The organism is Streptomyces sp. NPDC021622 (genome assembly GCF_040640795.1).
Lineage (GTDB): Bacteria > Actinomycetota > Actinomycetes > Streptomycetales > Streptomycetaceae > Streptomyces.
Genome location: NZ_JBFACK010000002.1, coordinates 113,927 through 171,597, shown reverse-complemented (window position 1 = coordinate 171,597; position 57,671 = coordinate 113,927). Strand labels below are relative to the sequence as shown.

Below are 57,671 nucleotides of genomic sequence, written 5' to 3'. Positions count from 1 at the left end.
GCACCCGCCACATCGCGGGACCCGATGAGCCGGTCGACGAGCTCGCCGCGCAGGCCGGGGCCAAGGCCGTCGCCGCCGCGGGCCTCGCGCCCGACGCCATCGACCTCGTCCTGGTCGCCACGTCCACCGCGATCGACCGCTCGCCGAACATGGCGGCGCGGGTCGCGGCCCGCCTGGGCATCCCCTCGCCGGCCGCCATGGACGTGAACGTGGTCTGCGCCGGCTTCACGCACGCGCTTGCCACCGCCGACCACGCCGTACGGGCCGGGGCCGCCACCCGCGCCCTGGTGATCGGCGCGGACAAGATGTCCGAGGTGGCCGACTGGACGGACCGCACCACGTGCGTCCTGGTCGGGGACGGTGCGGGCGCGGCCGTCGTCGAGGCGTGCGGCCCCGGCGAAGAGCCCGGCATCGGTCCCGTGCTGTGGGGCTCGGTGCCCGAGATGGGCAACGCGGTACGGATCGAGGGCACGCCGCCGCGGTTCGCGCAGGAGGGCCAGAGCGTCTACCGCTGGGCGACGACCCAGCTGCCGCCGCTCGCCCGCAAGGCCTGCGAGCGGGCCGGTCTCACCCCGGAGGACCTCGCGGCGGTCGTGCTGCACCAGGCCAATCTGCGGATCATCGAGCCGCTCGCCGGGCGGATCGGCGCGGTCAACGCGGTCGTCGCGCGCGACGTCGTGAACTCGGGCAACACCTCGGCGGGCAGTATCCCGCTCGCTCTGTCCAAGCTCGTGGAGCGCGGCGAGATCGTCCACGGGGACCCGGTGCTGCTCTTCGGCTTCGGCGGGAACCTGTCGTACGCGGGACAGGTCGTCCGCTGCCCGTAGGCGCCGAAAACGCGTCACCAAGCGGTGTGACCGGCTCAACTCCCCCTGGTACTGGCCATTGTGCTCAGTAGACTGTAGACAAAAGGCAATCGTCGAGGAGGGGACCGCGATGTTGTCCACAGGACTGCCGCAGGGGGCGGTGCCCAGGCTCGAACGACCCGGTCCGCTCCGGGAGCGGGTCTACGAAGCGCTGCTCGAACTCATCACGACCCGCGCGCTCCAGCCGGGCCAGCACCTCGTGGAGAGCGAACTGGCGGGGCATCTGGGGGTGTCGAGGCAGCCGGTGCGCGAGGCGCTGCAGCGGCTCAACACCGAGGGCTGGGTCGATCTGCGCCCCGCGCAGGGCGCGTTCGTGCATGAGCCCACCGAGGAGGAGGCGGACCAACTGCTCACGGTCCGTACGCTCCTGGAGGCGGAGGCCGCCCGGCTCGCCGCCGCGAACACGGGCACCGCCGGGATCACCGCGCTCGAAGAGCTGTGCGCCAAGGGCGAACAGGCCGTCGCGGACGGCGACGTTGACCTGGTGGTGACCACCAACGCGGCCTTCCACGCCAAGGTCATGGAGCTCGCCGGCAATGTCGTGCTCGCCGAACTCGCCGGGCAGGTGGACCGCAGGGTGCGCTGGTACTACACACCGGTGGCCCGTCAGCGCGGCAAGCAGTCCTGGATCGAGCACCGCCGGCTGATCGCGGCGATCGCGGAACGCGACGAGCGCCGCGCCACGGAGATCATGCGGGCGCACACGGAGCACACGCGGCAGACGTACCACCAGCGCAACGACGCCTGAGCGTTCCGCGGGAAGTGCGGTATTCGTCCGCGGGTCCGTCGTGGCTGGTCGCGCAGTTCCCCGCGCCCCTTCGGGGCGCTGCCGCCCTCGTCGTCGGACACATCGGCGCTACCCGGTGGCGAGTCGGCGTTCCAGGGGAGTGCGGTAGGCGGGCGTGACGCGGGTGGTCGAGAGGAACGCGGTCAGGCGTCCGATCTCCTCGTCCACGGCCGCGCGGGCGGCGGCGGGCGCATCGGTGAGCAGATGGTGGTTGATGTGCCCGTCGGCGTGCTGCGCCCACGCGCCGATGATGCGGCCGCCCCACCAGACCGTGGGGCCGATGTTGCCGTTGCGGTCGAACAGCGCGGCGGTGTGGGCGGGTTCGAGGTACCAGTCGCGGTGGCGCCAGCCCATCGGGGTGGGGTCGAGGCCGGGCAGCAGGACCGCGCCGGATGCGTGGGGCGCGACGGGGCCGGGGCCTTCCAGGTCCCCCAGGTCCTCCAACTCCTCCAAGTCCTCCAGGTCTTCGGGCAGGAGGTAGCCGGTGCCTTCGTCGAGTTCTACGGCCTGCGCACCGGTGGCGGCGATGGCCTTGCGGGTGTCGGTGAGGTTCCAGCCGGTCCACCACTTCACGTCGTCGGCCGTCGCGGGGCCGTAGGCCGCGAGATAGTGCCGCGCCAGGGTGGCCCGCGCCTCGGCGACCGGTACGGCGGGCAGCGGCCGGGCGGGCGTCCAGCGGAACTGTGCCGAGGTCCATGAACCGGCCGGTCTGGCCCGGCGGATGTGCCCTTCGGCCGCGAGGACACCGAGGACCGTCGAGGCGGCGCGCTGGCGGGACTCGTAGGACTTGCCGGGGAAGACGACCAGCTGCTCGCGCAGAGCCGGCACGTCGGCGGCCAGCTGTGCCGCCGTCGCCGCACCGCGTTCCGTCAGCGCGGCGAGCGTGTCCCGCTGCACGGCGGCGTAGTACCGCTGATCCCAGCCGAGGGCCTGGTTCAGCTTGTCCATGGCCTCGGCGCGGAGGCGGTCCGTGCACTGCGCGGTCGCGGAGAGCACGGCCGGCGCGAGGCGGGCGGGGACGACGAACATCGTGCGGCGCATGCACCGTATGCGCTCAAGGGCGGGTTCGCCGGACTGCCTTGCGTAGAGGGCCTGGTCGATGGCGTCGGGCGTGGGGGCGTGCATACGGGCGGCCGCGGCGAGGAAGACGGTTGCCGGGTCGGTGGCGTGCAGGCCGATGAGGGCATCGGCCACCTCGTGCGCGCCGTCCACGCGGGCGGCCGGCGTGAGCAGGTGCCGCCGGACCAGGCGGGCGCGACGCCGGCCGGCGGTGATGCGGGGCAGGTGAGTCATGGCGGCCGAGGGTCAGCGGGCCTGGTGGATACAGAACGGCTGCCCGGAGGGGTCGAGCAGGACCGTCCAGTACGTTCCGCCCGGCTGGTGGTCGGGCTTGGTGGCGCCCATCCCCAGCAGCCGCTCCTCCGCGGCCCGTACGTCGCTGAACGTCAGGTCCATGTGGAAGGGCAGCTCCTCCTCGGGCCAGTTGGGGGCCGTGAAGTTCTCGGAGGAGTAGAAGAGGTACATCGAGGGACCGACGTCGAACGCGCAGGCGGCGGGTTCGCCCTGCGGGCCGGGGTAGGTACGGCTGACCTCCGTGCCCAGCGCGGCGGCGTAGAAGTCGGCAAGCTCGCGGCCGTCGCGGGCCCACATCGCATGGCACAGGATCGTCCCGTCCAGGGCGGGTGCCGGAGTGCTGCTCGTGGCGGTCATGTCAGCGCACCACCTTGATGCCGAAGTGGCCGCCGAACTGCTGGCCCAGGCCGAAGCCGATGGCGGAGTGCATATGGGCGTACATCTCCATGCCGCGGGCGCACACCAGCGGGCCGAGGTCGAGGATGTCGCTCCAGCCGTACTCCTTGAGCAGCTCGGTGGTCTGCTGCTTGGCGTCGGCGTGGTCACCGGCGACGAACATCGTGTGGTCGCCCTGGCCGACGGACCCCGGGTCGACGACGGTGGTCTGCTCCTGGGTGACGAAGCTCTTGACGACCTTCGTCCCGGGCAGCGCCCGCTGGATCTGCTCGCCGAGGCTGTCCGTGTCGCACGGGTCCAGCTTGGGCATGACGCCCCACGGCGTGGGCCAGGGGTGCTCGCTCTCGTGCTGGTAGACGAAGGGGACGGCGTAGTCGATGAGCGTCTTGCCGTCGAGGCGGTCCGCGATGGCGGTCAGCGCGGCGACGGCGTTGTGGCCGTCGATGCCGCTGATGACCGGCCCGTCGGCGGCGGCCGCCGCGTCGCCGAAGGACAGCAGGGTGACGCCGGGGTGGTCGGCGAGCCACTGGCCGTAGGGCACGTTGCCCATCATGTCGGGCTCGGTGCGGGCGAGGGTGGCCTCGGGGTCGCGGGTGCCGACGTACACATCGTGCCCGAGTTCGACGAGCTTGGCCGTGTGCGCGCGGGCGCCGCCGCCCGTGCCGAGAACGGTGATTTTCATGGGGTACCTCCCGGTTTGCTCTGGTTGGACAGATCCACAGTAGGACCATTTCAGGACAGGGGGTGTCCTCTGACCCGGCCATAGTGGAGATCATGACCAGCGACATGACGGCCCGGATGCTGCGCCTCCTCTCCCTGCTGCAGACCCGCCGGGAGTGGTCGGGCTCCGACCTGGCCGACCGGCTCCAGGTGACCGTCCGTACCGTCCGCCGCGACATCGACCGGCTCCGTGACCTGGGCTATCCCGTCGACAGCGCCCGCGGCCACGCGGGCGGCTACCGCCTCGCCCCCGGCACCGACCTGCCCCCGCTCCTCCTCGACGACGACGAGGCGGTTGCCATCGCCGTCGCCCTGCGCACCGCCGCCGGCGGCCTGACCGGCATCGAGGAGACCGCGCTGCGGGCCCTGGCCAAGCTCGAACTGGTCCTGCCCCGCCGGCTGCGCGGCCAGGTCACCGCCCTCCAGGGGGCGGTCGCCGGCATCGCCTGGGACGACCGCGGGCCGCGCGCCGACCCCGCTCTCCTGGCCGCCCTCGCCGTGGCCTGCCGCGACCACGAGGTCCTGACCTTCGACTACACCACCCGTACGGGTGCGACCACCCCGCGCCGGGTCGAGCCGCAGCACCTGGTCGCCTCCGGTCCCCTCTGGTATCTCCTCGCACACGACACCGCGAAGAACGACTGGCGCGTCTTCCGCCTCGACCGCATCACCGGCCCCACGGGCACCGGCCGACGCGTTCCCGCCCGCGATCTGCCCGGCGACGACCCCGCCGCGTTCGTCGCCGACCGGCTCTCGGCCGCGCCCACCCGCCACCGCGCCGTCGCCACCGTCCAGGCCCCGGCCGACCACGTCCGCGCCCACACGCGGGGCCTGGCCACCCGCATCCGGCCCCTCGACGAGGGCCGGTGTCTCGTCGACGTATCCGACGATTCCCTCACCCGGATAGCCCAGACCCTGGCCGGCCTCACGGCCGACTACACACTCGACGCGGACCCGGACGTCGTCGACCACCTCCGGGCGGCCGCCCGGCGCGCCCTGCACGCTCTGCCCGCGACGGGCTGACCGCGCCACGAGCTGCCGCGCGGGTGCTAGGCGCTCCGCTGGAGGTGCGGCGACATGCCGTCGATCGTCTGCGGCACCAACGTGGCTGATCGCGCAGTTCCCCGCGCCCCTTCAGGGCGCGGCCGAACCGCAGCCGACTTCGCCAGACCCGCTTAGCGGCGCCTCCCTTTGTCCTGTGACTGGAGAAAGTCGTGGGCAATTCCCGCGCAACTTCTTCCCACTCCCGGCAGGCGCTGCTACGTTCCCCTCGAAAGCCCGGCGAGAAGAACGAAAGCCGGGCGTGACACCATGGGTTGCCCGATGAGGCGGGGAGGGGCGCGTGAGACGTATGACGGCTCGACCCGCCAATGCGCACCAGGCGCGTCTGCTGCGGCTGTTGCGTGACGGAGGGCCCAACTCCCGTGCCCAGCTGGGCGATCAGGTCGACCTCTCGCGGTCGAAGCTGGCAGTCGAGGTGGACCGGCTCCTGGAGACCGGACTCGTGGTCGCCGACGGACTCGCCGCATCGCGCGGCGGCCGCCGCTCCCACAACATCCGCCTGGCCCCCGCCCTCCGCTTCCTCGGCGTGGACATCGGCGCGACCTCGGTCGACGTCGCGGTGACCAACGCCGAGCTGGAGGTGCTCGGCCACATCAACCAGCCCATGGACGTGCGCGAAGGCCCGGTCGCGGTCTTCGAGCAAGTCCTCGCCATGGCGGCCAAGTTGAAGGCCTCCGGGCTCGCGGAAGGGTTCGACGGCGCCGGTATCGGCGTACCCGGTCCCGTCCGCTTCCCCGAGGGCGTCCCGGTCGCCCCGCCGATCATGCCGGGGTGGGACGGTTTCCCCGTACGGGAAGCCATCAGTCAGGACCTCGGCTGCCCCGTCATGGTCGACAACGACGTGAACCTGATGGCGATGGGGGAACAGCACGCGGGCGTCGCACGCTCCGTGGGCGACTTCCTCTGCGTCAAGATCGGCACCGGCATCGGCTGCGGCATCGTCGTCGGCGGTGAGGTCTACCGCGGTACGACGGGCAGCGCCGGCGACATCGGCCACATCCAGGTCGAACCGGACGGACGCCCCTGCGCCTGTGGCAACAGGGGCTGCCTGGAGGCGTACTTCAGCGGCGCGGCGCTCGCCCGCGACGCCGAGGACGCGGCCGGGCAGGGGCTCTCCCCGGAGCTCGCGACGCGCCTGGAAGCGGCGGGCAAGCTCAGCGCCGTCGACGTCGCTGCGGCGGCCGCGGCCGGTGACTCCACCGCGCTCGACCTCATCCGCGACGGCGGCAACCGCACCGGCCAGGTCATCGCGGGTCTCGTCAGCTTCTTCAACCCGGGCCTCGTGGTGATCGGCGGCGGTGTCACCGGCCTCGGCCACACACTGCTCGCCGCCATCCGCACCCAGGTGTACCGCCAGTCGCTGCCCCTGGCGACCGGCAATCTCCCCATCGTCCTGGGCGAGTTGGGACCGACCGCCGGAGTCATCGGCGGCGCCCGGCTCATCAGCGACCACCTGTTCTCACCGGCCTGACCGGTACGGCCTGACCGGTACGTAGAACCCCATACGTACGACCACCCATACGTACGACCCGTACCACGCGACGCACCACACCTCACCCAGTACAGCGCGCTGCCTCGCCCTGCTCCGAAACAGGCTCAGCCCCGCACGGGCCCCGCCCTGCCCTGAAACCGGCCCATCCGCCCAAGGGAACCGTCATGGCACCAGAACCACCGCTGCTCACCATGTCCGGCATCACCAAGTCGTTCCCCGGCGTCCGCGCCCTCGACGGCGTCGACCTCCAGGTCCAGGCCGGCGAAGTGCACTGCCTCCTCGGTCAGAACGGCGCCGGGAAGTCCACCCTCATCAAGGTCCTCGCCGGGGCCCACCAGCCCGACGACGGCGCGATCACCTGGCGCGGCGAGCGCACCACGCTCCGGTCGCCCATCGCCGCGATGCGCCTCGGGATCGCCACCATCTACCAGGAACTCGACCTGGTGGAGGGCCTCTCCGTCGCCGAGAACGTCCACCTCGGGCATGAGCCCACCGCGGCCGGATTCGTCGTGCGAGGCCGCGAGGCAAAGACGTCAACTGCCGCTCTGCTCAAGCGACTTGGACACGGTGAGATCGACCCGGGAACGCTCGTCGGTGATCTCTCGGCCGCCCAGCAGCAGATCGTGTCGATGGCTCGTGCGCTCTCTCACGAAGTACGCCTCATCGTCATGGACGAGCCGTCGGCCGCGCTCGACCCGGACGAGGTCGACAACCTCTTCCGCATCGTCGGCGATCTCACGGCGGACGGCGTCGCCGTCGTCTACATCTCCCACCGGCTCGAAGAGATCCGCCGCATCGGCGACCGCGTCACCGTCCTCAAGGACGGCCGCGCGGTGGCGGGCGGACTCCCCGCGAAGGAGACCCCGACCCGCGAGGTCGTCGCCCTGATGACGGGCCGCAACGTCGAGTACGTCTTCCCCGACCGGCCCACCGAACCACCCACCACCGACGCCGTGTTGACGGTGCGTGGGCTCGCCCGCGAGGGCGAGTTCGAACCCGTCGACCTCGAACTGCGCCCCGGCGAGATCGTCGGCCTGGCCGGACTCGTCGGCTCCGGGCGCTCCGAGATCCTGGAGACCATCTACGGGGCCCGCAAGCCGACTGCCGGTCACGTCGCCGTGGGCGGCCGGGCGTTGAAGCCCGGAAGTGTGCGAGCCGCCGTCCGCGCGGGACTCGGCCTCGCCCCCGAGGAGCGCAAGGCGCAGGCCCTGCTCATGCTGGAGTCCGTCACCAACAATGTGTCGGTCTCCTCCATGTCCCGCTTCTCGCGCGGCGGTTGGCTCGACCGGGGTGCCGAGAAGAAGGCCGCGCAGACCGCGACCCGCGAGCTGTCCCTGCGCCCCGACAACCCCTCCGCCCCCGTGCGCACCCTCTCCGGCGGCAATCAGCAGAAGGCCGTCCTGGCCCGCTGGCTGCTCCGCGGCTGCCGCGTCCTGCTGCTCGACGAGCCCACCCGCGGCGTGGACATCGGCGCCCGCGCCGAGCTGTACGCCGTGATCCGCCGCCTCGCCGACGACGGCCTCGCCGTCCTGCTCGTCTCCAGCGAAGTACCCGAAGTCCTCGGCCTCGCCGACCGTGTCCTGGTCCTGCGCGAAGGCCGCGTCGTCCATACGGCGCCCGCCCGCGACCTCGACGAACACCGCGTACTCGACCTCGTACTCGAAGGGAGCCCGGCGTCATGACGCAGCCCGCATCGCCGCCACGGCCCGCCGCATCGAAGAGTGAACCGGCGGACGGCGAAAGCCCGTTGCGGACACTCGCCGCACGTGCCGACGTGCGGACGCTGTCCCTGCTCGGCGTGCTCGCCGTCCTGGTCCTGATCGGCGGTATCACCCAGCCCGACTCGTTCCTGGACACGGACAACGTCCAGCTGATCCTCACCCAGGCGTCCGTCATCGGTGTCGTCACGGTCGGCATGACCTTCGTGATCATCTCCGGCGGCATCGACCTGTCGGTCGGCGCGATCGTCGCGCTCGCCTCGGTGTGGGCGACGACGGTGGCGACCCAGGAGTACGGCTTCGCGGGCATTCTCTTCACCGCGGTGATCGTCGGTCTGGCCTGCGGCCTCGTCAACGGAATGCTCATCGCGTACGGCGGGATGGTGCCGTTCATCGCGACGCTCGCCATGCTGGCATCGGGCCGCGGTCTCGCCCTGCAGATCACCGACGGCAAGACCCAAATGGTCACCGTGGACGGGGTGTTGAGCCTCGGTGAACGCGACTCGTACGTCCTTGGCATACCGCCGCTCGTGCTCGTCTTCGCGGCCGTCACCGTCGTCGGCTGGCTGCTCCTGAACCGCACCACCTTCGGGCGGCGCTCGGTCGCGGTCGGCGGCAACGCGGAAGCCGCGCGCCTCGCCGGCATCGACGTACGCAGGCAGCGCCTCTATCTCTATCTGCTCTCCGGCCTCTGCTGCGGGATCGCGGCCTTCCTGCTGATCGTCCTCTCCGGGTCGGGCCAGAACACCAACGGCAATCTGTACGAGCTCGACGCCATCGCCGCCGCGATCATCGGCGGCACCCTGCTGAGCGGCGGACGGGGCACCATCACCGGCTCCGTGCTCGGCGTCCTGATCTTCATGACCATCCAGAACATCTTCGCGCTCAACAACCTCCAGAGCGACGTCCAGCAGATCGCCAAGGGGGCGATCATCGTCGCCGCGGTCCTTGTCCAGCGACGTACGGCCTCAACTCCCTGACCCGAAGGGCTGATTGCCATGCCAGAAATCACGAGCCGCAGAGGACTGCTCTTCGGAGCCGCCGCCCTGTCGACCGGTGCCCTCATCACGGGGTGCACCAGTAACGAGCCCAAGTCCTCCGACGGGGCAGCGTCGGACGACAAGAGCCAGCAGGTGGCCGACGACAAGCCCGGCAAGAAGGTCACCATCGGGTTCGCGGGCCCGCAGGCCGACCACGGCTGGCTCAACGCGATCAACGACAACGCCAAGGAGCGGGCGAAGAAGTACTCGGACGTGACGCTGGAGTCCACCGAGGGCTCCAATGACACCGCCGCCCAGATCGGCCAGGTCGAGACGCTGATCAACAAGAAGGTCGACGTCCTGGTGATCCTGCCGGCCGACGGCAAGGCGCTCACCCAGGTCGGCCTGAAGGCGATGAAGGCGGGCATACCCGTCGTCAACCTCGACCGGGTCTTCGCCTCTCCGCAGGCCTACCGCTGCTGGATCGGCGGCGACAACTACGGCATGGGTCTGAGCGCGGGCCACTACATCGGCGAGAAGCTCAAGGACAAGAAGGGCGCCAAGGTCATCGAGCTCGCGGGCCTCGACAACCTGGAGCTGACCAAGCAGCGCACCAAGGGCTTCGACGACGCCCTCAAGAACTACCCCAACATCGAGAAGGTCGCCCGGCAGGCCGCCGAGTTCACCGTCGAGTCGGGCCAGCAGAAGATGTCCCAACTCCTGCAGGCGCAGAAGAACTTCGACGCCCTGTGGAACCACGACGACGACCAGGGTGTCGGCGCGCTGCGCGCCATCAAGCAGGCGGGCCGCGACGACTTCCTGATGGTCGGCGGCGCGGGCGCGCTCTCCGCCTTCCAGGCCATCGAGTCCGACGACAGTGTCCTCAAGGCCACCGTCCTCTACCCGCCGACGATGGCGGCCTCCGCGATCGATCTCGCCCGCGCGCTCGGCCAGGGCAAGGGTGTCAGCGGCATGGCCGAGTTCGAGATCCCGGCCTTCATCACCCTGTACTCGGCGGTGGTCGACAAGGACAACGTCGGCCAGTACATGTCCACCGGCTTCAAGTGATGCGCGCGTCCGCACCCCCCACCGAGCACCGACGAGGAGGAGTACCGCATGCGTGACACGGAACACGAGGCAGGGACAGGGAAGCGGCCGCTGGGGGTGGGCATGGTCGGATACGCCTTCATGGGCGCCGCCCACTCCCAGGGCTGGCGCACCGTCGGGCGCGTCTTCGATCTGCCCCTGCGGCCGGTCCTCTCGGCGGTCTGCGGACGCGACGGCGGCGCCGTGCGCGCCGCCGCCGACCGGCTCGGCTGGGCGGCCGCGGAGACCGACTGGCGCGCACTCGTGGCCCGTGACGACGTCGACGTCGTCGACATCTGCACCCCCGGCGACAGCCACGCGGAGATCGCGATCGCGGCGCTCGACGCGGGCAAGCACGTGCTGTGCGAGAAGCCGCTCGCCAACACCGTCGAGGAGGCCGAGGCGATGGCCGAGGCCGCCGAACGGGCCCGCGCGCGGGGCCAGGTGTCCATGGTCGGCTTCAACTACCGCCGGGTCCCCGCGCTCGCCCTGGCCCGGCAGATGGTCGCCGAAGGGCGGCTCGGAACGCTGCGGCACGTACGCCTGACGTACCTTCAGGACTGGCTGGTGGACCCGGAGTTCCCGCTCACCTGGCGGCTGCGCAAGGACCGCGCGGGTTCGGGCGCGCTCGGTGACCTGGGGGCGCACATCGTGGACCTCGCGCAGTATCTGGTCGGGGAGCCGGTGACGGGGGTCTCCGCGCTTACCGAGACGTTCGTGCGCGAGCGGCCGCTGCTCGACGGGGCGTCCAGCGGGCTCACGGGGGCGGGCGGTGCCGCGGGCGGACCGGGCGGTGCGGCCACCGGACCGGGCGGTTCCGCGGGTGGACCGGGCGGTGCGGCCACCGGACCGGGCGGTGCGGCCACAGGGCCGGTCACCGTGGACGACGCGGCGGTCTTCACCGGGCGCTTCCCCTCGGGCGCGCTCGCCTCGTTCGAGGCGACGCGTTTCGCGGCGGGCCGCAAGAACGCGCTGCGCCTCGAACTCAACGGCTCCGACGGCTCGTTGGCCTTCGATCTGGAGCGCCTGAACGAGCTCTCCTTCCACGACCACACGGAGCCCGCCACCTCCTCAGGCTTCCGCCGCATCCTGGTGACCGAGCCGGGCCACCCGTATCTGGAGGCCTGGTGGCCGCCCGGCCACGGGCTCGGCTACGAGCACACCTTCGTGCACCAGGCGCGCGATCTGGTGCACGCCATCGCCGAAGGCGGCGCCGCCGAACCGTCCTTCGCCGACGGGCTCGGCGTCCAGCGGGTGCTTGCCGCCGTGGAGGAGAGCGCGGCCAAGAACTCCGTCTTCACCCCGATCCCGAACACCCCCGTCCCGCACACCCCCGTCCAGGTTTGAGGAGGCCGTCATGCCACGTCCGTTCACCCTGTTCACCGGCCAGTGGGCCGACCTGCCGCTCGAAGAGGTCTGCAGGCTCGCCCGCGACTTCGGCTACGACGGGCTCGAACTCGCCTGCTGGGGCGACCACTTCGAGGTCGACAAGGCCCTGAACGACACCTCCTACCTGGACTCGCGCCGCCAGCTCCTGGACAAGTACGGCCTCAAGTGCTGGGCCATCTCCAACCACCTGGTCGGCCAGGCCGTCTGCGACGCGATCATCGACGAGCGGCACCAGGCGATCCTGCCCGCGCGGATCTGGGGCGACGGCGACGCGGAGGGCGTGCGGCGGCGGGCGGCCCGCGAGATCGAGGACACGGCGCGCGCGGCGGCGGCCTTCGGCGTCGACACGGTGATCGGCTTCACGGGCTCATCGATCTGGCATCTGGTGGCGATGTTCCCGCCGGCGCCCGAGTCGATGATCGAGCGGGGTTACGAGGACTTCGCCGAGCGCTGGAACCCGATCCTCGACGTCTTCGACGTACAGGGCGTGCGGTTCGCCCACGAGGTGCACCCCTCCGAGATCGCCTACGACTACTGGACAACACACCGCGCCCTGGAGGCAGTTGACCACCGCGTCGCCTTCGGTCTGAACTTCGACCCCTCGCATTTCGTCTGGCAGGACCTGGACCCGGTCGGCTTCCTCTACGACTTCCGGGACCGCATCTACCACGTCGACTGCAAGGAGGCGCGGCGCCGCCTGGACGGCCGCAACGGCCGCCTCGGCTCCCACCTCCCATGGGGCGATCCCCGTCGCGGCTGGGACTTCGTGTCCGCGGGCCACGGGGACGTCCCCTGGGAGGACGTGTTCCGCATGCTGCGCTCGATCCGCTACGAGGGGCCGATCTCGGTGGAGTGGGAGGACGCTGGCATGGACCGGCTGCAGGGCGCCCCCGAGGCGCTGCGGAGCCTGAAGGCCTTCGACTTCGAGCCTCCGTCGGCGTCGTTCGACGCGGCGTTCGGCGGCAACTGAGCCCTGCCGGGCACGGCTCGGCCCGTCCGGCGGTTCCGGCGACGGGCCCACTTTGTCCTGGGCAAGGAAGAAGCTGAACTCCGGTGATGCGCAAGGGCTTTCGGCCCAAGACAAAGCTCGCTACCGTCCCTGATGTGTACAGGACATGAACCTTCCGGGGTGACGGCGCACCCCGGCGCCCAGCGCCACGTTCCACACCCGCGTACGACCGTCCCCCTTCCGGAGGAACCCCCGTGCACAGGAAACGCCTGAGACTCCGCAAGACCCTCGCGCTCTTCACCGGCACCCTGCTGGCCGGCGCCACCCTCAGCCTCACCGCCCCCGGCGCGAACGCCGCCGACCCGGAGGCGGTCCGCGCCGCCCAGACACGGGCCGACAAGGCGGCCGCGGCCCCCGTCGCCGAAGACTTCCAGCAAGTGACCCTCGCCAAGGGCGAGCCGGAGACGGGTGAGCCCATGACGCTCTCCGTGCTCCCCGACCGCTCGGTCCTGCACACATCCCGCGACGGCACACTGCGCCTCACCGACGCGGCGGGCAACACCAAGATCGCGGGCAAGATCCCGGTCTACTCACATGACGAAGAGGGCCTCCAAGGCGTCGCTCTCGACCCGAAGTTCAGCGAGAACCGCGCGATCTACCTCTACTACGCGCCCCCGCTCGACACCCCGGCCGGCGACGCCCCGGAGACCGGAACCGCCGAGGACTTCAAGAAGTTCGACGGCGTCAACCGCCTCTCCCGCTTCGTCCTGAAGACCGACGGCACCCTCGACAACGCCAGCGAGAAGAAGGTCCTCGACGTCCCCGCCAGCCGCGGCATCTGCTGCCACGTCGGCGGCGACATCGACTTCGACAAGGACGGCAACCTCTACCTCTCGACGGGCGACGACTCCAACCCCTTCGCATCGGACGGCTTCACGCCCATCGACGAGCGCGCGGACCGCAACCCCGCCTTCGACGCCCGCCGCAGCGCCGGCAACAGCAACGACCTGCGCGGCAAGATCCTGCGCATCAAGGTCGCCGACGACGGGAGCTACACCGTCCCGGACGGCAACCTCTTCGCGCCGGGCACCGAGAAGACCCGCCCCGAGATCTACGCGATGGGCTTCCGCAACCCCTTCCGGATGAGCGTCGACAAGCCCACCGGTGTCGTGTACGTCGGTGACTACGGCCCCGACGCGGGCGCGGCCGACCCCAAGCGCGGCCCCGCGGGACAGGTCGAGTTCGCCCGCGTGACCAAGCCGGGCAACTTCGGCTGGCCGTACTGCACCGGCAAGAACGACGCGTACATCGACTACGACTTCGCGACGCAGACCTCCGGTGCCGCCTTCGACTGCGCGGCGCCGAAGAACGACTCCGTGCACAACACCGGCCTGACCGATCTGCCGGCCGCGCAGGAAGCGTGGATTCCGTACGACGGCGGCTCCGTCCCCGAGTTCGGCTCGGGCTCCGAGTCCCCGATGGGTGGCCCCGTCTACCGCTATGACGCGGCGAACACCTCCCCGGTGAAGTTCCCCGAGGCGTACGACGGCGACTTCTTCGCGGGCGAGTTCGGACGGCGCTGGATCAAGCGCATCGAGCAGGGCGCCGACGGCACCGTCTCGAAGATCAACCCGTTCCCGTGGACGGGCACCCAGGTGATGGACATGGAGTTCGGCCCCGACGGCGCGCTGTACGTCCTCGACTACGGCACCGCCTGGTTCGGCGGCGACGAGAACTCCGGCCTCTTCCGCATCGAGAACGCCACCGAGGGCCACTCCCCGGTCGTCGAGGCGAGCTCCTCCGTGACCAGCGGCCAGGCCCCGCTCAAGACCAGGTTCACCGCGAAGGCCACGGACGCCGACGGCGGCACGCTGACCTACGCCTGGGACTTCGGCGACGGCGGCAAGTCGACCCAGCAGAACCCCTCGTACACGTACAAGAAGAACGGCGTCTACACCGCGACCGTGACCGTCAAGGACTCGACCGGGCGCACCGGTTCGGCCAGCGCGCACCTCACCGTCGGGAACACCGCGCCCAAGGTGACCCTGGAACTCCCCGGTGACGGGCAGCTGTTCACCTTCGGGGACAAGATTCCCTTCAAGGTGACCGTGACCGACAAGGAAGACGGCCCGATCGACTGCACGAAGGTCAAGGTCACCCACATCCTCGGCCACGACAGCCACGGCCACCCGGTGACATCGGCCAACGGCTGCGAGGGCACCCTGCAGACCTCGGCGGACGGCGAGCACGACCCGAACGCCAACATCTTCGGGGTCTTCGACGCCGAGTACACCGACAAGGGCGCGAACGGCCAGCCCGCACTGACCACCCATGACCAGAACGTCGTCCAGCCCAAGCACCGCCAGGGCGAGCACTACAACGACTCCAAGGGCGTGTCCGTGGTCAACCACACCCCGGCGCACGGCGGCAAGGCGGTCGGTGACATCAACAACGGCGACTGGATCGCCTTCAAGCCCTACATCCTGGGCAACGCCACCAAGCTGACCGCGCGCGTCGCTTCGGGCGGAGCCGGCGGCACGCTCGAGGTCCGCAGCGGCTCGGCCACCGGCAAGCTCCTGGGCAGCACGAAGGTCGCGCCGACCGGCGGGTGGGAGACGTACACCGACGTGAGCACTGCTCTCGCCGGAGCGCCCACCAAGACGACCACGCTCTTCCTGGTCTTCAAGGGCGAGGGCACCGGAGCCCTGTACGACGTGGACGACTTCACCTTCACCACGAGCTGAGAAAGGGGTCACACCGCATGCGCGCTTCCGCACGGATAGCCACCGCGACGGCCGCGGCCGCCCTGCTCATCGGTTGTGTCTCGGGGCCTGCGGCCTCGAAGCCGGAGTCTTCCAAGGCTGAAGGGGAGAAGGTCCTGGTCTTCTCCAAGACAGCCGGGTTCCGGCACGACTCCATCCCGGACGGCATCGCGGCCGTCAAGGAGCTCGGCGCGGCGAACGGCTTCACCGTCGACGCGACCGAGGACGCCGGAGCCTTCACCGCCGCCAACCTCGCCCAGTACGACGCCGTGATCTGGCTCTCCACGACCGGCGACGTCCTCAACGCCGAGCAGCAGACGGCGTTCGAGGACTACATCAAGAAGGGCGGCGGGTACGTGGGCGTGCACGCCGCCGCCGACACCGAGTACGACTGGCCCTTCTACGGAGGCCTCGCGGGCGCCTACTTCCAGTCGCATCCCGCGATCCAGCCCGCGAAGGTCCAGGTCGAGGACCACGCGCACCCGTCCACCGCGCATCTGCCGGGGATCTGGGACCGCACCGACGAGTGGTACAACTACCGCTCGAATCCACGGGACCGGGCCCGCGTCCTCGCCTCCCTCGACGAGTCGTCGTACACCGGCGGCACGATGTCGGGCGACCATCCCATCGCCTGGTGCCAGGACTATCAGGGCGGCCGCTCCTTCTACACGGGCGGCGGCCACACCAAGGAGTCGTTCGCCGACCCCGCATATCGCACGCATCTGCTCGGCGGGATCCGCTGGGCGACGGGCGCGGCGCAGGCCGACTGCCGTACGGAAAAGGGCTACACGCCGATCTTCGACGGTACGGCTGCCTCGCTGGACGCCTGGAAGCAGGCGGGCCCGGGGTCCTTGGAGTTGAACGAGGCCGACGGGACGCTCACGACGGTCGGCGGCATGGGGATGCTCTGGTACGACGGGGCGAAGGAGCTCGGCTCCTACTCCCTCAAGCTGGACTGGCGCATGGACGGCGACGACAACTCCGGGATCTTCGTGGGCTTCCCGGCCTCCGACGACCCCTGGTCGGCCGTGAACAACGGCTATGAGATCCAGATCGACGCCACCGACGTTCCGGAGAAGACCACCGGCTCCGTCTACGGCTTCAAGTCCGCCGACCTGAAGAAGCGCGACAAGGCGCTGAACCCGCCGGGGGAGTGGAACACGTACGAACTCCGTGTCGAGGGCGAGCGCCTTCGGATCTATCTCAACGGAGTGAAGATCAACGACTTCACCAACACGGATCCGGCGAGGAGCCTGAAGGACGGTCACATCGGCATCCAGAACCACGGCGCCGATGACCAGGTCTCCTTCCGCGACATCCGGGTGAAGGACCTGCCGGCCCGCACCGCTTCCGGCGTGGGCCGCTAGACGGCGGCGGGCGGAGGACGCCGGACCTCCGCCCGCCGTCTTTTCTTCGACAGGAGGCAGCCGTGCCCATTTCCTCTTCGACTGGTTCTTCTAGACCTTCTGGTTCCTCTGGTTCCTCTGGTTCCTCTGGTTCTTCTGGTTCTTCGGGTGGCGGGCTGACCGGGGTGTGGCTGATCGGCGCGCGAGGCTCGGTCGCCACGACGGCTGTCGCGGGGTGCGCGGCCGTGACGGCCGGTCTCCACCCGCCGACCGGCATGGTCACGGAGACCCCGCCGTTCGCGGACTGCGGTCTGCCAACGTTGTCGTCGCTCGTCTTCGGCGGCCACGACACGGTGGAGTGCCCGCTGCCGAAGCGGGCGGAGCAGCTGGCCGCCGGGGGAGTGCTGCCGCACGGCGTCCCCGCGGCGGTGCGCTCCGAACTGGCGGCGGCGGACGCGGAGATACGGATGGGCGGGCCGCGCCCCGGCGGCACTGACGCCGACGCCGACGCCGGCGGCCGCTCGGACGAGGAGCTGATCGCTTCCTTCGCCGCCGACCTCCGCGATTTCGTACGTCGCCGAGGTCTTGCCCGTGCCGTGGTGGTGAACGTGGCTTCGACGGAACCGCTGCCGGCGGAGGGCGGCGGACGTCTCCCCGCCAGCTCCCTGTACGCGGCGGCGGCGCTGCGCGCGGGCTGCCCGTACGTGAACTTCACCCCGTCGACGGGCCTGCACCACCCGGCGCTCGCTGCTGAGGCCGCTTCGTCGGGCCTCCCCTATGCGGGCCGGGACGGCAAGACGGGCCAGACCCTGCTCCGCTCGGTCCTCGGCCCGATGTTCGCCCAGCGTGCGCTCGCCGTGCGGTCCTGGTCCGGCACCAACCTCCTGGGCGGCGGCGACGGCGCGTCCCTCGCCGATCCGGCCGCGGCGGCGGCGAAGAACGCGGGCAAGGAACGGGCCCTGGCGGACACGTTGGGCTCCGCCCCGGAGGGCGAGGTCCACATCGACGACGTCCCGTCCCTCGGCGACTGGAAGACCGCCTGGGACCACATCGCCTTCGACGGCTTCCTCGGCGCGCGCATGGTCCTCCAGACCACCTGGCAGGGCTGCGACTCGGCCTTGGCGGCCCCCTTGATCCTGGACCTGGCCCGCCTCCTAGCCCGCTCCCACGAACTGGGCCTCACCGGCCCGTCACCATCCCTCGGCTTCTACTTCAAGGACCCGGACCCAGGCTCTTCGTCAGCTTTGGGCGAGCAGTACGGGGCGTTGGTTGCTTTCGCGGAGCGGTTGAGGGGGGCGGGGGTGTGAGAGGGACCTTCGGTGATCAGCGGGGCAGGGGGGTTGGCGTGGGGGTGGGTGTGGGTGTGGCCTGTGGTGCTTGGCGGGGTGGAGGCGTGGGGGTGACCTGGGGTGGTCAGTGGGGCCACGGCGTGGGTGTGGCCTGTGGTGTTGGGCGGGGTGGGGGTGTGGGTGTGGCCTGTGGTGCTTGGCGGGGTGGAGGCGTGGGGGTGACCTGGGGTGGTCAGTGGGGCCACGGCGTGGGTGCGGCCTGTGGTGTTGGGCGGGGTGGGGGTGTGGGTGCGGCCTGTGGTGCTTGGCGGGGTGGAGGCGTGGGCGTGACCTGGGGTGGTCAGTGGGGCCACGGCGTGGGTGTGATCTGTGGTGTTGAGCGGGGTGGCGGCGTGAGTACGAGCTGTGTTGGTCAACGGGGCGGCGGCGTCGGCGAGGTCCGCCATGGTGTGGGAGGTGTCGTATGAGTACCGCTCGCGACTGGGCCGAACTCCTGCGCGTCCCGGCCCTGTTCACCGTCCCCGGTGACGCGCTCGCGGGGGCGGCGGCGGCGAGGCTGCGCCCGAACCCCCGCACCCTGCTCGCCATGGCCGCATCCCTCTCCCTGTACGAGGCGGGCATGGCCCTCAACGACTGGGCGGACCGCGCGGACGACGCGGTCGAACGCCCGCACCGCCCCCTGCCGTCCGGCCGCATCGCCCCCGCGGCGGCCCTGGGCGCGGCCGCCGCTTTCACGGCCGGCGGCCTGGCCCTCGCCTCCCGCGCGGGACGGCCCGCCCTGGCTGTGGCGAGTGCCTTGGCGGGCACGGTCTGGGCCTATGACCTGGGCCTGAAGCACACCCCGGCCGGCCCCGCCGCCATGGCCGCGGCGCGCGGCCTCGACCTGCTCCTGGGCGCGGCGGCCACCGGCAAGGGCCACCCGGCGGGCAACCAACTCCGAGCCGCGGTGCCCACCGCCCTCGTACTGAGTGCCCACACCCTCGCCGTGACCGCGGTCTCACGCCGCGAGGCGCAGGGCGGCTCCACGGCGGCACCGCTGGCAGCGCTGGCGGCGACGGCAGCGCTGGCCCGGCTGCTCGCACCGGGCGGCTCCGGTGAACGCGGCGTCAGCCGCAGCGGACACGGCGGCCACGGTGGCGGCGGCCGTGACCTCGCCCTTCAACTCCCGGCAGGCCGACGGGCAGCAGCCACCCGCGGCCTGCCGGGTTCCACAGCGGACCAGGCGACCCGCGGTGCCGGCCGCGGGGGCGCCGACGCCGCACGGCACGCGGCGCTGGCGGCTAACTCGACGCAGGGGGCGTCGCTCACCGGGACCCGCGGCACAGGGCTGCCGGGGCTCGCGGCGGGCGCGGCGCGAGCGGTGAACGCGGTGAATGCAGGGGGCGCGGCGGGCGTGGTCAACGGGGCGGACGCGGTCAACGGGGCCAGCAGGGCGGGCGGGGCGAGCGGGGCCGGCAGGGCGGGCCGGGCGAACGAGGCCAGCAGGGCGAACGAGGGCAGCAGGGCGGGCCGGGCGAACGAGGCCAGCAGGGCGGGCCGGGCGAGCAGGGCGAGCAGGGCGAGCGGGGCGTACGCGGCCCCTGGCGTGTGGCGCCTTGGCACCCGCGCCACGAGCGCGGCGTACGCGGCCCCCGGCGTGTGGCGCCTTGGCACCCGCGCCACGAGCGCGGCGTACGCGGCCCCCGGCGTGTGGCGCCCTGGTACCCGCGCCACGAGCGCGGCGAACGTGGCCCCCGGCGCGTGGCGCACCGGTACCCGCGCCGCGGTGCAGGCCGCCCTCGCCGCCGGCTACGCCGTCACCGCCGCCCGCCCCCTCTTCCATGCCGCGCTCAACCCGTCACCCCAGCTCACCCAACGAGCCGTCGGCGGCGGAATCCGCGCCATGATCCCGCTGCAGGCCGCGCTCTCCGCCCGCGCGGGCGCCCTCGGCAGCGCACTGGCGACCGTCGCCCTCGCCCCGGCGGCCCGCCGGTTCGGCCGGAAGGTGAGTGTCACGTGACCGGAGGAGCGGACCGGCGGGGCACGCCGCCGAGCGGTGCCGGGGCACCCCTGCGGTTCGGGTACGGCACCAACGGCCTGACCGATCTCCGGCTCGACGACGCCCTCGGTCTCCTCGCCGACCTCGGCTACGTCGGCGTAGGACTGACCCTCGACCACATGCACCTCGACCCCCTCGCCCCCGACCTCGCGGCCCGCAGCCGCCGCGTGGCCCGCGGCCTGGAGCGGTGCGGTCTTACGGCGACGATCGAGACGGGTGCCCGCTATGTGCTCGACCCGCGCCGCAAGCACGGCCCCTCGCTCCTGGACCCCGACCCGGACGCACGGGCGGCCCGCGTCCGCCTGCTGATCCGCGCCGTCCAGGTCGCCGCCGACCTCGGTGCCCACGCCGTGCACTGCTTCAGCGGCATCACCCCCGAGGGAACCACCGACGACACCGCCTGGCAGCGCCTCGCCGAAGCCCTCGGACCCGTCCTGGACGCCGCGTCCGGCGCCGCCGTGCCCCTGGCCATCGAACCCGAACCCGGCCACCTCCTCTCCACACTCGCCGACTTCCACCGCCTTCGCCACGAACTCGGCGACCCCGAGCCCTTGGGCCTCACCCTCGACATCGGCCACTGCCAGTGCCTCGAACCGCTCCCTCCCGCCGACTGCGTACGCGCCGCCGCGCCCTGGCTACGGCATGTCCAGATCGAGGACATGCGCCGCGGTGTCCACGAACACCTCCCGTTCGGGGACGGGGAGATCGACTTCCCGCCCGTGCTCGAAGCCCTTGCCGCCACCGGCTACCAAGGCCTCACCGTCGTCGAACTGCCCCGCCACTCCCACGCGGGCCCCCAACTCGCCTCCCACTCCATCGAGTTCCTGCACCGGGCCGCCGAAGGAATCCGCGCCCCGGACCGAAAAGGCACTCCGCCACCGAGCGCCCCCGCCCGCACCCCAGCCAGAGGAGGAACTCCGTGACCGATGCACCCGCCATCGCCGACCTCCGCAGCCGCCTCGACGCCGACCTCGGCGGCGCCGCCCGGGCCTGGCTCGACCAGGCCACCGCGGAGGCCGCCGCCCGCCACGGACGGCCGGACCAAGCTGCCGCCCCCGTCTGGGAGTTGCGCTTCGCCGAGGCCGGCCGACGCTGCGGCCAGGAGCACGCCGACGCCGCTCGCGTGCTCCTCCTGCACGCCGCCGACGCGGACCCGGCCACGCTCAACCGCGTCTACGAACAGGGCACCGCCGCCGAACGCCGCGCCGTCCTGCACGCCCTGCCCCACCTGGTGCCGGGCCCCGAAGCCCTGCCCCTGGTCGAGGACGCACTGCGCACCAACGACACCCGGCTCGTCGCCGCGGCAGTCGGTCCGTACGCCGCCCGGCACCTCGCACCGCACCACTGGCGCCACGCGGTCCTCAAGTGCCTGTTCACCGGTGTCCCCGTGGACGCCGTGGCCGACCTCCCGCGCCGCGCCCACGCCGACGCCGAGCTCGCCCGCATGCTCGGCGACTACGCGGGCGAACGCACCGCCGCAGGCCGCCCCGTCCCCGGCGATCTGTACCGCGTCCTGGCCCTGACCGCCCCTACGGCGCCCTCCGCCGCAGCGGACCCGTCATCCCCCGCGACGCCCTCGGCCCCCGCGACCCCTTCGACCGGCGAGGAGCAGCAGTCCTGATGCGCATCTTCGACCCCCACATCCACATGACGTCCCGGACCACCGACGACTACCAGGCCATGTACGCCGCCGGCGTCCGCGCCGTCGTCGAGCCGGCCTTCTGGCTGGGCCAGCCCCGCACCTCGCCCGCCTCCTTCTTCGACTACTTCGACTCCCTCCTGGGCTGGGAACCCTTCCGCGCCGCTCAGTACGGCATCGCCCACCACTGCACGATCGCCCTCAACCCCAAGGAGGCGAACGACCCCCGCTGCACCCCGGTCCTCGACGCGCTGCCCCGATATCTCGTCAAGGACAATGTCGTGGCCGTCGGCGAGATCGGCTATGACTCCATGACCCCCGCCGAGGACGCCGCGCTCACCGCCCAGCTCCAGCTCGCCGCCGACCACGAGCTGCCCGCGCTCGTCCACACCCCACACCGCGACAAGCTGGCAGGGCTGCGCCGCACCCTCGACGTCGTCCGGGAGTCCGCGCTGCCCCTGGAACGGGTCCTGATCGACCATCTCAACGAGACCACGGTCAAGGAGGCCAAGGACAGCGGCTGCTGGCTCGGGTTCTCCGTCTATCCCGACACCAAGATGGACGAGGACCGGATGGTGGCGATCCTGCACGAGCACGGGACCGAGCGCGTCCTGGTCAACTCGGCCGCCGACTGGGGCAAGAGCGACCCTCTCAAGACCCGCAAGGTGGCCGACGCCATGCTCAAGGCCGGGTTCAGCGAGGACGACGTCGACCTGGTCCTGTGGCGCAACCCGGTCGCCTTCTATGGGCTCAGCGGCCGCCTCGCCCTCGACGTCACGGACACCGACGCCACCCACGAAGGCAACTCCATCCTCCGCGGCGGGGCGTGAGCCATGCGCTTCCGGCACCCCGACGGCAGCGCCGTCCACCTCGCGTACTGCACGAACGTCCATCCGGCGGAGACCCTCGACGGCGTCCTCGCGCAACTCCGCGACCACTGCGAACCCGTACGCAAACGCCTCGGCAGGGACCGTCTGGGCATCGGCCTGTGGCTCGCCAAGGACGCCGCGCACGCCCTGGTCACCGACCCCGCCGCCCTCCGCGGCCTGCGCACCGAACTCGACCGGCGCGGCCTTGAGGTCGTCACACTCAACGGATTCCCGTATGAAGGGTTCGGCGCCGAAGAAGTCAAGTACCGCGTGTACAAGCCGGACTGGACCGATCCGGAGCGGCTCTCCCACACCACCGACCTGGCCCGCCTGCTGGCCGCCCTGCTGCCCGACGACGTCACCGAAGGCACCATCTCCACCCTTCCCCTCGCCTGGCGCACCCCCTTCGACCCCGTCCACGCCGAGGCGGCCCGCGCCGCCCTCACCGCGCTCGCCCAACGTCTGGACGCGCTCGACGAGTTGACCGGCAGGTCGATCCGCATCGGCCTTGAACCGGAACCGGGCTGCACCGTGGAGACCACGAGCGACGCGATCGCCCCCCTCACCGCGGTCGGTCACGACCGCATCGGTGTCTGCGTCGACACCTGTCACCTGGCCACCTCCTTCGAGGAACCGCGGACGGCGCTCGACGCCCTCGCCGCCGCGGGCGTCCCCGTCGTGAAGTCCCAGCTTTCCGCTGCCCTGCATGCCGAACACCCCCATCTCGCCCAAGTCCGCGAAGCCCTCGCCGCCTTCGACGAGCCCCGCTTCCTGCACCAGACCCGCACCCGCACACCCGCCGGCCTGCACGGCACCGACGACCTCGGCGAGGCCCTCGCCAGCGACGCCCTGCCCGACTCGGCACCCTGGCGCGCCCACTTCCACGTCCCCCTGCACGCCGCCCCCGCGCCGCCTCTCACCTCCACACTCCCCGTCCTGAAGGACACGCTCACGCACCTCGTCGGCGGACCTCACTCCCGCACCCGCCACCTCGAGGTCGAGACCTACACCTGGCAGGCGCTGCCACCCGAGCTGCGCCCCCGCTCCCGCCCCCAGCTCGCCGACGGCATCGCCGCCGAGCTCACCCTCGCCCGCGATCTCCTGACGGACCTCGGCCTCAAGGAACTCCCATGAGCCCCACACCCCTCCTCGTCCTGGACGTCGTCGGCCTCACCCCGCGCCTCCTCGACCACATGCCGCACCTCAAGTCCCTCGGCGGATCCGGCTCGCAGGCCACGCTCGGCACCGTCCTGCCCGCCGTGACCTGCGCGGCCCAGTCCACCTTCCTCACCGGCACCACCCCCGCCGAGCACGGCATCGTCGGCAACGGCTGGTACTTCCGCGAGCTCGGCGACGTACTGCTGTGGCGCCAGCACAACGGCCTCGTCGCCGGCGACAAACTGTGGGACGCCGCCCGCCGCGCCCACCCCGGCTACACCGTCGCCAATATCTGCTGGTGGTACGCCATGGGCGCCGACACCGACATCACCATCACCCCCCGTCCCGTCTACTACGCCGACGGCCGCAAGGAACCCGACTGCTACACCCGGCCCCCGGCCCTGCACGACGAACTCACCGAGAAATTCGGTACGTTCCCCCTCTTCCACTTCTGGGGCCCCGGAGCCGACATCGTCTCCAGCCGCTGGATCGTGGACGCCACCCGCCACATCATCGACACCCGCCACCCCGACCTGGCCCTGTGCTACCTCCCGCACCTCGACTACGACCTGCAGCGCTTCGGCCCCGACGACCCGCGCTCCCACCAGGCCGCCGCCGACCTCGACGCGACCATCGCCCCCCTTCTCGACGACGCCAAGGCCGAAGGCCGCACCGTCGTCGCGCTGTCCGAGTACGGCATCACCCGCGTGAGCCGCCCCGTCGACATCAACCGAGCCCTGCGCCGCGCCGGCCTGCTCGAAGTGCACACCCAGGACGGCATGGAGTACCTCGACCCGATGGCGTCCCGCGCCTTCGCCGTCGCCGACCACCAGATCGCCCATGTGTATGTGCGCAGGCCCGAGGATCTGGAAGCCACCCGCGCGGCGCTCGCCGACCTCCCCGGCATCGAGCAACTCCTCGACGACGAGGGCAAGAAGGCCAACCACCTGGACCACCCGCGCTCCGGCGAGCTCGTCGCCGTCGCGGAGCCGGATGCCTGGTTCACGTACTACTACTGGCTCGACGACGCCCGCGCGCCCGACTTCGCGCAGCTCGTCGAGATCCACCGCAAACCCGGCTACGACCCTGTCGAGCTCTTCATGGACCCCGAGGACCCCTACGTCCGAGTCAAGGCCGCGGGCGCCCTGGCCCGCAAGAAGCTCGGCATGCGCTACCGCATGGCGGTCGTGCCCCTGGACCCCTCACCTATTCGCGGCAGCCATGGCCGCCTCCCCACGAGCGAGGACCTCGATTCAGGACCGCTCATTCTGTGCTCCACCCCCCGCGCCGTAAGCGGCCGCGTCGCGGCCACCGATGTGAAATCGCTGTTGCTCGACCTCGCCGGCCTGCACTGAGCCGTGCACCGCGCCGCCGAGTTCAGCTTGATCTCCACTGAACCAGACGGCTCGGTCCGTGCCATCAGGGTCCGACCCTGATCGCTCCCCGAGCCGGAAATCGAACCCATCCCTGACTGCCCCAGCCCTGACCAATCCAGCCCTGACTCGATCCCGGGAGACCTCATGAGCCGCAAGCACACCCCCGCCGACCCCGAACTGGCCCACAGACTCAGCAGACGCGGCATGCTCGGCGTGGCCGCGGGCGCCACCGCCGCGGCCCTGATCGGCACCGCCGCCACGGCTGCCCCTGCCACCGCGGCCGAGCAGGGCCGCGGCCGACCCGTCCTGCCGCCCGGCCGCCTCGGCATCCAGCTCTACAGCCTGCGCGACAAGGTCTCCACCCTCGGATTCGCCGCCGTCTTCGCCGAGTTGGAGAAGTACCGGTACGACGAGGTCGAGTTCGCCGGATACACCCAGGGATCAGCGGGCGCCATCACCCTTGCGCAGCTGAAGCAGCTGGCCCGCGATCACGGTCTGAACCCCATCGGCAGCCACGTCGGCTATTACGACGACAACAACCCCAACGCCTACACCTTCGCGCAGAACCTCACCAAGGTCCTCGACGACGCCCAGGCCCTGGGCCTCAAGCACATCGGCACCGCGTCGGGACCCTTCCGCTACGGCTCGACCGTCGACGGATGGAAGCGTGCCGCCGAGGACTTCAACACGTACGGAGAAGCGGCCCGCAAGCGCGGCATGAAGTTCTACCAGCACAACCACGCCGAGGAGTTCTCCTTCGCCACCGACAAGCCGAACGTGCGCCTCTACGACGTGCTGCTCGCCGAGACCGACCCCGACTTCGTCTATCTGGAGATGGACATCTACTGGGCGTTCGCCGGCCAGTTCCGCTTCGGCAAGCGCCCGGACGGCACGCCGGCGCCCTTCGAGCCGCTCGACTACGTACTCAAGCAGCCGCACCGCTACCCGCTGTTCCACGTCAAGGACGGCATACGGGACGAGACCGCCCGCGACGGCTACCGCATGGTGGACGTCGGGGACGGCGACATCGACTACAAGAAGTTCCTCTCCAAGGTGACCGCGCGGACCCATGACGGCCGCCGCTACCACCACTGGCAGACCGAGCACGACAACCCGGTCGAGTCCTACGCCTTCGCCCGCAAGTCCAGCGAGCACCTGCACTCGCTGCGCTGCGGCGACTGACCCCGGACACGGCGGCGGCCGGCCCGTGCACCAGGTGCACGGGCCGGCCGCTGAGCCGTGCGACGCGTACGGGACCGTCGCCACGCGCAAGGGAGTTAGACGGGCGCCACGCGCGCGTGCCCCGGCTGGCGCAGCAACAAGGAGAGCCCCGCCGCGACGAGGGACACCACACCGGCCGTCGTATAGGCGCCGACGTATCCCCACGAGGCCACGACCATCGCGCCCATTCCGCCGCCGAACAGACCGCTGACCAGCTTGGCGCTGTAGACCATGCCGTAGTTGGAGGCGTTGTTGTTCTCTCCGAAGTAGTCCGGTACGAGGGCCGCGAACAGCGGATAGAAGGCACCGCCCGCGAAGCCGGACAGGAACGCGAAGACCAGGAACAGCGGCTGGTTGCGCATCTCGCCCGCCCACAGCACCCCGAACTGCGCCACCGCGAGCACCAGGCAGACGTAGGTCAGGGTCGGCTGTCGGCCGAGCCGGTCCGAGAGCCAGCCGACGACGCCCCGCCCCGTGCCGTTGATCACCGACATCACACCCATCGACGACGCCGCGATGAGCGGACCGAAGCCCATCTCCTTGGCGAACGGCACCTGGAAGGAGATCCCGAAGATCGAGACGCCCGCGCAGCACAGCATGCACACCCACATCAGCGGGACGACTCCGGTCCGCAGGGCCTCCCCAGGAGTGAACTGCCGTACCGCCGGCGGGTTCTTGGCCAGCGCGACCGCCGTCCGCCTGTCGCCGTCCCGCCGCAGCGGGTCGACGTCCGACGGCCACCAGTTCTTCGGCGGATCCTTGAAGAAGAGCCCCGCCACCAGGGTCACGGCGAGTACGTAGAAGCCGACCAGGTCGAGGACGGTCCGGTAGTTCGAGGTGTCGAAGCCGTAGGAGAACAGGAAGATGAACGGCACGGCACCATAGGCGAATCCGCCGTTGACGAAGCCCGTCTTGCCGCCGCGCCGTTCCGGATACCACTTGCCGACCATGTTCACGCAGGTCGAGTAGATCAGCCCGGAGCCGACGCCGCCCAGGAAGCCGAAGCCCGCCATCGCCGCCGCCACGTTCGGCGCGTGGCTGAGGCTGACGAAGCCCAGGAGGGAGAGGACGGAGCCCGTCAGCATCGCCGCCCTGCTGGTCAGGATCCCCTTCTCGCGCAGTTTCCCGGCCGGGAAGGAGACGGCGGCCTGGAAGAAGATCCAGACGCTGAGCACCCAGAAGGTGTTCGACGAGGTCCAGTGGTGGGCCGCGGAGAGGGTGTCCTCCGCCGCTCCGTAGGCGTACTCGAAGACGCTGATGGCGAGCATGGCCACCCAGGGGAGCACCACCATCGTCCAGCGCGGTCGACCGAGGATCTCCCGGTCGCTCTCGCCGACGCGGTACACGCGCCCGCGCTCGTCCGTGACTTCTTGGTACGACGCGTCAGTGCTGCCCGGGCTGCCCGGCGCGTTCTTCGCGGCGATGGGCTCCGCCGTCATATCAGGCCATCTCCTCACCGAGAGGTTGCGGATTGGGGTCGATCTTCTTGGGATGGGGCCTGCCCGGCTGGGACAGGAAGAGCGCGATGAAGCCGGCGAACAGGGAGATGGACCCGGCCAGGGTGAACGCCCCGGCGTGACCCCAGTGGCTCACCACCAGGGAACCCATGCCGGAGCCGAGGAGCCCGGAGACCAGCTTGGAGCTGTAGACCAGGCCGTAGTTGGAGGCGTTGTTGTTCTCTCCGAAGTAGTCGGCCGTCATGGCCGCGAACATCGGGAAGATGGCGCCTCCGCCGAATCCGGAGATGCTGGAGAAGACCAGGAACAGCGGGAGGCTCTTGATGTCCGCGGACCACAAGATGCCGTACTGCGACAGGCCGAGGACGATGCAGACGAAGATGAGGCACCGTTTGCGTCCGTAGCGGTCCGAGAGCCAGCCGATGACTCCTCGGCCGGTGCCGTTGACGATGGCCTTCAGGGACATGGCGGTGGCGACGATCCCGCCGGCGAATCCGGCCTCCTCCCCGATGTCCACCTGGAACGCGATGCCGAAGATGTTCACGCCCGATGTGCACAGCAGGCAGAACCACATCAGTGCCACGCGCCCGGTCTGCCAGGCCTCCTTGGGTGTGTACTGCCGCACGGCGGGCGGGTTCATCTTCAGGGCCCGGCGGGCCCGTGGGTCGTCCGGCGGACGCAGCGGGTCCACGTCCGCGGGCCACCAGTTCTTCGGCGGGTCCTGGAAGAAGTAGCCCGCCACGGCGACCATCGCGGCCAGGAAGAGGCCCACGGACACCAGTACCCAGCGGAAGTTCGTCAGGTCCATGTAACCGGTGAAGATGAAGACGAACGGCACCGAACCGTAGGCGAATCCGCCGTTGACGAATCCGGTCTTGCCTCCCTTGCGTTCCGGATACCACTTGCCGACCATGTTCACGCAGGTCGCGTACACCATGCCGGCGCCCATGCCGCTGAACATGCCGAAGCCGATGTAGGCGACCACCACATGCGGCGCGAACGCCAGGGACAGATAACCGAGCAGCGTGCCGACCGCGCCCAGCATCATCGCCCAGCGGGCCGGGAGCTTCCCGCTCTCGCGGAGCTTGCCCGCCGGGAAGGCCACCGCGGCCTGGAAGAAGACCCAGACGCCCAGCATCCAGAAGATGTGCAGGCTGCTCCAGGAATGCGCGGTGTGCAGGGTGTCCTCGGCAGAGGCGAACGCGTATTCGGCCGAGCTGATGCCCATCATGCCCACCCACGGCAGGATGACCATCCACTTGCGTTTGCGGCCCATGATGTCGACGTCGGTCTCGCCGAGCCGGTACATCCGGCCGTTGGCGTCCGTCACCTCCCGGTAAGGGACGGGTGTCTGGATGTCGGTTGTTGTCATGTCGCTTTAGCACCCCTTGCATCGAAAAGATCCTGGCCAGCGCCCCCTGTCCAATTCCTTTCGTGCGCGCGCGGGTTCCGGGGCGGCCGGCGCGCGCCGCCGGCCGCCCTCCACTCACGCCCTCATCGACCACCTCCGAGCAGCCCGGCGGCCCGCGCCCAGCGGTACTTCGCGCCCAGCGCGGCCACCGGCTTCTCGGTCGTGTACGGGTACGCCACGACGCCCCGCTCGAAGAGGTACTGGCAGGCCTCCTCCACCTCGACATCGCCCGCCAGAGACGCCACGACGGGCTTCTCGATGCCCCGCTCGCGGAACTCCGCGACGACACGGGCCGTCAGTTCGGCGAAGACCATGGGAGGAGTGACGATGGTGTGCCAGTAGCCGAGGACAAGCGCGTGGATGCGCGGGTCCTCCAGACCCAGCCTGATCGTCGCCTCGTACGTCGACGGGGGCTCGCCACCGGTGATGTCCACGGGGTTGCCGGCTGCCCCGAAGGGCGGGATGAACGCCTTGAAGGCCGCGTCAAGATCGTCCGGGATCTCCATCAGGCGCAGTCCGTTGTCGGTCACCGCGTCGGAGAGCAGCACGCCCGAGCCGCCCGCCCCCGTGATGATCACGATGTTGTCGCCCTGCGGGGTGGGAAGCACCGGCAACGCGCGCGCGTACTCCAGCATTTCGTTGAGACCAGGGGCGCGGATGACGCCCGCCTGCCTGAGGATGTCGTCGTACACGGCGTCGTCGCCCGCGAGCGCGCCCGTGTGCGATCCGGCGGCTTTCGCCCCCGCGGCCGTGCGTCCGGCCTTCAGGACCACGACCGGCTTCTTGGGGACGGTCGCCCGCGCGGCCTCCACGAAGGCACGGCCGTCCTTGAGGTCCTCCAGGTGCATGGCGATGCACTGGGTGTTGGGGTCCTCGCCGAACCAGGTGAGCAGGTCGTCCTCGTCCAGGTCCGACTTGTTGCCGAGCCCGACGATCGCCGAAACGCCTGTCTTCGTAGTGCGCGCGAAGCCGAGGATCGCCATCCCGATGCCGCCCGACTGGCTCGTCAGGGCGACGCCGCCCTTGACGTCGTAGGGCGTGCAGAACGTGGCGCACAGGTCCTGCCACGTCGAGTAGTAGCCGTAGATGTTCGGGCCGAGCAGCCGCACACCGTGCCGCTCGCCGATCGCCACGATCTCCTCCTGGAGGGCGTGTTCACCGGTCTCGGCGAACCCGGAGGGAATCAGGACCGCGTTGGGGATGCCCTTGCGGCCCACCTCCTCCAAGGCTGCCGCCACGAACTTGGCGGGGATCGCGAAGACCGCCACATCCACCTCACCCGGAACGTCCGTGACACTCTTGTACGCCTTGCGGCCCAAGATGTCATCGGCCTTGGGGTTCACCGGATGGATCTCTCCGGAGAAGCCGCCGTCGATGAGGTTGCGCATCACCGAATTGCCGATCTTGCCCTGCTCGTTGGATGCGCCGATCACGGCGACCGAGCGCGGCTGCATCAGCCGCCGCATCGAGGTGAGCATCTGCGCGCGCGTGTAGGTGCGCCGCGCCTTTGGCACCCCCTCGGAGAGGATGACGCGGATGTCCGCGGCGATCGCGCCCTCCGGGGTGGCAATCACCGGGTTGAGGTCCACCTCGGCGATCTCCGGGAAGTCGGTGACCAGTTGGGAGACCCGGCGGATCTGCTCGGCGAGCGCCCACCGGTCCACGGCGGGCGCGCCCCGCACTCCGCGCAGGATCTCGGCGGCCCTGATCGAGTCGAGCATCGAGGCGGCCTCGTCCGCGTCGACCGGCGCCAGGCGGAACGTGACGTCCTTGAGGACCTCCACCAGTACGCCGCCGAGACCGAACGCGACGACCTTCCCGAACGTCGGATCGGTCACCGCCCCGACGATCACTTCCTGGCCCGACGGCAGCAGCTCCTGGACCTGTACGCCCTCGATGCGGGCTGTCGGCGCGTAGGCGCGCGCGTTCGCGACGATCTCGCAGAACGCGGCCCGTACGTCGGCTGCGCCCTCCACGCCGACGACGACGCCGCCCGCGTCGGTCTTGTGCAGGATGTCGGGGGAGACGATCTTCAGGACGACCGGCCCGTCGAAACGGGCCGCGTGCGCCACCGCCTCGTCCACGTCCGTCGCCAGCTCCTCGCCCGGCACGGCGATCCCGTACGCGTCCGCGAGGATCTTGCCCTCCGGAGCCGTCAGCGACGTACGTCCCTCGGCGCGCACCGAGTCGAGCAGCGCCCGCACCGTCGATGCGCGGTCTTCGGCCATCAAGTCTTCGGCCATCGGTCAGATCACTCCGTTCGACTTGAGCAGGCGCAGTTCCTCGTCGCCGAGGCCGAGTTCCCCGACGAACACCTCGGCGTTGTGCTCGCCGAGAAGCGGTGAACTGACCACGTCCACGGGGGAGTCGGACAGCTTCAGCGGGGAGCCGACGGTGGTGAAGGAGCCCCGCTGCGGGTGCGCGACCTCGACGACCATCTCGTTGGCGGCCAGCGAGGCGTCCTCGATGATCTCCTTGGTGGAGAGGATCGGGCCGCACGGGATGTTGTGGGCGTTGAGCCGCTCGAGGACCTCCCACTTGGGGAGCGTCGAGGACCACTCCTCGATCAGCTGGAACATCTTGCCGAGCTTGGGAAGGCGCGCCTCCGGAGTCGCCCACTCGGCGTCCTCGGCCAGCTCGGGGCGTCCGATGAGCTCGGTGAGCGGCTGCCAGCCGACGGGCTGCACGATCACGTACACGTAGTCGTTGGGGCCTCCTGGAGCGCACTTGACGGCCCATCCGGGCTGCCCGCCGCCGCTCGCGTTGCCGGAGCGGGGCACCTCGTCACCGAAGTCCTCGTTCGGGTACTCGGCGAGCGGCCCGTGCTGCAGGCGCTGCTGATCGCGCAGCTTCACCCGGCACAGGTTGAGCACGGCGTGCTGCATGGCCACGTTCACGCGCTGCCCGCGACCGGTGTTCTCCCTCTGGAAGAGGGCGGCGAGAATGCCGGCGACGGCATGGATGCCGGTCCCGGAGTCACCGATCTGGGCGCCCGTGGCGAGCGGCGGGCCGTCCTCGAAGCCGGTGGTCGACATGGAGCCGCCCATCGCCTGGGCGACCACTTCGTAGGCCTTGAAGTTGGTGTAGGGGCCGTCTCCGAAGCCCTTGATCGAGGCGTAGACGATCCGCGGGTTGATCTCCTGGATGCGCTCCCATGTGAAGCCCATCCGGTCCACGGCGCCAGGACCGAAGTTCTCGACCATCACATCGGAGCGGCGGATCAGCTCCGTGAGGAGCTCCTTGCCGCGCTCGGACTTGGTGTTGAGGGTGATACTCCGCTTGTTGCAGTTGAGCATCGTGAAGTAGAGCGAGTCGACGTCCGGGAGGTCGCGCAGCTGCTTGCGCGTGATGTCTCCGGAGGGTGCCTCCAGCTTCACCACGTCCGCGCCGAGCCAGGCGAGGAGCTGGGTGGCGGAGGGCCCGGACTGGACGTGCGTCATGTCGAGGACGCGTACGCCCTCAAGAGCCTTGGTCGTCATCGAGCGGGCTCCTCACTTGTACATGGTCTGGTTCATGGTTCCGGGGGCGTATGCGTCCGGATCGACCCATACGTTGATCAGCGACGGCTTGCCGGACTCGCGCGCCCGCCGGAGCGCGGGACCGATGTCGGCGGGGTCGCGGACCTCTTCGCCGTAACCGCCCAGCATCTGGGCGAACTTGTCGTAGGGGACGTCTCCGAGGGTGTTGCCGACGCGCTCGCGCTCCTCGCCGTACTTGGCCCTCTGGCCGTAACGGATCTGGTTCATGGAGGAGTTGTTGCCGACGATCCCGACGAAGGGCAGGTTGTAGCGGACCAGCGTCTCGAAGTCCCACCCGGTCAGCGAGAAGGCGCCGTCTCCGAAGAGAGCCACCACCTCCTTGTCGGGCCGCGCCTGCTTGGCGGCGAGCACGAAGGGGATGCCGACGCCGAGCGTGCCGAGCGGTCCGGGGTCCATCCAGTGGCCCGGCGACTTGGGCTGTACGACCTGCCCGGAGAAGGTGACGATGTCGCCGCCGTCGCCGATGTAGATCGAGTCCTCCGTAAGGAAGTCGTTGATCTCGCTGACGAGGCGGTACGGGTGGATGGGCGAGGCGTCGGAGCGGAGGTTCGGCAGCCGCTTCTCGATCGCCGTCTGTTCGGCGGCCCGCAGCTCGTCGATCCACTCCTTGCGCTTGGAAGCCCCTCCGTTGACGCGGCCGGACGCCGCCTCGTTGACCGACTTCAGGATCAGTCCCGCGTCGCCCACGATGCCGAGGTCGATGTCCCTGTTCTTGCCGACGGTGCGGTAGTCGAGGTCGATCTGTACGACGGTCGCGTCCTGCGAGAGCCGCTTGCCGTAGCCCATGCGGAAGTCGAAGGGCGTTCCCACGATGACGATGAGGTCGGCGTTGGAGAAGGCGTACCGCCGTGAGAGCTGGAAGTGGTGCGGGTCGCCGGGCGGCAGCGTCCCGCGTCCCGCGCCGTTCATGTAGGCGGGCACGTTCAGGGCGCGTACGAGCTCGATGGCCGACTCCGTGCCGCGCGTCGTCCACACCTGGCTGCCGAGCAGGATCGCGGGCTTCTCGGCGTGCACGAGCAGATCGGCGAGCTTCTCGACGGCTTCGGGGTCGCCGGCCGAGCGGGTCGACGCGCGGTACTGCCCGGCCTGGGGGACCCGCGCCTTGTCGACCGGCACCTTGGCGTCGAGCACATCGCGCGGTATCTCCAGGAAGGACGGTCCCGGAGCGCCGTGGTAGCACTCGCGGAACGCCATGGACACCATGTCGGCGGCGCGCGCCGTGTCCGGCACGGTCGCGGCGAACTTGGTGATCGGCGTCATCATGTCGACGTGCGGAAGGTCCTGGAGGGACCCCATCTTGTGCTGGGTGTGCGCCCCTTGGCCGCCGATGAGCAGCATCGGGGACTCCGCGCGGAAGGCGTTCGCGACGCCCGTGACGGCATCCGTCGTCCCCGGCCCCGCGGTCACCACGGCACACCCCGGCTTGCCCGTGAGGCGTGCGTACCCGTCGGCCGCGTGGGCGGCGACCTGTTCGTGGCGTACGTCGACGACATCGATGCCCTCGTCGACGCAGCCGTCGTAGATGTCGATGATGTGGCCGCCGCAGAGGGTGTAGATGACCTCCACACCCTCCGCTTTGAGTGCCTTGGCGACCAGGTGCCCACCGGAGATCTGGGGGGCCTGGTTGGTGTCGCTGCTGCCGTCGGGCATGGCGAAGTCCTGTCCCTTCGTAGGGGAGTTGGAGCGCTCACACGCTGCTCGTAGGTGCTCTCGCGGTAGATTGCATACAGTCGACGAATACTGTATGAAGCTTGTTATCCCGCATCCGGTGGGTGGTGTCCAGGGGGCGTGCGGCACTTTTCGGGTCCGGGGGTCGCTCCCCGGAACGACACGGCGTCAGGAGCCGGAATGGACCTGTTCGAGCACCAGGCAAGGGAACTCTTCGAGGAATACGGCATCTTGGTGCCGGATGCCGAAGTCGCCGGCACGGCGAAAGAGGCACGCGCGGGGGCCGAACGACTCGGCGGCCGCGTCGTCGTCAAGGCCCAGGTGAAGACCGGAGGGCGCGGCAAGGCGGGCGGCGTGAAGATGGCCGCGGACGCCGCAGCGGCCGAGATCACGGCGCGCCAGATCATCGGCATGGACATCAAGGGCCACACCGTGCACAAGGTGATGGTGGCCCAACCCGTCGAGATCGACAGCGAGTTCTACGTCTCGTACGTACTGGACCGCGCGGCAGGACGCTTCCTCGCCATTGCATCGGCCGAGGGCGGCATGGAGATCGAGGAGGTGGCCGCCGGCAGGCCGGAGGCCGTCACGCGCGTGGAGGTCGACCCGGCACAAGGCGTGGACGAGGCGAAGGCGGCCGACATCGCCGCAGCGGCCGGACTCCCCGCGGCGGCAGCCGGCGTACTCGTGAAGCTGTGGCAGGTGCTCATCCGCGAGGACGCGCTCCTCGTAGAGGTGAACCCCCTCGTGCGCACCGCCCAGGGGGAGATCCTCGCCCTCGACGGCAAGGTCACCCTGGACGACAACGCGCGCTTCCGCCAGGCACGCTGGGGCGCCGACAACTCCGCACACGCGGACCCCTTGGAGTCGTCGGCCGCGGCCAAGGGCCTCAACTACGTGAAGCTCGACGGTGAGGTCGGCATCATCGGCAACGGCGCGGGCCTGGTCATGTCCACCCTCGACGTGGTCGCGGGCTGCGGTGCGCGCCCCGCGAACTTCCTCGACATCGGAGGCGGCGCCTCCGCCCAGATCATGGCCGACGGTCTTTCCGTGATCCTGTCCGATCCCGCGGTCAAGTCCGTCTTCGTCAATGTCTTCGGCGGCATCACCGCCTGCGACGCGGTCGCCGACGGCATCGTCCAGGCCCTGGAATCCGTGCAGTTGACCAAGCCGCTCGTGGTCCGTCTCGACGGCAACAACGCCGCACGCGGCCGCGCCATCCTCGACGAGCGCGCCCACCCCCTGGTCCAGCAGGCCACCACCATGGACGGCGCCGCACGCCGCGCCGCCGACCTCGCCACCCGAGCCGACGCAGCCTAAGGAGACCGGACATGGCGATCTACCTCACCAAGGAGAGCAAGGTCCTCGTCCAGGGGATGACCGGCGCCGAGGGCATGAAGCACACCCGGCGGATGCTCGCCGCGGGCACGGACGTCGTGGGCGGCGTCAACCCCCGCAAGGCGGGCCGCACCGTCGACTTCGACGACCGCGCCGTCCCCGTCTTCGGCTCCGTCCGTGACGGCATCGAGGCCACGGGCGCCGACGTCACCGTCGTCTTCGTGCCGCCCGCCTTCTCCAAGGCCGCGGTCACCGAGGCCGCCGACGCCGGCATCGGACTCGCCGTCGTCATCACCGAAGGCATCCCCGTGCACGACGCGGTCGCCTTCCACGCGTACGCGAAGGAGCGCGGCACCCGCGTCATCGGCCCCAACTGCCCCGGCCTCATCACCCCGGGGCAGGCCAACGCCGGGATCATCCCCGCCGACATCACCAAACCCGGACGCGTCGGCCTGGTGTCGAAATCCGGCACCCTCACCTACCAACTCATGTACGAGCTGCGCGACATCGGCTTCTCGACCTGCGTGGGCATCGGCGGTGACCCTGTGGTCGGCACCACGCACATCGACTGCCTCGCGGCCTTCGAGGACGACCCCGACACCGAACTGATCGTCCTCATCGGCGAGATCGGCGGCGACGCCGAGGAACGTGCGGCCGCCTACATCCGGCGCGCCGTCACCAAACCCGTCGTCGCCTACATCGCCGGCTTCACCGCACCCGAGGGCAAGACCATGGGGCACGCGGGAGCGATCGTCTCGGGCTCGTCGGGCACCGCGAAGGCGAAGCAGGAAGCGCTGGAGGCCGCCGGTGTGCGGGTCGGCGCCACACCGACGGAGACCGCCCGTCTCGTTCTCGACCGACTCGGGGCGTGACGTCACTCATAGGTGACCGGCCCTCACTCCACTAGCGTCCCCCACCAAACGCACGTGGACCGCGAACTGAGCGGCCCCGTACGAGCCATGCACTTCCTGTCCGATTCGAGCCATGCACCTCCCGCCCCGATCTGTGCACCGTGAGCGGAGACACCGAATGGCACCCACCCTCACCACTCCACTCGTCCTCAAGGCCGGTACGTCCTGGGCCGACGCCTGGCAGCGCTGCCTCGCCGTCGCGCCCGAGGCCTTCCGTGACGACCACGTCCTGAACCTGTGGAACGGCAGTTGGCAGGCGGACGGTCGCGCGCTGCCCGCCACGAGCCCCGTCGACGGCAGCCCCATCGCGGGCCCGCCACGCCTCGACGCCGCCACGGCCCACCAGGCCGTACGCGCCTCGCTCGACCAGCACCGGGCCTGGCGCCACATCCCGTTGGGGGAGCGCCGCGCCCGCGTCGCCGCCACCCTCGACGCCCTCACCCAGCACCGCGAACTCCTCGCCCTCCTCCTCGTCTGGGAGATCGGCAAACCCTGGCGCCTCGCGCAGGCCGATGTGGACCGGGCCATCGACGGCGTGCGTTGGTACGTCGACGGCATCGAGCCGATGATCGAGGGCCGGACCCCGCTGGACGGTCCGGTATCCAACATCGCGAGCTGGAACTACCCGATGAGCGTGCTCGTTCATGCAGTGTTGGTACAGGCACTCGCGGGCAACGCGGTCATCGCCAAGACCCCGACCGATGGCGGCGTCGCCTGTCTCACCCTGGCCTGCGCGCTCGCCGCCCGCGAAGGGATTCCCGTCACCCTCGTGAGCGGCAGCGGGGGAGAGCTGTCCGAAGCGCTGGTGCGCGCACCGGAAATCGGCTGTGTCTCCTTCGTCGGCGGGCGGGACACCGGCGCGGCCGTCGCCACGGCCGTCGCCGACCTCGGCAAGCGGCACATCCTCGAACAGGAAGGACTCAACACCTGGGGCATCTGGAACTACAGCGACTGGGACGCGCTCAGCGCCGTCGTCCCCAAGCTCTTCGACTACGGCAAGCAGCGCTGCACGGCGTATCCACGTTTCGTCGTCCAACGAGGCATCTTCGACCAGTTCCTCGCCGCCTACCTGCCGGCCGTGCGCACCGTCCGCGTCGGCCACCCGCTGGCGGTCGAGCATGCCGAAGACCCTTTCCCGCAGCTGGACTTCGGGCCGCTCATCAACGCCGCCAAGGCCAAGGAACTCTCCGACCAGGTGGCGGAGGCCATCGACCGGGGTGCCGTGCCGCTGTACCGCGGCGCGCCCGCCGCGGACCGCTTCCTGCCGGGGCAGGACACGGACGCGTACCTGCACCCCGTCACGCTCCTCAACCCGCCGCCGTCCTCGCCGCTGCACCACGCGGAGCCGTTCGGCCCGGTCGACACCATCGTCCTGGTCGACACGGAAGCGGAGCTGCTCGCTGCCATGAACGCGTCGAACGGAGCGTTGGTCGCCACCCTGTCGACCGACGAGCCGGAGACCTACGAACGGCTCGCGCCGCAGATCCGGGCGTTCAAGACGGGCCGTGGGAAGCCTCGTTCGCGCGGTGACAGGGAGGAGCTGTTCGGCGGGTTCGGCGCGTCGTGGCGCGGCGCGTTCGTCGGAGGTGAGCTTCTGGTGCGGGCGGTCACCCATGGCCCGGCGATGGAGCGGCCGCCGGGGAACTTCCCCAGCTATCACCTCATGGCCTGAGCCCTGCCCTGGGCCCTGACCCTGAGCCCTGCCCTGGGCCCTGACCCTGGGCCCTGACCCTGGGCCCTGACCCTGGGCCCTGGGCCCTCACCCTGAGCGCTGAGTCCTGAGGCACCACCGGTGGGGAGTCGGTCGGCTAGCCGATTCCCTGCCGGTCGGGGAGCAGGGCGAACGCGCGGTCCGCCGACTCCGGGACCGTGCGGTCCACGGCCTGCGCGAGCAGCTCGCGGTGGCGAAGGAGGGGCTCGCGGCGCTCCTCGGGCGCAAGGCGCAGCAGATCGTCGAGGCCGGCCAGCATGCGCCGCGTGACCTGCGGATTGCCGATCGCGCAGCCACGGATCTCGGCGAACCCGAGGTCCACCAGAGCGGTCCAGTCCGGCACCGGCTGGACAAGGCGCACCGCCCCGCGCCGGTCACGGTGGCGCAGGGCGCCCAGCGGGTACCGGGCCACCGACGCGAGGAACTGGATGATGCGGTCGAGGGCCTGCACGGCGGTGGTCGGATCGTTCACCGCGGGCGAAAGGGCCCGCAGCGCGATGTCGGCGAGCTGGCGAAGCCCGAAGCCGAGGTCCTGGTGGAAGGTGCGCTCCACACCCACCGAGACGGTGTACCGCAACGCGCGCGGGGAGGGCGCCGCCCCACCGTGGACCGTGAACACCGGGGTCCCCGGCACCATGAAGTCGCCGATGCGCGGGACGAGCCGCAGCACGACGCCCTGCCGTCGCGCCGCCCGCACGACCCGGGCGATGTTCACGTCCCGCAGCACCCCGGCCCGCCCGCGGTGGGTGATCCGGGCGGTCTCCGGGCCGAGGCGTTCGTCGTCCACCGCGCCCTCGGTCGGATGCTTCACCGCCACCCGGAACGACTCCCGGGCGATCCGGTCGATCACGAAGCTGATCCGCATCATGCGGAGCGTCCCGTTCACGTAGGCGATGAACAGCAGAAGGCTCAGCAGCACCATCACCATCGCCAGGACGGACTCGATCAGCGGGACGGTCGTCAGCTTCCGTGGATCGGTCTCGCTGTCGAACGACGTCAGCGTCATCAGGGAGAACAGGAACGTCGCAAGGAAGACCGTCAGCGTGATCTTGGTGATCCGCGACCTGACGTACAGCCGCACCACGCGCGGACTGAACTGCCCGCTCGCCATCTGCACGGCCACCAGCGAGATGCTGAAGACGACACCGATGAACGTCATCATCGCCGAGCCGATGGTGCTGATCACCGCCTTCGCGTCCTCGGCGATCGACATCAGGGACTCGACGGTTTCGTAGTCCCCGGCCTCCTTCGCCGCCGTCACGATGTGGGCGTCCAGCTCGGCCGCGACCCACCACAGCACCATGGCGCCCGCCAGGCCGGCGGTCGGCGCGAACCACATGGTGTCCCGCAGATGCTCGCGCAACGGGGACAGCAGCCGGGGCCGCCGAACCTTCACGTCACCCAGCACACCAGTAATCATCCCGTCACTCATGGTGAGACTGTAGATGCGGCGGAACGGGGCGCCGGGCATCCGCCCGCCGACCGGCGGATACGCAGGTGAAAGGCACTCCGAAAGCTTGGTATTGTTGTCCATGTCGCCGCGGGGAACACCCCGCGAACGGCAAACACCTAGTCCGGGTGGCGGAATGGCAGACGCGCTAGCTTGAGGTGCTAGTGCCCTTTATCGGGCGTGGGGGTTCAAGTCCCCCCTCGGACACACAGCAGTGCAGCATCCGGTGCTGGCCGACTCTCGGCCGGCACCGTTTGTCGTTGGCGGCAGGTGCCGCCAGGCCGCAGCCCGGGGCGGCGGCGGTGACGCCGGCCGCCGCCAGGCGCAGCCGTCCTTCTCAGCGGGGCCGGGACAGCCAGGCCCGGTTGAACAGTTCGGGCAGCGGACCGGTGGTGGGACTGGTGAGTACCTGCTCGCGGTCGCGGGACAGCTCGGCGCCGAGCAGGTCCGCCTTCCAGGTCTCCATGGGCTGATGCGGCTTCTTCGCCGCGGCCCAGTCGCCGGGCAGGAACGTGGTGCGTCCTGCCCGGGGCCGACGGTCCGCGACCACAAGCGACGCGTCGAGAAGCCGGGCGGCGGCAGCCTTGTGCCGGGCGGGCGTCCAGTCGTTCCAGCGGCGGATGTTGCGGTCGGTGGGTGCGGGCAGCGCGAGCAGCTGGAGGTACAGGGTCGCGGCATCGGTATCGAGGCCGAGATCGGCAGCGGCCTTGGCCACGGTGTCGGGGGCCGAGGCACGTGGGTCCGTTTCGTAGCTGCCGGGCGGCAGCGCCCCGGAGCTGATCCTCTCCTCCAGGCGTCGGCACTCGGGGCCACGCAGCCAACGTACGAGGGAGAGATAGGACCCCTCGCAGTCGACGGCGGAATCCAGGCGCTGTGAACGGTCGTCCTTGCCGTACTGGGCCGGCCGGAAGTAGATGCCCGGCGACTCGCGGGCGCCCCGCCGGTCGATGCCGCCCTCGGCGATCACGGTAAGCCCGTCGTCGAGCGTGGGGTGGTCGAGGGGGGTGCGGGCCTCTCGGTACTCCTGGGCGCCGGGGAAGCTCGGTGCCAGGTCCGCGACAGTCCAGCCGCGCAGCGACGATCCCCGGGTGTCCAGGAGCATCTCCGGGTGGGCAAGGCGTTCGCGCAGCAGCGCGGCCACCTCGGGCAGGCCTTCACGGACCGGGTCCCCGCCCGGCAGTTCGGCGTAGATCCACGGCATCGCGTGGCACGTCACGGCGAGCAGTTCCTTGAAGCGGAGCCCGTCCTCGCCCTCCCAGCCGTGGCCGATGACGCTGCTCGCCCGCAGCCGGGTGTCGGCGTCCCGGGTCAGCACCGCGTTGCTCGTGGGGTCGGTGAACACCGTGCAGACCGCGGCCGGGGCCATGCGCACCGACTCGTGCTCGGTCGCCACCGCGAGCGTCGCCTCCGAGACGGCGGGGCGTGTGCCCTGCTGCGTGCGCCAGGCCTCGGCGATCCGCTCGGCGAGCGCGGTCTGCCCGCCGGGTTGCCACAACTGCTCCGGGTCGTCGGGCAGCACCCCGGCGAGCAGATCCAGGCGTGCGGGCACCTGCAGGTCGTTCAGCTCGCGCAGGCCCGCGTCGGCTTCGGACTGCTTGAGCCGCAGGGTCTTGCGGGCCTCGGCGTCCAGCCGCCACTTCACGTAGGAGCCGTCCGGAATTCCGGCTAGCAGCAGGGAAGCGGCGGCGCGGCTGAGTCCCGTGGCGTCGGCCAGTGCGGCGGCCGCATCCCGGTCCCAGGGGGCCGGGCCGTTCGCGCGTACGAGAGCGGTTAGCCCGTGCAGTTGGGTCGGGGTTCCCCAGTGGCCCGTGGGGACGGCCTCGGCCTCGGTGATGTCTCCGGGAGCGGGCGGATCGGCCTCGCCCGTACGCAGTTCCACGAAGTGCCGCCCGGTCGCCTTCGCGCCGATTCCGTGTACGGCGAGGACGGCGCCGCGCTCGTCGCGGGCCGCGTACGCGCCGTCGTCGGTGAGCTCGATGGTGCCGGTACGCATCCGGGCGAGGGCCGCGGGATCGGCGAAGGGCGTCCCGGCCCACACGTCAAGCATCGCCAGGAGGACCCCGCGCAGGTCGGCGTGGACGGGAAAGGAGCTGGCCCGCAGGGCGACGGCGCCGATACGGCCGATGAACCGGGACCAGTACCAACCCCGGTACTGGTCGGGGAGTTGATCGGTCCGTCCGGTCAAGTAGTCACCGGTGCGGGCGAATCCGGCGAGGGTGCCGGCCCGCCAGTACCCGGAGCCGCCGATGAGCCCGGAGAGGGCAGCAGAGATCAGGTCTTCGTTCAGACGGGCTGCGGGGCGTGTCGAATCCTCTGGCATGCCGCACATCCTGCCTGATGCCCCGGAGCCAACTGGACGGCGCCTGATCGGGGTTGTCGCCTGGTGCGGGCCGCCCTCAGGCCGCCGCCGACGGGAAGCGCTCCTACGGGACGCGTTCGAGCGGGAAGCGGTCGTCCCACCGCGGCTTCAGCTGGTCCGTGTTCCGGCCCACCAGGAATTCGGGGCGGGTCGGATGGGGCGGGGCGTTGTCGATGGAGTTGTACGACACCATCAGCAGCGCCCGCCGGTCCGGCGATGTGTTGTCCGACGAGGAGTGCACGATGTTCGGGTGGAAGGCCTGGATCGTGCCCGCCGGGCCGGTCGCCCGCGTGCTGCCGAAGGTCCCGATCAGTTCCTGGGCGCGGGCGTCGTCCATGACGTGCTCGGGATCCGCCGCGAAGTTCTTGCGCCAGTCCCCGCTGTCGCCCCGCGTGATCTTGCCGGGGCCGAGATATCCCACGCGGTGCGAGCCGGGGATGAGCATCAGCGGACCGTTGCCCTCGTGCACATCGTCAAGCGGTACGGCGAGCGTGACCGCCGCGGGCGTCGGCAGTCCGTCCTCCGCGTTCCAGAAGGCGAAGTCCTGGTGCCAGGGCCAGGCCTGGCCCTCCCGGGCCTGCTTCAGGTTCACCTTGAACTGGTAGACGTACACCGGCGTCCCGGTCAGCGCCTCGGCAAGCGCCAGGAGATAGGGGTGGCGCACGAGCGCCGCGTACGCCTCGTCGAACTCGTGGCAGCCGTGCACCGCGCGGACCGCCGTACTGTCCGGCTCGTGGACCACCTCGGGACCGCCTCGGCGGCAGATGGTGTCCAGGCTGTCGCGGAGCACGCTCACCGCAGGTCCGGTGAACCGGAACGGAGAGTGGCACCAGCCGTTCTCCTCGTACTCCGCGGTCAGCTCCGCCAGATGCCCGTCGTCAGTTTCGATCACGAATCCAGCCTCACCGGTTGTCGGGACACGTCGCACCGCTCCTCGATCCACTCGGCCATCGCGGAGATCGTCGGCCGGGAGATGAACGTCTCCAGGTCCGCGTACGCGCCGAAGCGTTCGTTGATCCGGGTAATCAGCACCGCGGCCAGCAGTGAAGTGCCGCCCAGCTGGAAGAAGTTGTCGTTGAACGCGATGTCCTTCGCGTCCAGGGCCTGCTCCCACAGGAGGGTGAGCTCCTGCTGCACTCCGTCCTCGGGCGGGGGGCCGACGCCGCTGCCCGTGACCGTCAACTCGCGGGCGGCCAGGGCCTGGCGGTCGAGCTTGCCGCTGGGCGTGAGCGGCAGGCGGTCCACCGGGAAGAACGCCACCGGCAGCATGTACTCGGGCAGTGTCTCGGCGAGCCGGTCCCGGAGGTCGTCCGGCAGCGGCGACTGCCCCACCACATAGGCGACGAGGCGCTTGCCCGCCGTGCGGCTCTCGTTCACCACGACCGCGGCGTCGGCCGCCTCCGGCAGGGCTCTGACCGCCGACTCGATCTCACCGAGCTCCACGCGGTACCCGCGGATCTTCACCTGCCCGTCGTCGCGGCCGAGGAAATGGATCCGCCCCTGATCGTCGACCCGGCCCGCGTCCCCGGTCCGGTACACCCGCGACCCCGGCGGTCCCAGCGGATCGGGGGTGAAGCGCTCCGCGGTCAGTCCGGGCCGGTTGAGGTAGCCACGGGCGAGCACCGGCCCGCCGATGCCGATCTCCCCGGTGACTCCGGCCGGGACCGGGTTGCCGTCCCCGTCAAGCACCCGCACGCGCGCGGCGTCGATGGACCGGCCGATGGGGGCGCGCTCCGGCCAGGACGCGGGATCGCCGGACAGCCGCAGGGCCGTCACGTTGTGCGTCTCCGACGGTCCGTACTGGTTGTGCAGCGCGACGCCCGGCAGGGCACCGAAGAACCGCCGCACCGCGGGAGTGATGTAGAGCTGCTCGCCCCCGCAGACGACCTCTTGGAGCGAGCGCGGATGGCGACCCACGTCCTGCGCCGTGTGGGCGAGGGCCTGCAAGGCCACGAACGGCATGAACACGCGGTGCACCCGTTGCTCGTCCAGGAAGCGCAGGAGCCGGTGGGAGTCCCGGCGTATCTCCTCGTCGACGAGCACGAGGCAGCCGCCGGTGCCCCAGGTGCTGAACATCTCCTCGAAGTGGACGTCGAAGCTCGCCGCCGCGAACTGGAGGGTCCGGGACCCGACCCCGGACGTGAACGTCTCGCGCTGCCAGGAGATCAGGTTGCGCAGCGGGCCGTGCGGCATGGCGACGCCCTTGGGCGTGCCCGTGGATCCCGATGTGTAGATGACGTACGCGAGGTCGTCGGCGGTGGAGGTGCGGGGCCGTTGCCCGTCGGCACCGCCGGGTATGTCCTCGTCGAGCAGCACGACCCGCGTCCCGGGCGGTGCGGGTGGCAGTCCCGAAGGCGTGCGGTGCGTGAGCAGTACGCGCATCCCGCTGTCCCGCATCATGAAGTCGAGCCGCGGCTGAGGGTAGGCGTGATCCAGCGGCATGTACGCGGCGCCGGCCCGCAGCGCGGCCAGGATGGCGATCGGCAGCCGGAACGAACGGTCGGTGCGGATGCCGACGACCGTGCCGGCGACGGAGAGGGTCCGCAGGTGGGCGGCCAACGTGTCTGCGGTGCGCCCGAGTTGCTCGTACGACAGTTGGCGTCCCCGGTATTCCACCGCGGGCAGGTCGGGTGACGTACGCCGTGTGTCGTCGAAGTACTGCAGCACACTCTCGCCGCCGGGGACCGTGGTTCGGGCTTCGTCGGTCTTCGAAGCGTGGCCGTCAGGCATCGGGAACGTCCGCCTCCTGAAGTGTCTTCTCCAATTCCGCTGCCAGTGCGGCCACGAACGGCTCGTCCAGCATGGAGTAGTGGTCACCGGCGATCACGCGCGGCGGGGAGAGCGCCGGGCAGAGCTGAGCCCAGGCCGCACTTGCCGCCGCCCGCATTCCGGGGTCGCTCTCCTGCGCCTGCAGCAGGGCCGTCGGGCCGGCGTACGGTGCCGGCCGGTACCGCAGGGCCGCGAGGGTGTGCGGGTCGCTCGGCGTGGATCCGGATTCGGATTCGGCCGGGAGCTGGTCGGCCAGATAGCTGTCGACGAGGACCAGCATGGCGACCCGCTCCCCGAGCCGGGTGAGCCGCTGGGCCATCTCGAAGGCGACGAGGCCGCCGATCGACCAGCCCATCAGAAGGTAGGGGCCGTGCGGCCTGGCTTCTCGGACCACCGCGAGATGGCGCTCGGCCAGAGCCTCGACATCGACCTCCGCATCGGCCTCGGCCCCCTGCGGAGTGCCGTCGTGCACGGCGTACAGCGGACGCAGCAGCACGGACCCGCCGGCGAGATTCCGGAAGCCGATGGCATCCCCGCCACCGGGGACGCAGAACAGCGGCGTCCCCTCGCCCCGGCTCTGCAGCGTGATGAGGGAACGCGAACGCCCGGCTCCATCGGCCGCATCCGCACCGCGGAGCAACGCTGCCAGCGCCCTAGGAGTCGCGGGATCGACCGGTGGTCCGTCGACCGCCTCTGTCTCCTCGAACAGCACCGACACCGGCAGTTCGGCGGAGAACGCCGCGTTGATCCTCGCGATCAGCCGCACCGCCAGGATCGAGTGGCCGCCGAGGTCGAAGAAGACGTCGTCCACACCGACGGAGGGGATCGCAAGGAGGTCGGCGAAGATGGCCGCGACCTTCGCTTCCGGAGCATCCGCATCCTGAGGCGGGGCCGACGTCTGCCCGTGCGGGTCGCGCGGGGTGTCGGCGGCGAGCAGGGCGTCGCGGTCGATCTTGCCGTTCACCGTGAGGGGCAGCCGGTCGAGCCAGACGTACGAGGCGGGGACCATGGCGGCCGGCAGGCGCTCGGTGAGATGGCCGCGCAGTTCCGACGGCGCGACCGTTCCGGTGGCCGCGGCCGAGAGGAACGCGGTGAGCCTGCCGCCGTGTGTACCGTCCGCACCGTCCGGCGAGAGCACCACGGCCGCCTCGCGGACGGACGGGTGTCCGAGCAGCGCCCGCTCCACCTCGGCCGGCTCCACGCGGACGCCACGCACCTTGATCTGCTCGTCCCTGCGGCCGAGGCAGTGCAGCGTCCCGTCGGGGGCGTAGTAGCCGATGTCGCCGGTCCGGTAGAGCCGTTGCCCGGGTACGTCGGAGAAGGGATGCGGTACGAAGCGTTCCGCCGACGCGGCGGGATCGGCGACGTAGCCGCGCGCCAGGCCGATGCCGCCCACGCAGATCTCGCCGAGTGCGCCGACCGGCACCGGTGCCAGGCGGTCGTCCAGGATGTAGATGTCGCTGCCGTCCACAGGGCGGCCGATGGGTACGTCGCCGACCGTGGGATCGTCCGCGGTGATCTCGTGGACCGCGCATCCCACCGCGGTCTCCGTGGGCCCGTACTCGTTGAAGATCCGTGTGGGCGCGGCGTGTTCGCGCCACGGTGCGATGTGCTCCCAGGAGAGGTTCTCGCCGCCCAGGACGAGTGAGTGCGTGACTTTGGATGTGCCATCGGGAGCGAGCTCGTGGTTGATCACGTTCAGGTGCGAGGGCGTCAGTTTGAGCAGGTCGAGGCCGGACCGACGGCCCAGTTCACCGGTGAGGCCGAAGACGTTGCGCCAGGCCGGATCCAGATGCACCGTACGCCCGCTGACCAGGGGCACGAACAGGCTGGTCACCGTCAGGTCGAAGGCCACGGAGGAGTGCACCATGGCCCCCGTCCCCTCCTCGTGCCCGTACGTCCGGGCCGCCCAGAGCACGTAGTTGGAGAGGGCACGGTGGGGCAGCATCACGCCCTTGGGGACACCGGTGGAGCCGCTGGTGAACAAGACGTAGGCGAGGTTCTCCGGTGTCACCTCGGCCCGTGGGTGGACCCGGCCTTCGGTCTCCGGCAGCTGGTCGACGTTCAGGCAGGGGATCGTGCCGAACCGGTCCTGCGCCGTGTCAGGGCCGGTGAGGACCAGGGAGCACCCCGAGCGCTCAAGCATGTCCGTGGCCCTGGCCGGGGGGAGGTCCGGATCGAGCGGCAGATAGGCGCCACCCGCCTTGAGTACGCCCAGCATCGCCACCAGAAGCTGACGGGTGTGCCCGATGGCCAGCGCCACCGGTTGATCAGGGCCGACGCCGTACTGCCGCAGCGCCAGGGCCACTTGGTCGGCCTGCTCGTCCAGTTGCCGGTAGGTCAGCCGGGCCGCAGGGTCCACGACCGCGACGCTGTCCGGCGTCTGCCGGGCCTGACGCTCGATGATCCGGTGCAGACACTGGGGCGTTCGCCGGGTGTCACGGCCGTGGTCGGCAGCGGCCCGTACGAGGTGGCGGCTGTGCTCGTCGAGCAGGCTGATGGTGTCGAGCGGGGCCGACGGGTCGGCGACGGCCCCTTCCAGCAGGGTCAGATACTGACCGGCGAGGCTTCGCACATAGTCGGCGGGGAACTCACCGTCGCGGTAGCGCCACACCAGGCGAAGTGAGTCCTCGCCCGTGACGCTCTCCAGCTTCACCGCGGCAGGCTCGGCCTCGATGTCGTCCCAGGCCAAGGTGAAGGTGACGCCGTCGGCGCGCCCGGCAACTGCCGCCTCCTTCGCCTCGTACGCGGCAGTCGCCCGGTCGGTCGGGTCGGTGGCGTACGACGCCGGTATGCGCTCGGCGGCACGCTCGGCGTTCGACTGCTCGTCCTGGATCTGGGCCAGGAGGCCGGAGAAGGTGGCGGCCGCGTCCGGCCCGGTGCGGATCGGCGACCAGTGGGCGAAGTGACCGGCGCAGTCGCTCAGTTCGTCGTACGGACGTCCTGGGAGGGCGGTCGCGACGGTGACGGCGGAGCGGTCGGTGATCCTGCGCAGGAGAGTCATCAGGCAGGTGAGCAGTACGACTTCGGTCGTGACGCCATGCTGCTCCGCGCATCCCCGCACGGCCCGCGCCAGCGGGAGCGGCACGGTGCGGTCCAGGCGTATGACGGCGGGGCCGGTGAGCGCCCCGGCCTGCCGTAGGGGCAGGTCCACCGGTGCCGCAGGTCGGGCGTCGCCCCCGGCCACCGGCCCGGCGGCGTCCTGCTCGAACTGCCATTGCGCGTACTGGATGTACTGCAGTGGCGCGGCGTCCGGTGAACGCCCGTCGTAGGCGAGGGCGAGCTCGGCCACGAGGTGGCGCAGGGTCAGGCTGTCGGCGGACAGACCCGAGGTCGTGATCAGCAGGGCGTGGCGCTGGTCGGAGAGCCTGAGCAGCCGTGCGCGCAGCGGGGCGGCACCGTCGATGCCCGCCGGGCGCAGACGCTCTGACCGCACCGCGCTGTCCAGGTCCCCGGGGATGTACGCATCGGTGACCGCCCATTCGACGCTGCTGCCGCCCTCCCGGCCGATGTCCGCGAGCGCGGTTTTCGCCCCCGGCACCCGGCGGTAGCGCGCCCGCAGCGCGCCATGGCGGTCGGTGACCGCGCGCAGTGCGTCGGCAAGGCGGTCCGGGTCGACAGCGCCGTCGATGTGGAGCAGCGCCTGTGCCCATCCCGGGGAGGAGGACTCGTACGCCTGCCAGATGCGCTGCTGCTGGAACGACAGCCGGAATCCCTCGACCCCGGTCATGCGAACCGCACCATGTCGCCCATGGCCACCAGGAGTTCGCGTGGTCCGCTGAAGGGGTTGCGGGCATGTGCGACCAGGATGTTGTCGAGGACCAAGACGTCGCCCCTCTCCCAGGGGAAGCAGACTTCGAGTTCGGCGTACACCCGGCAGATCTCGGCCATCGCCTCGTCGGGGATCGGTGATCCGTCGCCGAAATGGCACTGTCGCGGCAGCGTGTCCGGCGTGTGGGTGGCCTCAAGCGCCGCCCTTGTCGCGGGGGCCAGGCAGGCCGGGTGCCAGTGCTGGGCCTGATTGATCCACGACCACACGCCGGTTCCCGGGTGCCGGACGGCGGCAGGACGTACCGCCTCGGTGCGCAGGCGGTCGCCGTCCCAGGCGGAGCGCAGGCCCTGCTGGGCGCAGCGCGCCTCGGCCTCGCTCCGGTCGTCGGTGCGCAGGACCTCACGCCAGTCCAGGCCGAGCCCGGTCCCGTAATTGCGTACGTACATCACGCCCTTGGCCAGGAACTCGGACCGCAGATCCGCGTCGAGCCGCCGGAAGACCTGCCGGCTGTCGACGATCGGGGTCTCACCACCGGAGGCGGCGGGCCGCGCACAGCAGAACATGATGCGGGCGGGGCCGGTGTCGTTGAAGGAGTTCTCGGTGTGCCACAGCAGCTTCTCCTCCGGCGGGAAGAACACCGGAGAGGAGATGCTGCCGCTCAGCGAGGCCCGGGGATGCTCGCCGTTGTCGCGGTACAACTCGTCGACGAGCGCGGCGGCGAGGGGTTCCAGGTCGTGAGTGGTGGTGACCGAGAACCCCCGGAGCAGCACGGCGCCGTGGTCGGCGAGGGTCTCGTCAAGCCATGGCCGCGAGTGTGCGGCCCAGGCCGCGACGTCGACTCCGGCGGCCGTCGGCCGGACGACCAGGGGCGGTTCCCCCGGATGCGCGAGCGGCGCATGGCTGACGAGCGAGTCGGAGGTGAAGCTGACCTGGGCGGGCACGGCCTGCCGGAGGCCGGCCGGGCCCGGCAGCGGCCCGCGCGGTGGATTCGTCACGCCGGCTCCTCCTGGTGCAGCGCCCGCCCGAGGCGGTCGGCGGCGAGCAGATACAGGGCTTCGACGTCCTGGCCGGTGATCGCGGAGAACTGGTGGGCGGTCTCGAACGCCGGGTGGCGCACCAGCTTCTCGCGGTAGTCGGGCAGCGCGGCGCCCGACTGGAGCATCTGGAGCCATTGACGGGTGCCGGGGTAGGGGCTGTTGACGTTGAGGGCGACGCAACCGTCCGGGATGCAGCCGTCCCGGTGCAGTTCGGCGATGAGGTCGAGCGTGAGCAGCCGCTGCTCGGGCGTTTCCCCCAGGCCGAACTGCAGGGACGTACCGACCCGGATCCCGGCCTCGCGGCACCAGTGGGCCACGTCCCGGAAGCGCTCGGTCCAGTCGGCCTCGGAGACCAGAAGCAGCTGGCGGACCTTCTGGACGCGTACGGCGTCGGGTTCGGCCGATTCGACGCCGAAGTACACATAGCTGCAGCCCGCCCCGGCCATGCGCCGCAGGAGGTCGCGGTCCACGTCGTTGACGGTGGTCTGGCAGCCCCATTCGAAGGTGCCGTGCTCGGCGGCGAGGTCCTCGAGGAGGGTCAGGAACTCGGTCAGCCAGCGGGGGTTCTGGGTGAAGGTGCTGTCGTCGAAGAACACCGCATCGAAGCCCTGGTCGATGCGGAGCCGGATCTCTCCGATGACGTGCTGCGGCGACCGCTGGCGGATCTTGGGCTGCTCGTAGAGGAACGCGTCCGCGGACTCGTGGCAGAAGGAGCACGCGTACTTGCAGCCGAGACAGGCCATGATCTGTGCGGTCCTGCGATGCCCGAAGACGGGGAAGCGGTTCTCGTGCGTCATCCGGGTCACGTCGATGTACGGGAGCCGGTCGCCGTCGATCGGAACGCCGCTGAGCGGCATCGACTCGATGCGCTGCGCGTTCCAGTCGTAGATGAACAGGCTGCCCACGCCCGGCAGTTCGGCGAACCGGTCCTGCTCGGTGAGCATGCGCTTCTTGACGGTCTCGGCGTCGGCGGGCAGGCAGTCCGCCACCACCTTGAGCACCTCGGGCAGCGCGAACGCGGAGTCCCCCGCGAACACGATGTCCATGAGCTCGCGTTCATCGGGACGGGCGAAGGTCTGCAGTGCGGTGAGCCGGCCGAGTTCCTCCGCGCCGATCCGGAAGTCGTCGTGGCTCGCCTGCCGGCGGCCGCTCATGTCGGCCACACGGCGCGAGGCCGCCCGGTAGGCGTCCGGGTTCACGGCGTCCTCGTGCTGGCCGCCGAGCAGGACGATCGCCTGCGGGCACTCCTTCTTGACCGTTGCCGCGATGCGCAGGGCGAAGTGGTGGCCCTCGGAGAGGTTGCTGATGCCGACCACGACGGGGCGGTGCTCGCGCAGACAGGTGACGAGTTCCTGCTCGAAGGCGGCTGAGTAGGCGGGCGGATTGAGGACGGCCACGACTTCGGGGACCCGCGCGCCGGGGAACTCGTCGATGCGCAGCATCCGGTCGAGGACGCAGGTCGCGTAGAGCAGCGGCGTCGGCATGCCGGGGAAGGCGCCGGTCGCGCCCTCCTCGATGTGCGGGGCGCTGACGAAGAGGACCGGGAAGTGCTTGGCGCGCCGCCGCTCTTCGTGACGGCGCGGGTCTTCGGGCCCAGGCGCGGCCGGGCCGAGGCGGGCGTCGAGCTCGTGTTCAAGGGCGGTCTCGCGGCGCAGTGCCTCCTGCGAGACGGTGCGGGGGTCCTCGCCGTCACCGGGGTGCCAGCGCCAGCGCTTCTCCTCCTCGTACAGCTCACGGTCTATTCGGTCGGCGCGCGCCTGGCGCACGCTCTGCGCCAGGGCCTGAGGAACGGCGAGCGGCGTGGGGTCCATGCGCGTCACCCGCCCGTCACACGGGAGACGTACGCCGCGACCTCGGGGTCCGCGAGGAGGCGCGTCCGGTCCACGGCGAAACTGGTGACCGTGCCGCGCGGGTCGGCGCCGCTGGTGCCGACGCCACCGGTGGCGGACAGGACGGTCGTCGCGGGAGGCGTGTCCGGCGGCGGATCCCCGGCGTGCGTCCAGGCCGCCGCGGCGAGGTAGGCGAGGTAGTGGGAGAAGCGGTCGGAGAGCTGCTGTTGCACCGCGGGGGCGACGGAGAGCCGGCCGCAGGCGGCGGCCACCGCCGTCCCGTAGGCCGCTTCCAGCGCCTCGGCGAGCGGCAGCACGGCCGCGCCGGTCAACGAGGGTTCGGCATCGCAGGGTTGGGCCGCGGCGAGGGCGGTGTCGAGGTCCTCCGGGGAGAGCTGGGCGGCGAGGGTGCGCACGGCGGTGCGGTACTCCTCGCCCAGGGTGCGGCTTTCGGCCACGATCGGATCGAAAATGATGAGGGACGGCGTGCCGAGCCCCAACATCCGTAACCGGTCGGCAAGTTCGCGGGCGAGCCCGCTCCCCGCGCAGTGTCCGAGCACGGCCCGCACCGGCTGCCCGTGCTCCTTGATCTCCTCAAGCCAGGGCGTCACATAGTCGTCGGCCCCGCGCTCCACCAGCTCGGCGACCGTGCTCCGCCTCGGCAGTCCTTCCAGTACGCGCCGACCGTCAAGGGAAGACGCCAGGTCGGCGAACCGGGCGTCGCCGCGTCCGGCGTCGAAGGCGACCGTGAGGATCAGGCCCGCGTCGCCGTCCCGCAGTACGTGCCATCGAGAAGAAGTCATGGTGCTCCCGTCTGTCCGAGCCGCGGAAGGCTATACGTGGGCATCGGCCCAGAAGGTGCCGTACTCATCGGCGGTGCCGGGGGCCGGCGCCGAACCGAAGTACGGGGTCTTGTCCATGGCCTGCGCGAACAGCTCCTGGCCCTCCAAGAACACCTCGTAGACCTGGTCCGGGGTGGCCTTGTCGGTGGCGAAGACGGGCGGCAGGTCCTCGTGGTAGAGGCTGAAGTCGCGGTGGAGCAGCTTCATCCCGAAACGCTCGGGAGTCTCGAACATGGCGCTTCCCGGATACGGCACGAGGCCGAAGAGATAGGTCGCCTGCAGCAGGTCCTCTTCGAGCAGTCGGCACACCCAGTCGATGCTGCGCCGCATGTCGTCGGGGCTCTGGTCGGGAAAGCCGTTCACGGTGAAGGAGCAGGCGGCGAGCCCGGCGTCCCTGACCTTTTTGAGGGTTTCCCTGGTCGCGCTCAACTTCATGTGATGCTTATGCGTCTCATGGCTTTCCTGGGATGCGGTCTCCAGGCCTATCTCCACCCATTGGCAGCCACTGCTCTTCAGTTTGCGCAGAATGCGGTCATCGGTCAGGCAATTCAGTCGTGTCTGGCAGTCGTAATTGATGTCACCCTCTTTCTCAAGGAGGTCAAGGAGTTCGAGGGTGTGGTCCGGATGCAGGGTGAAGGTTTCGTCGCCCCAGTAGATGTTGTGATGGCGGCCGTAGCGGGCCCGGTATGCGCGGATCTCTTCGAGTACGCGGTCCAGGGGGAAATAGTCGGGGCGCTGGCCGATGGTCTGGATGGTGCAGAACGTGCACTTGTAGGGGCAGCCCAGAGCGTAGACCTGGCGTAAATAGCGGATGTCTTCGCCGGTGCTCGCAGGGAAAAGGTCCACCTTGGGAAAGGGGATCTCGGACGGGTGCAGATCCGGATAGCGGCGCGTCGTCCGCGCGGTGGTGCCGTCGGACCGCTGGTGCACCAGGTTGCCGACGTCGGCCACGTCGCGTCCGTCGGCCAGGGCGTCGAGGAGCGCGGGAAGGGCCTGCTCGCCGCGTTCGACCACGACGTAGTCGACGCTCGGGTGGCCGGCCACCTCGTGCGCGAGCGGCGTGGCGACGACGCCGCCGTACACCACGGCGGCCGCCGGATGGACCCGCTTCACGGCGTCCGAGATCTCGTACGCGTAGCAGAGGTTCACGGTCATCGGCGAGAACAGATAGACGTCCGCCGGATGCGCGCGCAACGCCGACTCGACCGCGTTCACGGCGAGGTGTCCCGGCCGTGTGAACGTGTTCGGATCGGTGTACAGGTCGACCACGTCGATGTCGTTGTAGCCGTGCGCGACGAGAACTCCGGCCAGCCAATGCATCCAGTGCGGCAGCTCCCACATGTTCTTTCTCATATGGTCGAGACCGGGATGTGCCGCATGGTATTGAATGTCGAAGTTCCGCCAGAAATCTTTGCGCTGCGCAATAGGGACGGTAGACATGGGAGTATGCACAAAAGCGACCCGCAATTTCTCTCCAAGGAAGAGGGGACTGGGGCTGCGCACAGACGATCCAAGCGAAATCGAATTTCTAGCATGCATGTTAGATTGACGTCAAGAAGTTGAAACAAGACACGTTGCCAGAGGGGTCCTTGACGCCTTCTGGGGCGTGTGGTGTACTGCCCGTCGGCGGATCTGGATGGGGGGAACCCGTGCCGTCAGGTGAACTGTCCGAGGACCAGGATCAGGCACGGCCGACGGGTACGGGGGGCGGGTCGCCCTCTTTATGGAGCAACCCCGCATACCGAATTTTCTTAGGCGTTCAGACCCTTTCCGCGCTCGGTGACTCCTTCTCGTATGTCGCGTTGCCGCTGCTCGTCCTGCACACCACGGGCTCGGTCCTCCAGATGGGCCTCGTCACCGGGCTCACCGGTGTCGCGTCGATCCTGACCGGCCTGTTCGCCGGCGTCATCGCCGACCGCTTCGACCGCAGACGGCTCCTCATGCTCGCCGACGGGGCGCGCTGTCTGCTCTACCTGGTGATCCCGCTGGTCTGGATCTCCGCGTCGCCTCTGTGGCTGATCTACACCGTCGTCCCCATAGCGGGCTGCTTCTCGATGCTCTTCCAGGTCACCTATGTGACCGTGGTGCCGGCCATCGTCAAGCCGGACCAGATCACCAAGGCCAACGGCCACCTGTACGCGACGTACGCGGTCGCCAGCGTCGCCGGACCCGCGCTCGCGGGCTTCGTGGCCTCGTCCGCGGGGCCCGCCGCCGCGATCGGCATCGACTCCGCGACCTTCGCCGTCTCCGCGCTCGGCGTTCTGCTCGTCAAGTTCGACGGCAGGCCACGGCGGTCCGACACACCCCAACACGGCAGCATCCGCAATGAGTTCCTGGCCGGGGCGAAGTTCCTGTGGGCACACCCCGTGCTGCGGCCGCTGACACTGCTCCTCTCGCTGATCACCTTCCTCATCTACGGCCTGACCGACCTCGTCATCTACCTGGTCAAGGACGAGCTCGGCCACCCGGACACCACGGTCGGCTGGGTCCTCACCGCCGGGACCGTCGGCTCGTTCATCGCCTCCGCGGCGGTCGCCCGGGTGCGCAAACGGCTCGGGTTCGGTGTTGCCTGGATCAGCGCGTTCTCGCTCGCGGGTTTCGCCGTCGCCGGGATCGGCCTGTCCGGGAGCGTCCCGGTCATCGCCGTGCTGATGACGACCACCCTGATGTGCACCGGCATCGCCGGCATCTCATCCATGTCACTGCGTCAGGAGGTGACCCCCAGCCATCTCCTCGGCCGGGTCACGTCCTCGTTCTGGACCATCCACACGGCGCTGGGGCCGGTCGGTGCGGCCATCACCACCGCGGCCGCCGCCGGAGTCGGTGTCACCACGGTCTGTCTCGTGATCGGTGTCGTCGTCCTGGCCATCGCACTGACCGGGACGCTGACCGGCATCACCCGGCCGCACGCCGCGGACCGCCCGGCAGGAGAGGTCGCATGAGCTTCGGCACCCCCGGCATCCGGCATCCGTCCGGGCCCGCGCCGTCCGGCGGGGACGCGCCTTCCGGCGGAGACGCGCTGTCCCCGGCCCAGGAGAGCTTCTGGTTCCTGGACCGGATGCACCCCGGCACCGCGCTGTACAACGCGTGCTCGGCGATCCGCCTCACCGGACCGCTCGACCCCGAAGCGGCCGCCCGCGCCGTGGGCGAGATCGTCCGCAGGCACGACGTCCTGCGCACCCGCTTCCCGGCGGACGGCGGCGTCCCACGGGTGTGCGTCGAGCCCGAACTGCCGGTGCCCACCGCGCTGATCGACCTGACCGGGCTGCACCCCGAGCGCCGTGCCGCCGAGGCCCGCCGCCTCGCCGATGAGCACGCCCGGCGCCCCTTCGATCTTGAGACCGGGCCACTGATCCGTACGGTGCTGCTGCGTTCGGCGGACGACGACCACACCTTGCTGCTCAACTGGCATCACATCATCTGCGACGGCTGGTCCCGGCAGGTCTTCCTCGACGAGTTCCTCGAACTCGTCGCCGCCCGGGCCGAGTCCCGCGACCCCGACCTGATCCCGCTGCCCGCCCAGTACGCCGATATCGTCGCCGGGCGTCGGCACCTGCGCGCGGGCGATCCCGTATACGAAGCGGAACTGTCCTACTGGCGCGAGCAGTTGTCCGGGCTCACCGACGTCCGGCGGCTGCCTCCGGACCGCACACCTCCCGAACGGTCCACCCCGCCGGCCGCCGCCGCGCGCCGGACGCTCGACCCCGAACTGATGCGCCGCGTCGGCAAGTTGGCCCGAGCCGAACGCGTCACGCCGTTCATGGTGCTGCTCACCGCCTTCGTGATCACTCTCTCACGCCACCTGGACCAGGACGACGTCGTGGTCGGCACGCCGAGCGCCCTGCGGGAGGAAGTCGACGCCGACCTGTTGATCGGCCCCTTCCTCAACATGCTCGCCCTGCGCACCGACCTGTCCGGGGACCCGACCGTGCGGCAGGCGCTTGCCCGGGTGCGGGAGACCTGCCTGGGCGCGTACGAACACCAGACGGTCGCCTTCCAGGACATCGTCTCCGCCATCGGCGCCGAACGCACCGAGAGCGACAGCCAGTTCTTCGGGGTCACCTTCCAGTACATCGGCACGCCCGCCACCCGCAGGGGACCCGGCGGCCTGACCGCCCGCGCCGAGGAAGTGGAGGTCGGCGTCGCCAAGTTCGACCTGACCGTCGACGTCTTCGCCGAGGAGGGGCAGACCGACGTACTCGCGCAGTACGACAGCGATCTCTACCGGGCCGAGACCATCGACGGGCTGCTCGGCCTGTGGCAGTCCGTCCTCGACGACATGACCCTCGACCCGGAGCAGTCCGTCGGCCTGACCGGTGTTCTCGGCCCCGAGGAACGTGCGCTGCTGCTCGACGCCGCGACGGGCGCCACGGTCGCGCCCGCCGATGACTGTGTCCTCGATGTGTTCGAGCAGTGGGCCGAGCGGACGCCGGACGCGCCCGCCCTTGTGCACGGCGACACCCGGCTCACGTACGGCGAACTCGACCGCGCCGCCAACCGGTTGGCCCACCGGCTGCGCGGCGAGGGCGTCACACCCGGGTCCCGCGTCGGCATCTACATGGAGCGCTCCGCCGAGAGCGTCGTCGCGGTCCTCGCCGCGTGGAAGGCGGGCGCCGCCCATGTGCCGCTGGACCTCGACAGCCCCGCCGCCCGCCGGGCGATGATCGTCGCCGACGCGGGGGTGGGCGTGGTGGTCACCCAGGAGGGGATCGTCGCCGACCTCGCCGGCGATCCCGTACGCAGTGTGGTCGCCGGCCCGGACGGCGCCGACCCCGGGCGCTTCCCGGGCGTCAGGCCCGAGCGCAGGATCGGTCCCGACAGCCTCTGCTATGTCATGTATACGTCGGGCTCGACCGGGCGCCCGAAAGGCGTCATGGCCACGCATGGCTCACTGCGGCGCATCCAGCTCGCGTGGGAGCACGCCTTCGCGCTGCGCGGACGGATCCGCAGCCATCTGCAGATGGCCAACTTCAGCTTCGACGGCTACCTCGGCGAGCTCGTCCGCTCCATAGGCTCCGGCGCGACCCTCGTGGTCTGCCCCCGCGAGACGCTGCTCCTGCCGGCCCGGCTGCTCAGCCTGAT

At 70.6% G+C, this 57,671-nt stretch carries 41 protein-coding genes and 1 tRNA gene (2 of these 42 running past the window's edge); 25 read left to right on the top strand and 17 right to left on the bottom strand.

The features are described 5' to 3' along the window. Together AB0G47_RS05145 and AB0G47_RS05140 are read left to right on the top strand one after the other, a co-directional pair. Positions 1-827 carry the 3' portion of a beta-ketoacyl-ACP synthase III gene (locus tag AB0G47_RS05145; protein WP_360764218.1) on the top strand. The gene continues 121 nt to the left of window position 1, outside the view, so only the last 827 of its 948 coding nucleotides appear in the window; its start codon lies off the left edge, out of view; its stop codon occupies positions 825-827. Positions 828-936: 109 nt separating this feature from the next. After that, the gene (locus AB0G47_RS05140) at positions 937-1,614 is read left to right on the top strand and encodes a GntR family transcriptional regulator (protein ID WP_360764216.1); all 678 of its coding nucleotides are present in this window, start codon (positions 937-939) and stop codon (positions 1,612-1,614) included. A gap of 108 nt (positions 1,615-1,722) precedes the next feature. Here AB0G47_RS05140 and AB0G47_RS05135 read toward each other — a convergent pair whose 3' ends face one another. From AB0G47_RS05135 to AB0G47_RS05125, 3 genes are read right to left on the bottom strand one after another with little or no spacing between them, the layout of a single operon-like run. Next, positions 1,723-2,946: a winged helix DNA-binding domain-containing protein gene (locus AB0G47_RS05135; RefSeq protein WP_360764214.1), complete on the bottom strand. Its 1,224-nt coding sequence runs from the start codon at positions 2,944-2,946 to the stop codon at positions 1,723-1,725. Between the two features lie 12 nt (positions 2,947-2,958). Further along, a complete protein-coding gene (locus AB0G47_RS05130) occupies positions 2,959-3,363 on the bottom strand; it encodes a VOC family protein (RefSeq protein ID WP_360764212.1) in 405 nt (134 codons plus the stop codon). A 1-nt stretch (position 3,364) separates the two neighbouring features. Further along, complete coding sequence (locus AB0G47_RS05125) at positions 3,365-4,084, bottom strand: NAD(P)-binding domain-containing protein (protein WP_360764210.1); 720 nt, start codon at positions 4,082-4,084, stop codon at positions 3,365-3,367. A 92-nt stretch (positions 4,085-4,176) separates the two neighbouring features. Between AB0G47_RS05125 and AB0G47_RS05120 the strand changes: the two genes are divergently transcribed. The 17 genes from AB0G47_RS05120 (at position 4,177) to AB0G47_RS05040 (ending at position 26,457) form a co-directional block, all read left to right on the top strand. Then, entirely contained in the window at positions 4,177-5,145 is a 969-nt protein-coding gene (locus AB0G47_RS05120) for a WYL domain-containing protein (RefSeq protein ID WP_360764208.1), read from the top strand. Between the two features lie 328 nt (positions 5,146-5,473). Next, positions 5,474-6,655, top strand: a complete 1,182-nt coding sequence (locus AB0G47_RS05115; RefSeq protein WP_360764206.1) for an ROK family transcriptional regulator — start codon at positions 5,474-5,476, stop codon at positions 6,653-6,655. 185 nt (positions 6,656-6,840) lie between these two features. Beyond that, positions 6,841-8,358 (top strand): sugar ABC transporter ATP-binding protein, encoded by a 1,518-nt coding sequence (locus tag AB0G47_RS05110; protein WP_360764205.1) that lies wholly within the window; start codon positions 6,841-6,843, stop codon positions 8,356-8,358. Beyond that, positions 8,355-9,374, top strand: coding sequence for an ABC transporter permease (locus tag AB0G47_RS05105; RefSeq protein ID WP_360764203.1), 1,020 nt, complete (start codon positions 8,355-8,357; stop codon positions 9,372-9,374). Before AB0G47_RS05110 ends, AB0G47_RS05105 begins: the two co-directional genes overlap by 4 nt. Positions 9,375-9,392: 18 nt before the next feature. Further along, positions 9,393-10,442 carry a substrate-binding domain-containing protein gene (locus AB0G47_RS05100; RefSeq protein ID WP_360764201.1) on the top strand — a complete coding sequence of 350 codons (1,050 nt, stop codon included), beginning with the start codon at positions 9,393-9,395 and terminating at the stop codon, positions 10,440-10,442. A 48-nt stretch (positions 10,443-10,490) separates the two neighbouring features. Next, positions 10,491-11,807 carry a Gfo/Idh/MocA family oxidoreductase gene (locus tag AB0G47_RS05095; RefSeq protein ID WP_360764199.1) on the top strand — a complete coding sequence of 439 codons (1,317 nt, stop codon included), beginning with the start codon at positions 10,491-10,493 and terminating at the stop codon, positions 11,805-11,807. A gap of 10 nt (positions 11,808-11,817) precedes the next feature. Further along, positions 11,818-12,819, top strand: coding sequence for a sugar phosphate isomerase/epimerase family protein (locus tag AB0G47_RS05090; protein ID WP_135333048.1), 1,002 nt, complete (start codon positions 11,818-11,820; stop codon positions 12,817-12,819). A gap of 233 nt (positions 12,820-13,052) precedes the next feature. Beyond that, positions 13,053-15,542 (top strand): PQQ-dependent sugar dehydrogenase, encoded by a 2,490-nt coding sequence (locus tag AB0G47_RS05085; RefSeq protein WP_360764196.1) that lies wholly within the window; start codon positions 13,053-13,055, stop codon positions 15,540-15,542. Between the two features lie 17 nt (positions 15,543-15,559). After that, complete coding sequence (locus AB0G47_RS05080; protein WP_360764194.1) at positions 15,560-16,927, top strand: ThuA domain-containing protein; 1,368 nt, start codon at positions 15,560-15,562, stop codon at positions 16,925-16,927. A 155-nt stretch (positions 16,928-17,082) separates the two neighbouring features. Then, positions 17,083-18,213 carry an inositol-3-phosphate synthase gene (locus AB0G47_RS05075; protein ID WP_360765099.1) on the top strand — a complete coding sequence of 377 codons (1,131 nt, stop codon included), beginning with the start codon at positions 17,083-17,085 and terminating at the stop codon, positions 18,211-18,213. Between the two features lie 445 nt (positions 18,214-18,658). Continuing rightward, a complete protein-coding gene (locus AB0G47_RS05070; protein WP_360764192.1) occupies positions 18,659-20,194 on the top strand; it encodes an SCO3242 family prenyltransferase in 1,536 nt (511 codons plus the stop codon). After that, a complete protein-coding gene (locus AB0G47_RS05065; RefSeq protein ID WP_360764191.1) occupies positions 20,191-21,156 on the top strand; it encodes a sugar phosphate isomerase/epimerase family protein in 966 nt (321 codons plus the stop codon). Before AB0G47_RS05070 ends, AB0G47_RS05065 begins: the two co-directional genes overlap by 4 nt. Beyond that, positions 21,153-21,854 carry an EboA domain-containing protein gene (locus tag AB0G47_RS05060; RefSeq protein ID WP_360764189.1) on the top strand — a complete coding sequence of 234 codons (702 nt, stop codon included), beginning with the start codon at positions 21,153-21,155 and terminating at the stop codon, positions 21,852-21,854. Before AB0G47_RS05065 ends, AB0G47_RS05060 begins: the two co-directional genes overlap by 4 nt. After that, positions 21,854-22,702, top strand: coding sequence for a TatD family hydrolase (locus AB0G47_RS05055; protein WP_360764188.1), 849 nt, complete (start codon positions 21,854-21,856; stop codon positions 22,700-22,702). The genes AB0G47_RS05060 and AB0G47_RS05055 overlap by 1 nt, the downstream gene beginning before the upstream one ends. 3 nt (positions 22,703-22,705) lie before the next feature. Continuing rightward, positions 22,706-23,875 carry a metabolite traffic protein EboE gene (gene eboE / locus AB0G47_RS05050; RefSeq protein WP_360764186.1) on the top strand — a complete coding sequence of 390 codons (1,170 nt, stop codon included), beginning with the start codon at positions 22,706-22,708 and terminating at the stop codon, positions 23,873-23,875. Further along, the gene (locus AB0G47_RS05045; protein WP_360764184.1) at positions 23,872-25,254 is read left to right on the top strand and encodes a nucleotide pyrophosphatase/phosphodiesterase family protein; all 1,383 of its coding nucleotides are present in this window, start codon (positions 23,872-23,874) and stop codon (positions 25,252-25,254) included. The genes eboE and AB0G47_RS05045 overlap by 4 nt, the downstream gene beginning before the upstream one ends. Positions 25,255-25,419: 165 nt before the next feature. Further along, on the top strand, positions 25,420-26,457 hold the full coding sequence (locus AB0G47_RS05040; protein ID WP_360764182.1) for a sugar phosphate isomerase/epimerase: 1,038 nt from the start codon (positions 25,420-25,422) through the stop codon (positions 26,455-26,457). 95 nt (positions 26,458-26,552) lie between these two features. Here AB0G47_RS05040 and AB0G47_RS05035 read toward each other — a convergent pair whose 3' ends face one another. The 5 genes from AB0G47_RS05035 to AB0G47_RS05015 all read right to left on the bottom strand — a co-directional run bounded on the left by AB0G47_RS05035 (position 26,553) and on the right by AB0G47_RS05015 (position 34,553). Beyond that, positions 26,553-27,935 carry an OFA family MFS transporter gene (locus AB0G47_RS05035; RefSeq protein WP_360764180.1) on the bottom strand — a complete coding sequence of 461 codons (1,383 nt, stop codon included), beginning with the start codon at positions 27,933-27,935 and terminating at the stop codon, positions 26,553-26,555. A gap of 1 nt (position 27,936) precedes the next feature. Continuing rightward, complete coding sequence (locus AB0G47_RS05030; RefSeq protein WP_360764178.1) at positions 27,937-29,325, bottom strand: OFA family MFS transporter; 1,389 nt, start codon at positions 29,323-29,325, stop codon at positions 27,937-27,939. Positions 29,326-29,447: 122 nt separating this feature from the next. After that, positions 29,448-31,592 carry an acetate--CoA ligase family protein gene (locus AB0G47_RS05025; RefSeq protein ID WP_360765097.1) on the bottom strand — a complete coding sequence of 715 codons (2,145 nt, stop codon included), beginning with the start codon at positions 31,590-31,592 and terminating at the stop codon, positions 29,448-29,450. 18 nt (positions 31,593-31,610) lie between these two features. Further along, positions 31,611-32,843, bottom strand: a complete 1,233-nt coding sequence (frc, locus tag AB0G47_RS05020) for a formyl-CoA transferase (protein WP_360764176.1) — start codon at positions 32,841-32,843, stop codon at positions 31,611-31,613. A gap of 12 nt (positions 32,844-32,855) precedes the next feature. After that, the gene (locus tag AB0G47_RS05015) at positions 32,856-34,553 is read right to left on the bottom strand and encodes a thiamine pyrophosphate-binding protein (RefSeq protein WP_360764174.1); all 1,698 of its coding nucleotides are present in this window, start codon (positions 34,551-34,553) and stop codon (positions 32,856-32,858) included. A gap of 198 nt (positions 34,554-34,751) precedes the next feature. Between AB0G47_RS05015 and sucC the strand changes: the two genes are divergently transcribed. From sucC to AB0G47_RS05000, 3 genes are all read left to right on the top strand, one after another. After that, positions 34,752-35,891, top strand: coding sequence for an ADP-forming succinate--CoA ligase subunit beta (gene sucC, locus AB0G47_RS05010; RefSeq protein ID WP_360764172.1), 1,140 nt, complete (start codon positions 34,752-34,754; stop codon positions 35,889-35,891). A gap of 11 nt (positions 35,892-35,902) precedes the next feature. Beyond that, positions 35,903-36,781 (top strand): succinate--CoA ligase subunit alpha, encoded by an 879-nt coding sequence (gene sucD, locus AB0G47_RS05005; protein WP_360764170.1) that lies wholly within the window; start codon positions 35,903-35,905, stop codon positions 36,779-36,781. A gap of 157 nt (positions 36,782-36,938) precedes the next feature. After that, complete coding sequence (locus tag AB0G47_RS05000) at positions 36,939-38,492, top strand: aldehyde dehydrogenase family protein (protein WP_360764169.1); 1,554 nt, start codon at positions 36,939-36,941, stop codon at positions 38,490-38,492. A gap of 136 nt (positions 38,493-38,628) precedes the next feature. Here the strand turns inward: AB0G47_RS05000 and AB0G47_RS04995 are convergent, their stop codons facing one another. After that, positions 38,629-39,963 (bottom strand): DUF2254 domain-containing protein, encoded by a 1,335-nt coding sequence (locus AB0G47_RS04995; RefSeq protein ID WP_360764167.1) that lies wholly within the window; start codon positions 39,961-39,963, stop codon positions 38,629-38,631. 140 nt (positions 39,964-40,103) lie between these two features. On the opposite strand from AB0G47_RS04995, the gene AB0G47_RS04990 reads away from it, so the two are divergent. Continuing rightward, a tRNA-Leu gene (locus AB0G47_RS04990) sits at positions 40,104-40,188 on the top strand. Positions 40,189-40,318: 130 nt separating this feature from the next. On the opposite strand, the gene AB0G47_RS04985 is transcribed toward AB0G47_RS04990, so the two are convergent. From AB0G47_RS04985 to AB0G47_RS04950, 8 genes are all read right to left on the bottom strand, one after another. Next, the gene (locus AB0G47_RS04985; protein ID WP_360764165.1) at positions 40,319-42,301 is read right to left on the bottom strand and encodes a hypothetical protein; all 1,983 of its coding nucleotides are present in this window, start codon (positions 42,299-42,301) and stop codon (positions 40,319-40,321) included. 103 nt (positions 42,302-42,404) lie between these two features. Next, positions 42,405-43,232: a phytanoyl-CoA dioxygenase family protein gene (locus AB0G47_RS04980; RefSeq protein ID WP_360764163.1), complete on the bottom strand. Its 828-nt coding sequence runs from the start codon at positions 43,230-43,232 to the stop codon at positions 42,405-42,407. After that, positions 43,229-45,070 carry a non-ribosomal peptide synthetase gene (locus tag AB0G47_RS04975; RefSeq protein WP_360764161.1) on the bottom strand — a complete coding sequence of 614 codons (1,842 nt, stop codon included), beginning with the start codon at positions 45,068-45,070 and terminating at the stop codon, positions 43,229-43,231. Before AB0G47_RS04975 ends, AB0G47_RS04980 begins: the two co-directional genes overlap by 4 nt. Beyond that, entirely contained in the window at positions 45,063-48,839 is a 3,777-nt protein-coding gene (locus tag AB0G47_RS04970) for an amino acid adenylation domain-containing protein (protein ID WP_360764159.1), read from the bottom strand. Before AB0G47_RS04970 ends, AB0G47_RS04975 begins: the two co-directional genes overlap by 8 nt. After that, positions 48,836-49,876 (bottom strand): TauD/TfdA family dioxygenase, encoded by a 1,041-nt coding sequence (locus tag AB0G47_RS04965; protein ID WP_360764157.1) that lies wholly within the window; start codon positions 49,874-49,876, stop codon positions 48,836-48,838. Before AB0G47_RS04965 ends, AB0G47_RS04970 begins: the two co-directional genes overlap by 4 nt. Beyond that, positions 49,873-51,729, bottom strand: a complete 1,857-nt coding sequence (locus tag AB0G47_RS04960; protein ID WP_360764155.1) for a radical SAM protein — start codon at positions 51,727-51,729, stop codon at positions 49,873-49,875. The genes AB0G47_RS04965 and AB0G47_RS04960 overlap by 4 nt, the downstream gene beginning before the upstream one ends. A gap of 5 nt (positions 51,730-51,734) precedes the next feature. Beyond that, positions 51,735-52,550, bottom strand: a complete 816-nt coding sequence (locus AB0G47_RS04955; RefSeq protein WP_360764153.1) for a hypothetical protein — start codon at positions 52,548-52,550, stop codon at positions 51,735-51,737. Between the two features lie 30 nt (positions 52,551-52,580). After that, positions 52,581-54,029, bottom strand: a complete 1,449-nt coding sequence (locus tag AB0G47_RS04950) for a radical SAM protein (protein ID WP_360764151.1) — start codon at positions 54,027-54,029, stop codon at positions 52,581-52,583. A 209-nt stretch (positions 54,030-54,238) separates the two neighbouring features. Between AB0G47_RS04950 and AB0G47_RS04945 the strand changes: the two genes are divergently transcribed. Both AB0G47_RS04945 and AB0G47_RS04940 read left to right on the top strand, forming a co-directional pair. Then, positions 54,239-55,531: an MFS transporter gene (locus tag AB0G47_RS04945; protein ID WP_360764150.1), complete on the top strand. Its 1,293-nt coding sequence runs from the start codon at positions 54,239-54,241 to the stop codon at positions 55,529-55,531. Beyond that, positions 55,528-57,671, top strand: the 5' portion of a protein-coding gene (locus AB0G47_RS04940; protein WP_360764148.1) for an amino acid adenylation domain-containing protein. Its footprint extends 1,180 nt past the window's final position; 2,144 of the gene's 3,324 nt are visible here — the first part of the coding sequence; its start codon is at positions 55,528-55,530; its stop codon lies beyond the right edge, outside the window. The genes AB0G47_RS04945 and AB0G47_RS04940 overlap by 4 nt, the downstream gene beginning before the upstream one ends.

What these genes read in the sequence shown, in the direction of transcription:
- AB0G47_RS05015 (WP_360764174.1), bottom strand. Translation starts at nt 34,553, where the DNA reads ATGCCCGACGGCAGCAGCGACACCAACCAGGCCCCCCAGATCTCCGGT.
- AB0G47_RS05040 (WP_360764182.1), top strand. Translation starts at nt 25,420, where the DNA reads ATGAGCCGCAAGCACACCCCCGCCGACCCCGAACTGGCCCACAGACTC.
- AB0G47_RS05070 (WP_360764192.1), top strand. Translation starts at nt 18,659, where the DNA reads ATGAGTACCGCTCGCGACTGGGCCGAACTCCTGCGCGTCCCGGCCCTG.
- AB0G47_RS05140 (WP_360764216.1), top strand. Translation starts at nt 937, where the DNA reads ATGTTGTCCACAGGACTGCCGCAGGGGGCGGTGCCCAGGCTCGAACGA.
- AB0G47_RS05095 (WP_360764199.1), top strand. Translation starts at nt 10,491, where the DNA reads ATGCGTGACACGGAACACGAGGCAGGGACAGGGAAGCGGCCGCTGGGG.
- sucD (WP_360764170.1), top strand. Translation starts at nt 35,903, where the DNA reads ATGGCGATCTACCTCACCAAGGAGAGCAAGGTCCTCGTCCAGGGGATG.
- AB0G47_RS05135 (WP_360764214.1), bottom strand. Translation starts at nt 2,946, where the DNA reads ATGACTCACCTGCCCCGCATCACCGCCGGCCGGCGTCGCGCCCGCCTG.
- AB0G47_RS05100 (WP_360764201.1), top strand. Translation starts at nt 9,393, where the DNA reads ATGCCAGAAATCACGAGCCGCAGAGGACTGCTCTTCGGAGCCGCCGCC.
- AB0G47_RS05120 (WP_360764208.1), top strand. Translation starts at nt 4,177, where the DNA reads ATGACCAGCGACATGACGGCCCGGATGCTGCGCCTCCTCTCCCTGCTG.
- AB0G47_RS05110 (WP_360764205.1), top strand. Translation starts at nt 6,841, where the DNA reads ATGGCACCAGAACCACCGCTGCTCACCATGTCCGGCATCACCAAGTCG.
- AB0G47_RS05130 (WP_360764212.1), bottom strand. Translation starts at nt 3,363, where the DNA reads ATGACCGCCACGAGCAGCACTCCGGCACCCGCCCTGGACGGGACGATC.
- AB0G47_RS05105 (WP_360764203.1), top strand. Translation starts at nt 8,355, where the DNA reads ATGACGCAGCCCGCATCGCCGCCACGGCCCGCCGCATCGAAGAGTGAA.
- sucC (WP_360764172.1), top strand. Translation starts at nt 34,752, where the DNA reads ATGGACCTGTTCGAGCACCAGGCAAGGGAACTCTTCGAGGAATACGGC.
- AB0G47_RS05055 (WP_360764188.1), top strand. Translation starts at nt 21,854, where the DNA reads ATGCGCATCTTCGACCCCCACATCCACATGACGTCCCGGACCACCGAC.
- AB0G47_RS04995 (WP_360764167.1), bottom strand. Translation starts at nt 39,963, where the DNA reads ATGAGTGACGGGATGATTACTGGTGTGCTGGGTGACGTGAAGGTTCGG.
- frc (WP_360764176.1), bottom strand. Translation starts at nt 32,843, where the DNA reads ATGACGACCAAGGCTCTTGAGGGCGTACGCGTCCTCGACATGACGCAC.
- AB0G47_RS05125 (WP_360764210.1), bottom strand. Translation starts at nt 4,084, where the DNA reads ATGAAAATCACCGTTCTCGGCACGGGCGGCGGCGCCCGCGCGCACACG.
- AB0G47_RS05025 (WP_360765097.1), bottom strand. Translation starts at nt 31,592, where the DNA reads ATGGCCGAAGACCGCGCATCGACGGTGCGGGCGCTGCTCGACTCGGTG.
- AB0G47_RS05080 (WP_360764194.1), top strand. Translation starts at nt 15,560, where the DNA reads ATGCGCGCTTCCGCACGGATAGCCACCGCGACGGCCGCGGCCGCCCTG.
- AB0G47_RS05030 (WP_360764178.1), bottom strand. Translation starts at nt 29,325, where the DNA reads ATGACAACAACCGACATCCAGACACCCGTCCCTTACCGGGAGGTGACG.
- AB0G47_RS04950 (WP_360764151.1), bottom strand. Translation starts at nt 54,029, where the DNA reads ATGTCTACCGTCCCTATTGCGCAGCGCAAAGATTTCTGGCGGAACTTC.
- AB0G47_RS05045 (WP_360764184.1), top strand. Translation starts at nt 23,872, where the DNA reads ATGAGCCCCACACCCCTCCTCGTCCTGGACGTCGTCGGCCTCACCCCG.
- AB0G47_RS05115 (WP_360764206.1), top strand. Translation starts at nt 5,474, where the DNA reads ATGACGGCTCGACCCGCCAATGCGCACCAGGCGCGTCTGCTGCGGCTG.
- AB0G47_RS05035 (WP_360764180.1), bottom strand. Translation starts at nt 27,935, where the DNA reads ATGACGGCGGAGCCCATCGCCGCGAAGAACGCGCCGGGCAGCCCGGGC.
- AB0G47_RS04975 (WP_360764161.1), bottom strand. Translation starts at nt 45,070, where the DNA reads ATGCCTGACGGCCACGCTTCGAAGACCGACGAAGCCCGAACCACGGTC.
- AB0G47_RS04960 (WP_360764155.1), bottom strand. Translation starts at nt 51,729, where the DNA reads ATGGACCCCACGCCGCTCGCCGTTCCTCAGGCCCTGGCGCAGAGCGTG.
- eboE (WP_360764186.1), top strand. Translation starts at nt 22,706, where the DNA reads ATGCGCTTCCGGCACCCCGACGGCAGCGCCGTCCACCTCGCGTACTGC.
- AB0G47_RS04970 (WP_360764159.1), bottom strand. Translation starts at nt 48,839, where the DNA reads ATGACCGGGGTCGAGGGATTCCGGCTGTCGTTCCAGCAGCAGCGCATC.
- AB0G47_RS05090 (WP_135333048.1), top strand. Translation starts at nt 11,818, where the DNA reads ATGCCACGTCCGTTCACCCTGTTCACCGGCCAGTGGGCCGACCTGCCG.
- AB0G47_RS04985 (WP_360764165.1), bottom strand. Translation starts at nt 42,301, where the DNA reads ATGCCAGAGGATTCGACACGCCCCGCAGCCCGTCTGAACGAAGACCTG.
- AB0G47_RS05000 (WP_360764169.1), top strand. Translation starts at nt 36,939, where the DNA reads ATGGCACCCACCCTCACCACTCCACTCGTCCTCAAGGCCGGTACGTCC.
- AB0G47_RS04955 (WP_360764153.1), bottom strand. Translation starts at nt 52,550, where the DNA reads ATGACTTCTTCTCGATGGCACGTACTGCGGGACGGCGACGCGGGCCTG.